A 57,177-nucleotide genomic window follows, 5' to 3' on the forward strand; every position below is an offset into this window, starting at 1 on the left:
CCACGACGATCACGCTTCAGGTGGGTCAGTGGGCCAAGGCCGAGGCCGCCACCTCGTTCTACGAGGCGCAGGTCAAGGCGGCGGGCAACCCCGTCAAGCAGGGCGATGTCCTGGTCGACGACCAGGTGGTGGGCGCCTACGCGCTCGTCCACACCGACGGCGGCGCGGTGCTGTGGTGGCACAACGGCACCGTCGTGCTGAGCGCGCAGGGCCCGGCGGATGCCGTGGAGGACTTTTACTCCGCCTTCCCGCTGTGACTTCCCCGTAACCTGTGTCGCGTGAGCATCGACGACGTCCGCCTGGCCATGCTCGGCACGGGCAACATGGGAGAGGCCGTGCTGGCCGGCGCGCTGCGCGCCGGCGTCGCGCCCGGCAACGTCATCGCGACGGCGCGCCGCGCGGAGCGCGCGGCCGAGGTCGCCCAGCGCCACGGTGTGCGCACGACGGCGGACAACGTCGCCGCGGTGCGTGACGCCGACGTCGTGGTCGTCGCCGTCAAGCCCAAGGACGTCGCGCGGCTGCTGGCGGAGGTCGGCGACGCGCTGCCCGCCCACGCCGTCGTCGTCTCGGTCGCCGCGGGCCTGGCGACGTCGTACTTCGAGGACCGGCTGCCCGGAAAGCCGGCCGTGGTGCGCGTCATGCCCAACACGCCCGCCGCGATCGGGGCCGGCACCTCGGCGCTCAGCGCCGGATCGCACGCCTCGCCCGACGACGTCGCGCTGGTGCGCGCGGTGCTGGCCGGGACGGGCGACGTCGTCGACGTGCCTGAGACGTACCAGGCGGCGGCCGGGGCGCTGGCGGGCTCGGGGCCGGCCTACGTGTTCTACGTGCTCGACGCGATGGCGGAGGCCGGTGTCGCCGTCGGGCTCTCGCGCGAGCTGTCGACACGGCTCGCGGTGCAGACGGTGCTCGGCTCGGCGCGGCTCATCGCCGAGACGGGTGAGCACCCGGCGCTGGCGCGCGAGCGCGTCACCTCGCCGGGCGGCACGACGGTCGAGGCGCTGCGCAGGCTCGACGCCGCGGGAGTGCGCGCCGCGTTCGTCGACGCGGTCGAGGCGGCGCGTGACCGCACGGTCGCGATGGCCGCCGAGCTCGGCGACGCCAACGGCGCCGCCGAGGGCTCCGAGCGCTGAGATGGCCGCGTCGCGCCCACCGGCGATGTCGGACGTCGCGGCGCTGGCGGGAGTGTCGCACCAGACGGTCTCGCGGGTGCTCAACGACCATCCGAGCGTGCGGCCGCAGACGCGTGAGCGGGTGCAGGCGGCCATCCGGGAGCTCGGCTACCGGCGCAACCGCGCCGCCCGCGCACTGGTCACGGCGCGATCGACCACGGTCGGTCTGCTGACCAGCGGCAGCGCGCACTTCGGCCCGGCGAGCACGGTGCTGGCCGTCGAGGCGGCCCTGCGCCGCGCGGGCTACTTCGTCTCGACGAGCTCCCTGGCCGGGTACGACGCCGCCTCGGCCGACGACGCGCTCGACCGCCTCGTCGACCAGGGGGTCGACGGCGTCGTCGCGGTCGCGCCCCTGACCGACGTCGCCCTGGCGGTGGGCGAGCACACGCCGCCGTGCCCCGTGGTGGTCGTCGCGGCGCGGCGTGAGATCCCCGAGACGGTGCGCGAGCAGTACGTGTACGTCGACCAGCACCGCGGCGCGCAGCTCGCGACCGAGCACCTGATCCGGCTGGGGCACACCCACGTGGTGCACCTCGCGGGGCCCACGCGGTGGTTCGACGCGAGCGAGCGCCAGGCCTCGTTCCTCCAGACGGCGGCCGACCTGGGCGCCGAGGCGGATGTGGTCGAGGCCCGGGGGTGGTCGGCGCGCCGCGGGTACGAGCTCGGGCAGACGCTCGCCCCGCGGGTGCGGCGCCCGGGCGGCCCGACGGGGTTCTTCGCGGCCAACGACCTGGTCGCGATGGGGCTGCTGCGCGCGTTCTGGGAGCACGGGCTGCGGGTGCCCGACGACGTGTCGGTGGTGGGCTTCGACGACATCGAGGGCAGCGCGTACCTGGTGCCCTCGCTGACGACGGTGCGCCAGCCGTTCGAGGCCGTGGGACGCGCCGCGGTCCGGGCGCTGCTGGACGCGTGGGAGACGCCCGATGACCCCGGCCGCTCGCACACCGCGGCGGTCATCCCGCCGGAGCTCGTGGTCCGGGGGAGCACCGCCGGACGCCGGTAGCGGCGCGCGGTGGCGCTCGTCGCGGACAGCGCCTGGCACAGGACGCGCACTCCGCATCCCCACGACGTGATGTGAGCGCTAACATCACGATGTGACCAGCGAACGACACCATGACGTGAAGCCCAACGACGGGACTGGCGAGAACCTCGGCCCGCGCGACGCCGTCGTCGCGGGGCGCACCAGCCTCGGCGTCGAGCTGGGCTCGACCAACATCAAGGCCTGCCTGATCGGGCCCGACCAGACCACGCTGGCGGTGGGCGCCCACACCTGGGAGAACCAGTTCGTCGACCGGGTGTGGACGTACTCGCTCGACGCGGTGCACGAGGGCTTGGCGGGCGCGTTCGCCGCGCTGGCCGCGGACGTGCGCGAGCGCTACGGCGTGCCGCTGACCACGGTGGGCGGGCTCGGGGTGTCGGCGATGATGCACGGCTACCTCCCGTTCGACGCTGAGGACCGGCTGCTCGTGCCGTTCCGCACCTGGCGCAACACCTCGACGGGCGCCGCGGCGGCCGAGCTGACCCGCGAGCTGGGCTTCAGCATCCCCCTGCGCTGGTCGGTCGCGCACCTGTACCAGGCCGTGCTCGACGGTGAGGCGCACGTGCCGCAGGTCGCGCACCTGACCACCCTGGCGGGGTACGTGCACTGGCGGCTGACGGGCGAGCGGGTGCTGGGCGTGGGCGACGCCTCGGGCATGTTCCCCATCGACCCGGCCACGGGCGACTACGACGCCGCGATGCTCGCCGCGTTCGACGCGCTGGCCGCCCGTGCGGACGGAGCGCTGGGTGCGCCGCTGCGCGACCTGCTGCCCACCGTCGCCCCCGCGGGAGCCGCGGCCGGTCGCCTCACGGGGGCGGGCGCCGCGCTGCTCGACCCCACCGGGGCGCTGACCGCGGGCGTCCCGCTGTGCCCGCCCGAGGGTGACGCGGGCACGGGCATGGTCGCGACCAACGCCGTCGCCCCGCGCACGGGCAACGTGTCCGCCGGGACCAGCATCTTCGCGATGGTCGTCCTGGAGCGGGCGCTGGCGCAGGTCCACCCCGAGATCGACGTCGTCACCACGCCGTCGGGCGACCCGGTCGCGATGGTGCACTGCAACAACGGGTCCTCCGAGCTGGGCGCGTGGGCCGGCGTCCTGACGCAGTTCGCGCGCGCGATCGGCGCGGACGCCGACCAGGACGCGGTGTTCGCCGCGCTGCTGGGCGCGGCGCTCGACGGCGAGCCCGACGGCGGCGGCCTGCTGGCCTACAACTACCTGTCGGGCGAGACCATCACAGGGCTCGACGAGGGCCGCCCCATGGTGGTGCGCACGCCGGGCTCGCGCCTGACGCTCGCGAACTTCGCGCGCACCCAGGTCTACGGCGTGTTCGCGACGCTCGCCCTGGGCATGCGCACGCTCGCGGCCGAGGGTGTGGCCATCGACGCGCTGCTGGCGCACGGCGGCCTGTTCCGCACCGCGGGCGTGGCCCAGCGCATGCTCGCCGCCGCGGTCGACACGCCCGTCGCGGTGGCCTCGACCGCCGGTGAGGGCGGCGCGTGGGGCGTGGCGGTGCTGGCCGCCTACACCGCCGCGGTCGCCGGGGGAGAGACCCGCCCGCTGGCCGCGTGGCTCGACGAGCGGGTGTTCGCGCACGCCCAGACCGTCGTGGCCGAGCCCGATCCGCGCGACGTGGCGGGCATGGCGGCCTACCTGGAGACCTACACCGCGGGCCTGGCCATCCAGCACGCCGCGACCGCCGCCATCCACTAACCCCTGCGGTGGTGGCGCTCGTTCTCACCACCCCCGACACCCCCTCGACCCCTCGCCGCAGCATCCTGGAGACACCCATGACCATCCCCACCGCCCTCCGCGCCGAGATCGACGCCGCCAAGCAGCGCGTGGCCGCGCTGCACGCCGAGCTGCCCCGCTGGGAGCTGGTCGTGTGGACCGCCGGCAACGTGTCCGAGCGGGTCGGCGACTATCTCGTCATCAAGCCGTCGGGCGTCTCGTACGACGACCTCGACGCCGACGCGATGGTCGTGTGCGACCTCGACGGCAACCTCGTCGAGGGCGATCGGTCGCCGTCGTCGGACACCGCGGCGCACGCCTACGTCTACCGGCACATGGACCACGTGGGCGGCGTCGTGCACACGCACTCGACCTACGCCGCGGCGTGGGCCGCGCGCGGCGAGGAGATCCCGTGTGTGCTGACCATGATGGCCGACGAGTTCGGCGGACCGATCCCGGTGGGCCCCTTCGCGATCATCGGCGACGACTCGATCGGGCGGGGCATCGTCGAGACCCTCGACGCGCACCGCAGCCCGGCCGTGCTCATGCGCAACCACGGCCCGTTCACCATCGGCCGTGACGCCAAGGCCGCGGTCAAGGCCGCCGTGCTGCTCGAAGAGGTCGCCCGCGCCGTGCACATCTCACGCCAGCTCGGCGAGCCGACTCCCATCCCGCAGGAGGCGATCGACTCGCTCTACCACCGCTACCAGAACGTCTACGGCCAGCACTGACCGACCCCGGGCCTTGCCCGGCCACCCGCCACGCCCCCTCGAAGGAGAGACATGCCCAAGCCCTACGCCGACCGTGAGGTCTGGTTCTTCACCGGTTCGCAGGACCTCTACGGTGAGGAGACCCTGCGCCAGGTCGCCGAGCAGTCGCAGGAGGTCGCGCGCGCCCTCGACGCCGCCGCCGAGGTGCCCGCGACCATCGTGTGGAAGCCCGTCCTGAAGGACGCCGCCTCGATCCGCCGGGCGATGCTCGACGCCAACGCCGACGACCGCGTGCTGGGCGTCATCACGTGGATGCACACCTTCAGCCCGGCCAAGATGTGGATCGCCGGCCTCGACGCGCTGCGCAAGCCGCTGCTGCACCTGCACACGCAGGCCAACGTCGAACTGCCGTGGGACACCATCGACTTCGACTTCATGAACCTCAACCAGGCCGCGCACGGCGACCGCGAGTACGCCTACCTGGCCTCGCGCCTGGGCGTCGCGCGCACCACCGTCGTCGGGCACGCGTCGAACCCGGCGGTGCGGCGCCGGGTGGGCACTTGGATCCGCGGCGCGGCGGGCTGGGCGGCCACGCACGAGCTCACGCTCGTGCGCTTCGGCGACAACATGCGCAACGTCGCGGTGACCGAGGGCGACAAGACCGAGGCCGAGCTGCGCTTCGGCGTCTCGGTCAACACCTGGGGCGTCAACGACCTGGTCGCCGCCGTCGACGCCGTCGCCGACGCCGAGGTCGACGCGCTCGTCGCGCAGTACGAGGACCTGTACGACGTCGTCCCCGAACTGCGCCAGGGCGGCGCCCGCCATGAGTCGCTGCGCTACGCCGCACGCCAGGAGATCGCGCTGGAGACCTTCCTCACCGCGGTGGGCGCCAAGGCGTTCACCACCAACTTCGAGGACCTGGGCGACCTGCGCCAGCTGCCCGGGCTCGCGGTCCAGCGCCTCATGGCCAAGGGCTATGGGTTCGGCGCCGAGGGCGACTGGAAGACGGCCGTGCTGGTGCGCGCCGCCAAGGTCATGGGCGCGGGGCTGCCCGGCGGCGCCTCGCTCATGGAGGACTACACCTATGACCTGACGCCCGGCGAGGAGGTCATCCTGGGCGCGCACATGCTGGAGGTCTGCCCGTCGCTCACCACGACGAAGCCGCGCGTGGAGATCCACCCGCTCGGCATCGGCGGCAAGGAGGACCCCGTGCGCATGGTCTTCGACGCCGACGCCGTCGACGGCGCCGTCGTCGTCTCGCTGGCCGACATGCGCGACCGGTTCCGCCTGACCGCCAACGTCATCGATGTCGTGCCGCCGACGGCGCCGCTGCCCCACCTGCCCGTCGCGCGCGCGGTGTGGAAGCCGCGCCCGTCGTTCGAGGTCTCGGCCGAGGCGTGGCTGACCGCGGGCGGCGCGCACCACACGGTGCTGTCGACAGGGGCGGGCGTCGCGGAGTTCGAGGTGTTCGCGCAGCTCGCGCGCACCGAGCTGCTGGTCATCGACGAGGACACGACGCGGCGTGGGTTCGCCGACCAGGTGCGTTGGAACGCGGCCTATCACCGACTCGCTCAGGGGCTGTGACCCCCGGGCGGTAGACACGGGTCGACGCCGCACGAACGGCCGGACGCGCACTGCGCGTCCGGCCGTTCGCGTCTGCGCTGGTCGTGCGCTGGTCGTGCGCTGATCGTGCGCGGGGCTGGGCGGTCGGGGGGACTTGCGGGCGACACCCGTGGCGTCATGACGCGGCGCCGTCTGGCGCACGACGAGCGCGGATTGTGCCCCACCGCGATGTGAGCGCTAACATCGTTTTCGTGCCGGTCACGCGACCGGTTCTCGATGACGAGAAAGGAAGTCCCGATGAAGCGCCTCGCCTCTCGCGTGGTCGCCGCCGCCGCGACCGCGACCCTCGCCCTAGGCCTGACCGCGTGCGCCGGGGGTGGCGCCGGGTCTGCCGACGACGGCGACGCCTCGCGCGACCCGAGCGACATCACCGTGGGCGTCGCCATGCCGACGCAGACCTCCGAGCGCTGGATCGCCGACGGCAACTCCGTCCGCGAGGGCCTGGAGGCCGCCGGCTTCGAGGTCAACCTGCAGTTCGCGAACGACGACATCCCCACCCAGCAGCAGCAGATCGACCAGATGATCACGCAGGGCGCCGACATCCTGATCGTCGCCTCGATCGACGGCACGGCCCTGGCCAACCAGCTCCAGGCCGCCGCCGACGCCGGCATCCCGATCATCTCCTACGACCGCCTCATCCGGGACACGAAGAACGTCGACTTCTACGTCACGTTCGACAACTTCCAGGTCGGCGTCGACCAGGCCACGTCGCTGCTGCACGGCCTCGGCGTCGTGGACGCCGACGGCAACGAGACGGGCGAGACCGGGCCGTTCGTGGTCGAGCTGTTCGCCGGCTCGCTCGACGACAACAACGCGCACTTCTTCTGGGACGGCGCGATGCAGACGCTCCAGCCGTTCATCGACGACGGCACGATCGTCGTCGGCTCGGGTCAGACGAGCATCGAGCAGGCGGCCACGCTGCGCTGGTCGCAGGAGACCGCCCAGCGGCGCATGGAGGACCTGCTGACCGCCCACTACGGCGGTGGCTCGGGCCAGCTCGACGGCATCCTGTCGCCGTTCGACGGCATCTCGCGCGGCATCATCACGGCGCTGCAGAACGCGGGCATCGGCCCGACGCTCGCCGAGGGTCTGCCCGTCGTCACCGGTCAGGACGCCGAGATCGCCTCGGTCGCGCTCATCGACCAGGGTGTGCAGTTCTCGACCATCTTCAAGGACACGCGCCTGCTCGCCGAGCAGGCCGTCACGGCCGCCAAGGCCTTCGCCGCCGGGCAGACCCCGACGCCGAACGACACCGAGTCCTACGACAACGGCATGAAGGTCGTGCCGTCGTTCCTCCTGCAGGTCGACACCGTCACGGCTGACGACATCCAGTCGGTGCTGATCGACTCGGGCTTCTTCACCCCGGAGCAGGTCGCCCGCGGCCAGATGTGACCGGGCCCTCCGGTTCCCTCCGCGGGGGCTCGTCGGCGCCGAGCCGGCGGGCCCCCGCGTCCCGCGACCAGACAACGACGTAAGGACGGCGAGCATGTCGAGCACGATCCTCGAGATGCAGGACATCACCAAGGACTTTCCCGGGGTCAAGGTTCTCAAAGACGTGAGCCTCAAGGTCACCGAGGGCGAGATCCACGCGATCTGCGGCGAGAACGGCGCCGGCAAGTCGACGCTCATGAAGGTGCTCTCGGGCGTCTACCCGCACGGCACCTACGGCGGCCGCATCCTCTACCAGGGCCGCGAGGTCGAGTTCGGCGACATCAAGGACTCCGAGGCGCAGGGCATCGTCATCATCCACCAGGAGCTCGCGCTCGTGCCGCACCTGTCGGTGGCCGAGAACATCTTCCTCGGCAACGAGGTCGCCAGCCGCGGCATGATCGACTGGCACCGGGCCAACGCCGAGGCGTCGGCGCTCATGGAGCGAGTGGGCCTGACCGAGAAGCCCATCACGCCGGTCGGCCAGCTCGGCGTCGGCAAGCAGCAGCTCGTCGAGATCGCCAAGGCCCTGAGCAAGGACGTGTCCCTGCTGATCCTGGACGAGCCGACGGCGGCGCTCAACGACACCGACTCCGAGCACCTGCTCGGACTGCTGCGCGGGCTGCGCGAGCAGGGCATCACCTGCATCATCATCAGCCACAAGCTCGGCGAGATCGAGGACATCGCGGACTCGACGACGATCATCCGCGACGGCGGCGTCGTCGAGACCATCGACATGCACGGCCCCGACGCGACCCAGGACCGCATCATCCGCGGCATGGTGGGCCGCGACCTCGACCAGCGCTTTCCCGCGCGCAGCGTGGCCATCGGCGAAGAGGTCTTCCGCGTCGAGCGGTGGCGCGTGCACCACCCCACCCAGCCGCGGGTCGTCGTCGAGGACGCGTCCTTCGACGTCAAGGCGGGCGAGGTCGTCGGCATCGCCGGGCTCATGGGCGCCGGGCGCACCGAGCTCGCGATGTCGGTCTTCGGGCGCACCTATGGCCGCGACATCTCGGGCAAGGTCTACCTGCACGGCAAGGAGGTCGACACCCGCACGGTCGAGGCGAGCATCGCCAACGGCCTGGCGTACGTGTCCGAGGACCGCAAGCACTACGGCCTCAACCTCATCCAGGACATCAAGACCAACATCTCCGCGGCCGGCCTCGGCAAGCTCTCGCGGCGCGGCTTCATCAACCGCAACGAGGAGATCGCCGTCGCCGAGCGGTTCCGTGGCGTGATGAACATCAAGACGCCGTCGGTGATGCAGATCGTCAACAACCTCTCGGGCGGCAACCAGCAGAAGGTCGTGCTGTCCAAGTGGCTGCACACCGCGCCCGAGGTGCTCATCCTCGACGAGCCGACCCGAGGCATCGACGTCGGCGCGAAGTACGAGATCTACACGATCATCAACGAGCTCGCCGCGCAGGGGAAGGCCGTGGTCGTCATCTCCTCCGAGCTGCCCGAGCTGCTCGGCGTCTGCGACCGCATCTACGCGCTCGCCTATGGCCGCATCACCGGCCAGGTCCCCGTCGCGGAGGCCACCCAGGAGCGCCTCATGGAGCTCATGACCATCGAGAAGACCAGCAAGGAGGCTGTCCGATGAGCGCCCTCGCGGACGTCAAAGACCTGTTCACCCGCAACCTGCGCACATCGGGCATCTACATCGCCTTCGTCGCGATCGTGCTGCTGTTCACGGTGCTCACCGACGGCATGCTGCTGCAGCCGGGCAACCTGACGAACCTCGTCCTGCAGTTCTCCTACGTGCTGATCCTCGCCCTGGGCATGATCCTGGTGATCATCGGCGGGCACATCGACCTGTCGGTCGGGTCGGTCGTGGCGCTGTCCGGCGCCGTGTCGGCCGTGCTCGTCATCCGGCACGGAATGCCCTGGTGGGTCGGCATCCTGGCCGCGCTCGGCGTCGGCCTGCTGGTCGGCGCCTGGCAGGGCTTCTGGGTCGCCTACGTCGGCATCCCGGCCTTCATCGTGACCCTCGCGGGCATGCTGCTGTTCCGCGGCATGACGTTCCGTGTGCTCGACAACGTCTCGCTCTCGCCGTTCCCGCGCGAGTACCAGCAGGTGGCCAGCGGCTTCATCAACGGCCTGCTCGGCGGTCCCGGGTTCGACGTGTTCACCCTGGTCATCGGCGCGTTCGCCGTCGTCGGCTTCGCCTGGACGCAGTGGCGCAACCGTCAAGGCCGCCTGCACTACCGCCAGCCGGTCGAGACGATGGGCCTGTTCGTCGCCAAGCTCGTGATCGTCGCCGCCGTCGTCATGGCGTTCGCATGGCAGCTCGCCAACTCGCGCGGCCTGCCGATCGTGCTCATCATCCTCGCGGTGCTGATCCTGACCTACCAGACCATCACCACGCGCACGGTGTTCGGCCGCCACATCTACGCGATCGGCGGCAACCTCCCGGCCGCGCTGCTGTCGGGCGTCAAGGTCAAGAAGGTCAACTTCTGGATCTTCGTCAACATGGGCCTCCTGGCGGGCGTCGCCGGCGCGGTGTTCTCCTCGCGGTCCAACGGCGCACAGCCCGCGGCCGGCAACATGTTCGAGCTCGACGCAATCGCCGCGTGCTTTATCGGCGGCGCCTCGACCTCGGGTGGCGTGGGCCGCGTGACGGGAGCGATGGTGGGTGGCCTCGTCATGGCCGTCATGTCCAACGGCATGCAGCTCATGGGCGTCGACCAGTCGACGCAGCAGATCATCCGCGGTCTGGTGCTGCTGCTGGCCGTCGCGTTCGACATCTACAACAAGCGTCGGGCCGGCGCGGTGCGCTGACCGCGCGCCCGCACCTGACCGCTGACTCCGCCCGGCGCCGCAGATCCCGGCGCCGGGCGCAGTCGCACCCGGCCCCCGCGGCCACCGTTCCCACGCCGAGGAGTCCACCCATGCTGTCCGCCCTCGTGACCATCGACCCGGCGTTCGTCGTCGGCCCGGTCCGCCCGCGCACGTTCGGCTCGTTCGTCGAGCACCTGGGCCGGTGCGTGTACACCGGCATCCACGACCCGAGCCACCCGACCGCCGACGCCGACGGCTTCCGCGGCGACGTCGTCGACCTGGTGCGTGAGCTCGGCGTCACGACGGTGCGCTACCCGGGCGGCAACTTCGTCTCGGGCTACCGCTGGGAGGATGGCGTGGGCCCGATCGCCGAGCGCCCGCGCCGACTGGACCTGGCGTGGCACTCGACCGACCCCAACCTCGTGGGCGTGGACGAGTTCGTGCGCTGGTGCCGCAAGGCGGACGTCGAGCCGATGATGGCGATCAACCTCGGCACACGCGGCGTGCAGGAGGCGCTCGACCTGCTGGAGTACTGCAACGCGCCCGTGGGCTCCTACTGGGCCGACCAGCGCGCGGCCAACGGCTCGCCCGAGCCCCACAAGATCCGCATGTGGTGCCTGGGCAACGAGATGGACGGGCCGTGGCAGACGGGCCACAAGACGGCGCACGAGTACGGGCGGCTGGCCGCGGAGACCGCGCGCGCGATGCGCCAGATGGACCCCGACCTGGAGCTGGTGGCCTGCGGGTCCTCCGGGTGGGGGATGGCGACGTTCGGCGCGTGGGAGCACACCGTGCTGACCGAGTCCTACGACCAGGTCGACCTCATCTCGGCGCACGCCTACTACCACGAGCAGGACGGCGACCTCGCCTCGTTCCTCGCCTCGCCGGTCGACATGGACCGGTTCATCGACGACGTCACGGCGACCGCGGACGCGGTGCGCGCGGCGGGCAAGCACACCAAGCGCGTCCACATCTCGTTCGACGAGTGGAACGTCTGGTACGTGGACCGCGCCGAGTCGCGTCCGCCGTCGGGCGACGACTGGCCGGTGGCGCCCGTGCTGCTGGAGGACCGGTACAACGTGGCCGACGCCGTCGTCGTCGGCGGGCTGCTCATCTCACTGCTGCGCCACACCGACCGGGTGCACGCGGCCTCGCTCGCGCAGTTGGTCAATGTGATCGCGCCGATCATGACCGAGCCGGCCGACCAGGGCGGGCGCGCGTGGCGGCAGACGACGTTCCACCCGTTCGCGCTCACCGCGCAGCACGCCAAGGGCGAGGTGCTGCGCCTGGCCGTGGACGCGCCCGAGCACGAGACCGCCAAGTACGGGCGCGTGCCGGTGCTCGACGCCGTCGCCACGCATGACCCGGCCACGGGCGGCGTGAGTGTGTTCGCGGTCAACCGGTCGCTGACCGAGACCGTGGCCCTCGACGTCGACCTGCGCGGCTTCCCCGGCCTGCGCGTGGCCGAGGCGGTCACACTCTCCCACCCCGACCACACCTGGACCGCCACCCCCGACAACCCCACCTCGGTGCGGCCGACCGCCAACCCCACCGCCACCGTCACCGACCACCACGCCACCACCCACCTCCCCCCGACCTCCTGGACCCTCCTCCACCTCACCCACCCCTAACCCCACCCCCGAGATACCGGTCCTCGGTCATGGGTCGTCGTTCTGGTGACCGGGTGCAGTTCAGGCGGTGAAGCCCCGTGGAGTCATTCGCTCCCGCTCGATGGCGGCCGGATTCCCACGCGGAGTGCTTCAGAGATCACGGCGCGCACCAGCTCAGCCCTCTGGTCGTCAAGTGACAGGTCGACCACAGTGACGGGAGCTGTGTACGTCTTCTCGCGTAGGGACCAGGCGTGCGGCTGCCACGAACCGCGCCCCAGAAGTCCTTCGAACGTGACGGACCGCGCACGATGGTCGGTGGTCTTGACGACGTACCCCGCAGCCTGCCAGGCACGAACGTGGGGACGCTGCCGACCGCCCCCTCCGCCCTTGGCCCACCATGCGTCACCGCCCGTCCTGCGTGCCGCCTTCGGGCTCCGAACAGCAGTCTCGGGCAGCCCAGGCGGCCCGAGGATCTCGTCGATCTCGGAAAATGTCAGCGTGACCTCGTTCTCTGGCCGGGCAACGAGGGCTTCGTAGAGCGGGTAGTACCTTGAGCTAGCCCTCGGCGGCATGCCCGCATTCGACTCCGACCAGGTCGACTCAAGAAGTGACTGGAACTCCTCTGGACTGTGGGCCGGGTCTTCATGCACCGACGGAAGGTGAAGCGTCTCAACCGCAAGGTGATCGAGGCTCGACGTCGCAAGGCCGCAAAGCTGAGCCTGCAGGTTTTCGATCAGCGCCGACCGGCGCACCTCGCTCGCCAGGACGACGTTGTCGGTGATCCTCCAATCACCGTCCCACCGGAGCCGCAGCGCCCTAGAGATGCCAAGAAGCGACTCGGCGTCCACGCTGGCCACCCCCAGCACGAGTAGCCTGAGGTGCTCCCGGGTAATCTCGGCGGCCTGCACGACGTGGGTCATCACATCACCCAGCGTGAGGCCCGTGGCCTCCGCTGCCGAGAGCATGGCTGAGAGGACCTTTCGGCCGACAAGGTCACTAAGTGCTCTCGCTCGCGCGACGTCGGGCATGGAGTGCTTGTCGGCCCTGAACGGCGGCAGCAGCGCGCCCCGCAACCCGGGCGGGATGTCATCGTGATCCAGGGTCCAGACGGCGAGCGTCACCCGGTCTGCTGGGGCGATATCCGCGAGACCCGATGCGGAGGGCACGTCGCGGGCTGCCAACGCCATGGGACTCCGCGCGCGCAGGTACAGCTCTGCGCGACTCGCCAGCACACGAAAGCGTCCGCCCAGGAGGTTGACGTACCGGTCCCAGAGGGCGTCTCCACGGTGGCACGGGCACGCGCATGCGATGGACCCCGCGGGGCGCTCCTTCGGTTGGCACGTGCACCCCGCCGGCAGATGCTCGACCGTGGCGGCCGCCCGCAACTCATGAAGCTCAGCATGGAAGCCCCGCCCGGTTACACCGTGCCACTGCCACGTGGTCCACAAGACCTCCGGTAGCCACGCGACCACCGCCTTGTACGCACTGCGGAACTGCTGCTCGATGTGGTTCAGACGCGCCTCCCTGTCTGCCGACTCACCCTCGCCCGGGCGCCCGCTCGGATGGTGCCAAGGCGGCGCATAGCGGGAGGAGATGTCGTGGGTCGGAAGGCGGCGCAGCTCGTTCAGCCACCTCGGTGTGGACTCGGCGTCGGAGCGTCCCACCAGGGCTGGTGGAAGCCTGTCCTGCACCAACCACCGCAGCCTGCTGTCCACCCAGGGCACCCACGGTTCATGACCTATCGCACTCCGATGGGCAGAGCACGCCTCACCGTCCGCCCGCGCCGCCTCTTCGGACAGTGCCACCTGAATCTCGGGCCATGAGGGCAGACGGGTACTGCTCGGTATCTCCGTAGGATTGCGTGCCACCTTGAGGGCTGTCTCTAGATCCGAGCTGCGAGGTTCGGAAGAGCAAAAACCTAGGAAAAACAACATCCGGGCGATCAGACGCGCGAGACTCGTGTCCATGGCCTCGACTGTACGCCCGGGGGAGTCTTCGGTAGAAATCACAGCGTCATAGCAGATGCTGTGAATATGTACCTGGTCAAGCGGGGAACAGCGCGGCAGGATGGCTCTTGCGGGCGGGACAGGCGCCCGCAGGACGACAGGAGATTGCACATGGCACAGCGAGCAGTCCGCACCGTTCGTGCGCGCAGCTTCCCGAGGGGGCGGCGGACCGGTCGCCGCAGACATCCGAGCGGCCGCTGCCTCGGCAAGATCCGGTACCGGGACCACGGGGAAGCTATCGTCGCGCTCCACTCGACCCAGGCGAGGGCCCGGCGCGACCTCACTGACGCAGGCCGAACGAGTCGCCACGAGCAGCGGGTGTATCCGTGCGCCCGCTGCTCCGGATGGCACCTGACGTCCTGGCAGGCAGCGGAGCAGCCGCTTCCTGCGTGAATCTCAGAGAGCCGCAGACCGAAACCGGAAGGGAGGTGAACGTCTTGAGCCTCATCGCAGCACTCCTCGGCAGCCTGCTCCACTGGCTGGCCGACAGGGTCCTCGCGTGGCTTCTCGCAGCGGCCACCGCGTAGCAGAGTCGGCGCGTGTGCGGCGGATGCCGGGTCCCCGACCCCGTCGCACACGCGTCGCCGGTTCCGGCAACCCACTCGGGCTCCGGCGCCGGACGAGCGCACAAACACAGGAGATGTGAGGAAGATGGCGAAGAACATCGGCGGACGGCGCGCTGGCGCGGTTACCAATCGCGTCCAGTTCGAAACGCCCGGCGGAACGTACGTCAAGACCGACCGGCTAGGCGTCATCATCTCGGTGAAGAAGTCCCCCGGCCCTTACCGAGGAGTGGCGAAGGTGAGTGCCCCGCCCAAGCCCGCGGGCCGCTGAACATGAGACTCCACGGGCCCATGCCAGATGGCGCAAGCTCGGCTTGGTAGTGGCGACGGCGGCCACGCGCGCACGCTCCTGACACAGTGTCTCGGCCTCGTGCTCAAGTGCGCCACGGCCCTGGCTGCCGCGGTCGCACGCAGCGCGGCCACCGCAGTTTGGTCGTCATCGACCTCCGCGATCGTGGCGGCCAAGGACGGCCACACGGACGAGCGCGCGGCGACCGATCGGACGCGCGAGATGCCCCACCAGCGCGGGCAGAGGCCCGCGCATGGTTGGGGCAGGTCCCGGACCCGCACTCGAAGTTCGGGCGCAGGTACCCGCTGGTGAGCGTGCTCGCACTGGTCCTCGCGGCGGTGGCCCTCGGCGCGCACGATCAACCGGGTCCTGGAGAAGATTAACCACGCCCGGTTCGACGAGATCACCCATGCCTGGCTTGCCGACCGGGCAGCGCGCACCGGTGCCGTGCGTGGGCGCCGCGGGGTGCGGGCGCCGATCCGTGGCCTGGCGATGGACGGCAAAACGTTACGCTGCGCCCGCACGAGCGCCGGTGGGCGCCTCGTGGCCGAGCAGATGTTCGCTGCTGCGTGGCACGACACCGGCGTGGTCGCCGAGCAGGACCGGATCGTGGGCGGGGACGCGACCGGCGCGTTGGCGCCCCTGGTCGAACGGCTCCACACGCGCGGCGAGCTCGGGCCGGATGTATGCGTGACGGTGGACGACAAGCACGCCCAACGGTCCATGGCCGATGCCGTGCGCGACACGAGCACGCACTTCTTGGTCACGATCAAGGACAACCAGCCCACGCTCCGCACGCAGATCGCGGCCCTGGACTGGGACGCCGTGCGTGCCTACGCCACCCGGGATCGGGCGCCCGGGCGCGTCGAGGAACGCACGGTGCGTACCGTGACACTCGGCGTACACCTGCATGGGTGCGGGTGGCGAGACGTTGCCCAGGTCGGGCAAGTCACCCGCCGGACCCTGCGGAAGAAGACGCCGACGGCCGAGCCGTCCTGGACCCAGGAGACCGTGCACATCATGACCTCGCTGCCCGCCGGGCGCGCAGGCATCGCGACGATCGGCGACCTGGTCAGGATGCACTGGGCATCGAGAACCGTGTCCACCACGTGCGCGACATGGCCATGGGTGAGGACCACCACACGGCGCGCACTGGGAACCCGGCCGCGAAGTGGTCCTGCGTGTGCAACCTCGTCCTGGGCCTCCTACGCCAAAGCGGCGCCAAGAACATCGCCGCAGCACAAGCGTCCACGAACCGGGATCCCGCGAAGTTCCTCGCCCTCATCGCGACATAGCGCAAGCCAGGTCACGACCAGGAAAAGAACGCCGAGCCCCTGGGGTTAGATGGGAGTGTGGGTGATGGGGTGGACGGCGTGGGGCGGCGGGGGCGGCGGCCTGCGGGGCAGGAGACGCGCGGGGCGATCCTCGCCGCCGCGCGCGAGGAGTTCCTCACTCAGGGGTACGACGCCGCCTCGATGCGCGCTGTCGCCCGCCGCGCCGGAGTGGACCCGGGTACGGTGCGCCACTGGTTCGGCGACAAGGGGCGGCTTTTCGCCGCCACGGTCGGCCTGTCCGACATCGACCCGGGCGCGCTCATGCGCGCCGCCGTCGAAGGCCCGCTCGACGGCATCGGCGAGCGGATCGTGCGCCGCGTGCTGGAGGTCTGGGACGCCGACGACGGCGGCGCCGGCATCCGCATCGCGCTGCCCGTCGTGCTGGGCGACCCCGAACGGCGGGCGCTGCTGCCGCAGTTCCTCGGGGCCGAGGTGCTCGGCCCGATCGCAGCCCGGCTCGACCCGAACAGCGCGCGACTGCGGGCCTCGCTCGCCGCGACACAGATGGTCGGCGTGCTGCTGGCGCGCTACGTCGTCGGGCTCGACCCGATCGCGTCGATGCCGGCGCGCGAGGTCGCGGCCATCGTCGGGCCCACGCTGGAGCGGTACCTCGTGGGCGAGTTGACGGGCGGGCGCTCCCGCGGCGTCAGGGCCGACGGCGTCACGGGTGACGGCGATCACGTCGACTCCCTTGCGCCCGGGCCCTTGCGGGCGCACAATTCCCCGCATGGTGAATAACTCGCCGAGCGGCGCGGGCGCGACCCCGGCGCCCCCGTCCGCGCCGCCCGCTGTGCGCGTGCGCGGGCTGACCGTCGTCCGCGGCGGCAGCACGATCCTCGAAGGCCTCGACCTCGACGTGCCGAGCGGTCGGGTCGTCGGACTGCTGGGCCCGTCGGGCTCCGGCAAGACGACGCTCATGCGCTCGATCGTCGGCGTCCAGGCCAATGTCACGGGCGACCTGCAGGTGCTCGGCGCGCCCGCGGGGTCGCCGTCGCTGCGCCGCCGCGTCGGGTACGTGACGCAGTCGGCCTCGGTCTACGCCGACCTGTCGGTCACCGAGAACCTGCAGTACTTCGCGGCGCTCGCGGGCCTGCGGGGGGCGGCGGCGCGCGGCGCGGTCGCGGCCGCCGTCGACGCGGTCGACCTCGGTGGGCATGAGCGCCAGCAGGTCGTCACCCTCTCGGGCGGCGAGCGCTCGCGCGTCTCGCTCGCCGGAGCGCTCGTGGCCGACCCCGAGCTCCTGGTGCTCGACGAGCCCACTGTGGGCCTCGACCCGGTGCTGCGCCGCGACCTGTGGACGATGTTCCACCGGCTCGCCGACGAGGGGCGCACGCTGTTGGTCTCCAGTCACGTCATGGACGAGGCGGCGCGGTGTGACCGGCTGTTGCTGCTGCGCGCGGGCACGCTCGTCGCCGACACCACGCCCGACGCGCTGCTCGCCGAGACCGGCGCTCCCGACGCCGAGCGGGCGTTCCTGACCCTGATCGACCGCGCGCACACCGACGCAGGCGCCCGATGAGCCTGACGATCGCGACGGCGAGCCGGGTGCTCGGCCAACTGCGCCACGACCACCGCACCGTGGCCCTCATCCTGCTGCTGCCGTGCCTCATCGTGGGCCTGGTCGCGTGGATGTTCGACGGCACACCGGTGCTCGACCAGTTCGGCCCGGTGCTCGTCGGGTTCTTCCCGCTCTTCGTGATGTTCCTGGTCACGAGCGTGGCCACGCAGCGCGAGCGGTCGAGCGGCACGCTCGAACGCCTCATGACCACGCCGCTGCGCAAGGGCGACCTCGTGGCCGGCTACGCGCTCGCCTTCGGCGGGCTCGCCGTCGTGCAGGCATTCGTCGTCGTCGGATTCGCGCTGGGCGTGGGCATGGACGTGGCCGGGTCGCTCGGGCTGGTGGTGCTGGTCGCGCTGCTCGACGCCGTGCTGGGCTGCACGCTGGGCCTGGCGGCCTCGGCCGCGGCGCGCACCGAGTTCCAGGCCGTGCAGATGATGCCGGCGGTCATCATCCCGCAGATCATCACGTGCGGGATCCTCATGCCGCGCGACCAGATGCCGCAGATCCTGGAGTGGATCAGCCGCGTGCTGCCGCTGACCTACGCGGTCGAGGCGCTGCAGCACCTGGCGGCTGGTGCGCAATGGGCTGACGTGCGGGGAGCGATCGGCGTGATCGTGCTGTGGATCGTGGGCGCCGTGGTGCTGGGCGTGCTGACGCTGCGCCGTCGCACCGAGTGAGGGCGCGCGCCGTCGGGGCGCACGCGAGCGGCGGGCGACGCCCCGCGGACGTTCACCAAATTGTGACCCGAGGCACTTCTCCGCGCCACGTGTGAGCGTTAACATCCTCGACATCGGTTTCATGCCGTCACGGCGCCACTCCGGTGGCGGTCTCGAGGAGGAGACATGGCACGCACGCACCACCCACGCCGTACCGTCCTGGCAGCGCTCGCTGCCACATCCCTGCTCGCGCTCGGCGCGTGCAGTTCCGGCAGCTCCGCGAACACCGCCGACAACGGCGGCGATGACACCATCACCATCGGGTTCGCCCAGGTGGGCGCCGAGTCCGGCTGGCGCACCGCCAACACCGACTCCATCAAGAGCACGCTCACCGCGGACAACGGCTTCGACCTCAAGTTCTCCGACGCCCAGCAGAAGCAGGAGAACCAGATCCAGGCGATCCGCTCCTACATCGCCCAGGGCGTCGACGTCATCGCGTTCTCGCCCGTCGTCGAGTCGGGTTGGGACGCGGTGCTCCAGGAGGCCAAGCAGGCGGGCATCCCGGTCATCCTCACCGACCGCGCCGTCGACACCGACGACGACTCGCTCTACGAGTCGTTCATCGGCTCCGACTTCGTCGAGGAGGGCCGCCGGGCCGGCGAGTGGGTCTCGCAGAACCTCGGAACGGAGCCGATCAACGTCGTCGAACTGCAGGGCACCACGGGCTCGGCGCCCGCGATCGACCGCAAGGAGGGCTTCGCCGACGCCATCGCCGACAACTCCAACGTCACGGTCATCGACTCGCAGACCGGCAACTTCACGCGCGCCGAGGGCAAGACGGTCATGGAGGGCTTCTTGCAGGCGCACTCCGACATCGACGTGGTCTTCGCCCACAACGACGACATGGCGCTGGGGGCGATCGAGGCCATCGAGGCCGCCGGCAAGGTGCCCGGCAAGGACATCAAGCTCATCTCGATCGACGGCGTCAAGGACGGCATGACCGCCCTGGCCGACGGCAAGATCAGCTACATCGTCGAGTGCAACCCGCTGCTGGGCCCGGACCTCGCCGAGATCGCCAAGAAGGTCGTGGCGGGCGAGCCGGTCGACAAGCGCATCGTCACGAAGGACGAGGCTTTTGACCAGGAGGCCGCCAAGGCCGCGCTCCCGGACCGCAAGTACTGAGCAGGGGCGAGCGCTGAGCATGAGCGAGGCCACCGCCGTCGTCGAGATGCGGGGCATCACCGTCCGATTCGGCGAGGTGCTCGCGCTCGACGGCGTCGACCTCACGCTGCGCCGCGGCGAGGTGCACGCCCTGATGGGGGAGAACGGGGCCGGAAAGTCGACCCTGATCAAGACCCTGACGGGCGTGTACCAGCCGACGGCCGGGTCGGTCGCCGTCGAGGGGCGGCCCGTGGCGTTCAGCGGTCCGGGCGACGCCCAGGCCGCAGGCGTCAGCACCGTGTACCAGGAGGTCAACCTGTGCGAGAACCTCTCGGTCGCGGAGAACGTCATGCTCGGCGCCGAGGCGCGGCGCGCGGGGTGCGTCGACTGGCGCACCACCCGGCGCCGCGCCGCCGACCTGCTGGCCCGGCTCGATGTGCGCATCGACCCGGCGTCCTCGCTCGGCGCGCACTCGCTCGCCGTCCAACAGCTCGTGGCGATCTGCCGCTCGCTGGTGGTCGATCCCCGGGTGCTGGTGCTCGACGAGCCGACGTCGAGCCTCGACGCCGACGAGGTCGAGCGGCTGTTCCGCGTCGTGCGGCGCCTGCGCGACGACGGCGTGGCCATCTTGTTCGTCTCACACTTCCTTGAGCAGGTCTACGCGATCAGCGACCGCATGACGGTGCTGCGCAACGGCCGGCTCGTCGGGGAGTTCCGCACCGCCGAGCTGCCGCGCCGCGAGCTCGTGCGCCACATGATCGGCGGCTCGCTCGAGGTGCTGGAGCAGATCGACCAGGCGCCGCGCCGCGCCGTCGTCGCGGGCGCCGGCGCGCGTCCGGTGCTGCAGGCCGTGGGGCTGGGGCGCAAGGGCGCCATCCAGCCCTTCGACCTGGACGTGCACACGGGCGAGGTCGTGGGGCTGGCGGGACTGCTGGGCTCGGGGCGCACCGAGCTTGCGCGGCTCCTGACGGGCGCCGACCGCGCCGACTCGGGCCGGTTGCGCGTCGATGGGCGTGCGGTGCGGTTCGGCGCCCCGCGCGCCGCGCTGCGCCGCAAGATCGCCTACTCCTCCGAGGACCGCAAGGGCGAGGGGATCGTCGGCGACCTCACGGTGCGCGAGAACATCGTGCTCGCGCTGCAGGCAGACCGCGGCTGGGCCCGCCGCCTGCCCGCCCCGCTGGTCGACGAGATCGTCGAGCGGTACATCACCACGCTCGCCATTCGCCCCGCGAACCCGGACGCGCTGGCGCGCAACCTCTCGGGCGGCAACCAGCAGAAGGTGCTGCTCGCCCGCTGGCTCGCCACCGCCCCGCGCGTGCTGGTGCTCGACGAGCCCACGCGCGGCATCGACGTCGGCGCCAAGGCCGAGATTCAGCGCCTGGTCGCCGACCTGGCGTCCCAGGGTATGGCTGTCGTGTTCATCTCGGCCGAGCTGGAGGAGGTGCTGCGCCTGTCGCACCGGGTCGCGGTGCTGCGCGACCGCGCCAAGGTCGGCGAGCTGGACAACACCGACGACGTCGGCGTGGACGCCGTCGTCGACCTCATCGCGAGCGGGGAGGCCTCGTGAACGACCTGCTGCGCCATCGGCTGTTCTGGCCGGTCGTCGCGCTCGTCGCGCTGGTGGTCGCCAACACGGCGCACCAGCCCGACTTCCTCGCGATCCGGACGTTGGACGGGCACCTGTTCGGGTCGCTGATCAACCTGCTGCGCCAGGGCTCGCCGCTGCTGCTGGTCGCGCTCGGCATGACGCTCGTCATCGCGACGCGCGGCATCGACCTGTCGGTCGGGGCCGTGGCCGCGATCGCCGGGGCCATCGGACTGACCTTCGTGGCCGGGGCCGGCGACCCGGCGTCGCCGGCGACCGTCGCGATCGCGTGCGCGCTCGCCCTGGGCGTGTGCGCGGTGCTCGGGGTGTGGAACGGGTTCCTCGTGACGGTGCTGGGCATCCAGCCGATCATCGCGACGCTCGTGCTCATGACCGCCGGGCGCGGCATCGCCATGCTCATCACGGGCGGGCAGATCACCACGGTGACCAGCGCGCCGTTCAAGGCGATCGGCACCGGATTCTGGCTCGGCCTGCCGATCCCCGTGATCATCGCGGCCGCGGTGCTGGTGGGCGTCGCGCTGCTCACGCGGCGCACCGCGCTGGGCATGCTCATCGAGTCGGTGGGCGTCAACCCGCCCGCCGCGCGGCTGGCCGGGGTCAGCGCGCGCGGCCTGACCTGGTCGGTGTACGTCGTCTCGGCGCTGTTCTCAGGCCTGGCGGGCCTCATGATCGCCGCCAACACCATGGCCGCCGACGCCAACAACGCGGGCCTGTTCATCGAGCTCGACGCGATCCTCGCCGTCGTCATCGGCGGCACCTCGCTCGCGGGCGGGAAGTTCTCGCTGTCGGGGACGCTCGTGGGCGTGCTCGTCATCCAGACCCTGAGCCTGACGGTGACGATGCTCGGCATCTCGCCGTCGGTCACGCCCCTGTTCAAGGCCGTGGTGGTGATCGCGGTGTGCCTGGCCCAGTCGCCCGCCGTGCGCGAGCGCCTCGCGGCCCGGCGTCGGCCGCCCGCGGCCGCCGCCACGACCCCGGAGGTGGCCTGATGACCGTCGTCGAGTCCCCGGCCTCCACGCCCGTGACGATGCTGCGCGGCGCCGCGCGCCGGGTGCGGCTCGACCGCCGGTACCTGCCCGTGGTCGGCACGCTCGTGGTGCTCGCGCTCATGCTCGCCGTGGGCGGTGGCCGTTACGAGGGCTTCGTCTCCGGGCGGGTGCTGTCGAACCTCCTGATCAACAACGCCCACTTGGTCGCGCTCGCGGTGGGCATGACGTTCGTGATCCTCACGGGGGGCATCGACCTGTCGGTCGGCGCCGTGGTGGCGCTGTCGGGCATCGTGGCCGCCGTCGCCTTCCGGGCCGGGATGCCCGCCGCCGTGGTGATCCCGGTGGTGGTGCTGGTCGGTACGGTGATCGGCCTGCTGGTGGGGGTCATGGTGCACGTCTTCGGGGTGCAGCCGTTCGTGGCGTCCCTCGCCGCGATGTTCCTGGCCCGGGGGCTGTGCTACGTCATCGCGCCCGAGTCGGTGCCGATCCGCGACGAGACGTTCGTCTCGTTCAGCGACGTCAGCCTCGACCTCGGCGGCGGGTGGCGGATCACGGGCGCCGGGATCATCGCGCTCGCCGTCGTGGCGCTCGCGCTCTGGCTGCTGCACTACACGCGGTTCGGGCGCACCGTCTACGCGATCGGCGGCTCCCAGCAATCGGCGCTGCTCATGGGCCTGCCCGTGGCACGCACCACGGTGCTGGTCTACGTCGTCTCGGGCACGTGCGCGGGGATCGGCGGCCTGCTGTTCGCCATGTTCTCCCGATCGGGCTACTCCCTGACGGGTGTGGGCATGGAGCTCGACGCGATCGCCGCCGTCGTCATCGGCGGCACCCTGTTGACCGGAGGCACGGGGTTCGTGCTGGGCTCGCTGATCGGCGTGCTCGTGCTGGGCCTCATCCAGACCGCCATCACGTTCGAGGGCACGCTGTCGTCGTGGTGGACGCGCATCGTCATCGGCGCGCTCGTGCTGGTGTTCGTGGTGCTGCAGCGGGTGCTGGCAGGGCGTCGGGTGGCCTGAGGCGGGGCGCGCTACGCCTCGAACAGCGCGCGCACATCGTCGACGTCGATCGCGCCCGCGAACAGCTCGGCGTCGTCGTTGAGCACCGCGTCGACCAGGCGGGCCTTGCGCTCCTTGAGCGCCATGACCTTCTCCTCGATCGTGCCCGACGCCACCAGGCGCACCACGTTGACGGGCCTGGTCTGGCCGATGCGGTGCGTGCGGTCGACGGCCTGCGCCTCGGTCGCGGGGTTCCACCACGGGTCGAGCAGGTAGACGTAGTCGGCCTCGGTGAGGTTGAGCCCGAACCCGCCCGCCTTGAGCGAGATGAGGAACAGCGGCGCTGTGCCGTCCTTGAAGCCGGCGACGACGTCGGCACGCCGGCGCGTCGAGCCGTCGAGGTAGGCGAACTCGACCCCTGCGGCCCGGCACCGCTCGGCCACGAGGCCCAGATAGCCGGTGAACTGCGAGAACACCAGGGCGCGGTGCCCCTCGGCCACGACCTCGTCGAGCTGCTCGAACAGCACGTCGAGCTTGCTGGAGGGCACCGCCGCGTACGCGTCCGGGTCGACCAGCGACGCGTCCAAGGCCATGCGGCGCAGCGTCGTCAGGGCCCGGAACACCGCCACACGGTTGGCGTCGAAGTCGTCGAGCAGGCCCAGCACGCGCTTGCGCTCGCGCTGCAGGTGCGTCTCGTAGACCGTGCGGTGGCGCGGGGCGAGGTCGACGGCCACGACCTGCTCCTGCCGCTCCGGCAGCTCGGGGGCGACCTGCTCCTTGGTGCGCCGCAGCAGCAGGGGCCGGGCGCGGCGCTGCAGCCGCGCGAGCCTGGCGCGCGCGTGGCGGCGCATCGCGTCGTCGGTGTCGGGCCGTGACGCCGCCTCGATGGGCTTGACGTAGTCGGTGCGGAAGTGTTGGAGCGAGGGGAAGAGCCCCGGCGCGACGACGGCGAGCAGCGACCACAGGTCGGTCACGTTGTTCTCGAGCGGGGTGCCCGTGATGGCGAGCTTGTACGGGGCGCGCAGCGCCCGCGCGTGCTGGTTGGCCCGCGTCGCGTGGTTCTTGACGAACTGCGCCTCGTCGAGCACCAGCGCGCCCCAGTCGAGCGCCGCGAACGCCTCGGCGTCGAGCCGGAACACGGCGTAGGACGTCACCACCAGGTCGGCCCCGGCCACCACCTCGGGCAGCGGCGTCGCGTCGCGGCGCGAGGACGTCGTCGTCACCGTGGCCACGCGCAGGTGCGGCGTGAAGCGCGCGGCCTCGGCCGCCCACCCCGCCACGACCGACGCGGGCGCCACGACCAGGAAGGCGGGGGCGTCGGGCTGGCGCTCGCGCGCGTGCGCGATGAGCGTGAGGGTCTGCAGCGTCTTGCCTAGCCCCATGTCGTCCGCCAGGATCCCGCCCAGGTGGTGCTCCCAGCAGAACGCGAGCCACTCGAAGCCGCGGCGCTGGTAGGGCCGCAGGTCGGCCTGGACACCCGCGGGCACCGGCAGGGGTTCGGGCAACGCGCCGGTCGCGCCCTCGGGTGCGCCGTCCGCCGCGCCCTGCGTCGCGGCCTCGCCGCGCACCAGCGCCAGCAGGCCGCCGACGGCGGTGCGCCAGCGCTCGGACTGCTCGACGACGTCGGCGACCTCGGCGAGCTCGTCCCACAGGCTCGCCTGGTGGCGGGTCACGCGCAGCTGCGGGGAGCGGCGGTCGGCGATGCCGTCGGCCTCGGCGAGCAGCAGGCGCAGCCGTTCGAGCGAGGGGTGGTCGAGGCGCAGCCACGCGCCGTCGGCCAGCATCAGCCGCCGCTTGCCGTGTGCGAGCGCCTCAAGGATGTTCGGCAGCGGGACCGCGTGCCCGTCGACCGTCACCGTCACGGCGAGGTCGAACCAGTCGGCGTCCTCGGCGTCGCGCGCCTCCAGGGCGATCTGCGGGGTCGAGGTCAGCTCGGTGTAGGCGGGCTGGTCGACGGTGCGCACCTCGACGTCGTCGAGCGTGTCCAGTGCGGGCAGCAGACGCTCGGCGAGGTCGAGCGCGGCGAGCCCCTCCCACTCGACGTGGTCGGCCAGGGCGAAGTCGTCGAAGCCCGCGGCGCGCGCGGCGCGCTGCGCCCGCTCGGCGAGCGTGCGCTCGGCGTCCAGGTCACGCAGCGCGACGTCGGCGGCCGACGGGGCGAACGCGTGATGGCGCGCCTCGTCGACGCCGTCGGAGGAGGAGTACATCCAGCCGGCGCGCAGCGCGGCGGCGCTGACGCCCGTGAACGTCGCGGTCAGCACCAGCGTGGGCCGCGGCGGCGGGGGCAGCGGCACCGAGCCGTCGCTGCTGGTGACGGTCACCTGGCGGCGCAGCGCGGGCAGGTAGTCGGCGCGCAGCCGCTGCTCGTCGGAGGCGGGGACGGCGACCTCGGCGCCGACGGTGAGCAGCTCGGCCGCGCCGGGGGCGAGCGGGGCGGGGGACGGGCCGAGCGTGACGACCCAGGCCTTCGCGTCCTGACCCGCCGCCGTGCCGGGTGGGTCGACCGTGAACAGGCCGTGGTCGCCCAGCGCGCCGCGCAGCGCCGAGACGGCGGGGGAGCCGTCGACCAGCACCCGCGGGACCAGGCGCACACCGCCGTCGTCGCGCGTCGCGTCCACCACGAGCTCGACGCGTTCGGCGAGCACGATCACGTCGCGCTTGGCCGACCCGACGAACGGCACGCCGAGCTCACGGCCGAGCGCCAGGTGAGGCCACAGCAGGCGCCCGGGGAAGTCGTCGAGCGACGTCCAGTCCGAGCCGCCCCAGTACCCCTGCCCGCGCATCGCGCCGAGCTCGGCCAGCCACTGGCGTGCGCGCGGCTCCCAGCGCGTGACGTCGTGCTCACGGCGCAGCGCGTCCCAGCTCACGTCCCAACCGGCCGCCCAGCCGCCGCTCGCATTGCGCCGCACGGGCCGCACCGAGACGCCGAGGTCGACGGGCGCCGCGTGTGCGGCCGCGCCCGCCCCGGCGCGGCGGCGCACCGACGCGCTCACGGCACCGCGCGCGGAGGAGCGTGCGGAGGCGCGCCCGGGGCGCGCGGGCGGCTTCGCCGGGCCGGTGTGGTCGGCGCGGACCAGGCCGTCGACGCGCACCTGCAGCGCCAGCGGTGTCGCGGCCGCGGCGGGCGCCGCCGTCGGCGTCGCGACCGACAGCACCCGGTCGAGCTGACGCTGCCACGCGGCGGGCGCCGGGGTGGCCGGCCGCCTGGCGGCGCCGGGGCCACCCACCGCGTGCAGCAGGGTGGCGACCACGTGCTTGCAGTTGTGGCCGACCGGGCACGTGCAGTCGCCCTCCGCGACGGCGCGGCCCGCGTGGTCGAGGTACACCCACGTCAGGTAGGTGTGGCGGCCGCTGCCGCGCACCTGCGCGGTCAGCACCGACTCGCCGGGGTTCCACTGCAGGTGCGAGACCCGGCCCTGGCGGGCGTAACCCTCGCCACGGGCGTAGGTCCCCGCGTCCACGAGCCGGGAGATCCCGCGCGGGTCGATGCCGGTCAGTCGCAGAGCCACGCGGCGATGCTCCCACGGCCCGGCGCGCGCGAAGCCCACGTGCGCGCTCACGGACGCCCGGCGAACCGCTCCAGAAGGTCCGCGTGGCCGCCGCAGACGATGAGGTCGTTCGCCGCGACCCGCGTCTCGGGCGTCGCGTACTGGAAGTCCAGCCCGGACGACTTGACCCCGATGACCGTCACGCCGTAGCGGCGGCGCACGTCCGACTGCGCGAGCGTGAACCCCTGCATCTCCTTCGGCGGGCGCATCTTGACGATGGTGAAGTCGTCCTCGACCTCGATGTAGTCGAGCATCTTGCCGCTGACCAGGTGCGCGACGCGGGCGCCGGCGTCGGACTCGGGGTAGACGATGTGGTGCGCCCCGATGCGCTCGAGGATGCGCCCGTGCTCGGCCGAGACGGCCTTGGCCCAGATCTGCGGCGTGCCCAGGTCCACCAGGTTGGCGGTCACCAGCACCGACGCCTCGAGCGAGCTGCCGATGCCGACGACGGCGACCGCGAAGTCCTTCGCGCCGAGCTGCTCGAGGGCCTCCGGGTTCGTGGCGTCGGCCTGGACGAGCGGTAGGCGGCCCGACCAGTGGGCGACGTGCGCCTCGTCCTTCTCGACCGCGAGCACGTCCTGGCCCAGGCGGTCGAGCGTGCTCGCTATCGCCGAGCCGAACCGGCCCAGCCCCAGCACGAGCACACCGGCGTCCCGCTCCGGCTCCTTCTTGCCTCTGTCCGGCACGACGGCGGACCTCCTGTCACCTGCGGCTTACCTGTGTTGTCGTCGGGTGAGGCTGCGGCTCCGCTTCGGGCGGGTGCCTCGTTCCTCGGCCCCCACCCTGCGCTGCGCCTCCGCCTCACCCGATGATCGGGCGCTCTTCGGGGAACCTTACGATGCGCCGTCGGTCGCGCAGGGCGAGCGCGGCGGCGAACGTCATCGAGCCGGTGCGCCCGACGAACATGAGCGCGCACAGCACGTACTTGCCGGCGTCGGGCAGATCGGCCGTGAGCCCGGTCGACAGCCCGCACGTCGCGAACGCCGAGATGACCTCGAACAGCACCACGTCGAGCGACTCGCCCGAGATCTCCAGCAGCGCGAGCGACCCGAGCAGCACCGTCGTCGCGCTCATGAACACCACGGCGATCGCCACGCGCAGCGTGTCGCGCGGGATGCGCCGCCCGTAGGCCTCGATGTCCTTGTCGCCGCGCGCCTCGGCGAGGATGGCCAGCAGCATGACGGCGAGCGTCGTCACCTTGATGCCGCCGCCCGTCGACGCCGAGCCGCCGCCCACGAACATGAGTGCGTCGGTCACCAGCCAGGTGCCCTCGTGCATCGACCCCACGTCGACCGTGCTGAACCCGCCCGAGCGGGGCATGGTGCCCGCGAACAGCGACGCGATGAGCTTCTGCCCCACGGGCAGCGGCCCGAACGTGTCGGGGTTGTTCCACTCGAGCCCGGCCAGCAGCACCCATCCGGCCAGGACCAGCCAGGCGCTCGTGACGATCGTGAGCTTGGTGTGCAGCGACCAGCGCGTCCACGTCCGCTGGCCCTTGCGTCGCGTCGAGAGGATGTTGAGGATCACGGGGAAGCCGAGCGCGCCCACGAACACGCCCAGGATGATCGGCAGGTCGAGCAGCCAGTCGCCGACGTGCGGCGCCAGACCGTGCGGTGTGGGCACGAACCCGGCGTTGTTGAACGCCGAGATGCCGTAGAAGAGCGCGTGCCATGCGGAGGTGCCCAGGGACTCGCCCAGCGCCAAGAAGCGCGGGAACAGCAGCGCGGCCACCGCCAGCTCCAGCGACGTCGAGGTCACGATGACGACCCGCACGAGCGAGCCGACCTCGCCCAGGCGGTCGGTCCGCGTCTCGGACGCCGTCAGCAGCCGCTGCGTGAGCCCGATGCGGCGTGAGACGGCCAGCCCCAGGATCGAGGCGAGCGTCATGACGCCGAACCCGCCCACCTTGATCGCCAGGAGGATCACGACCAGCCCCCACGCCGACCAGTAGGTGCTCGTGTCGACGACGGTCAGCCCGGTCACGCACACGGCCGAGATCGCCGTGAAGAGGGCGTCGACGAACGCCACCGACCGGCCCGACGCCGTCGCCCACGGGGCCATGAGCAGCACCGTGAACAGCGCGCACACACCGAGGAACACCGTCAGGGCCAGGCGCGCGGGCGAGTGCCGCGCCGCATGGTCCACGAGCTCACGAAACCCCAGAAGGCTGCCTCGTCGGGGCGACACCCGGGACCTCCCTGCCCCTCGACACCTGGACGTCGGGCCAACTCTGCCACGGTGTCCGATACCGTGGCCGCATGTCGCTGGCCCGTCTGGTGTGGAGCGCCCAGTTGCTGCGCTACGACTTCGGCCGCGGCCATCCCATGTCGCCCGCGCGCCTTGACCTCACCATGCGCCTGGTGGAGCAGCTCGGTCTGCTCGACGCGCCGGGGCTCGAGGTGGTGAGCGTGCCGCCCGCGCCCGACGCGCTCATCGAGACCGTCCACGACCCCGCGTACGTCGCGGCCGTGCGCCTCGCCTCGCAGCAGGGCGTCGCCGACCCGCTGCGCGGGCTCGGCACCGAGGACGACCCGGTCTTCGCCGGGATGCACGACGCCGCCGCGCGCCTGGTCGCAGGGTCGGTCGACGTCGCGCAGGCCGTGTGGGACGGGCGCGCGAGCCACGGCCTGAACATCGCCGGCGGCATGCACCACGCCCATCGCGACGCCGCCTCGGGCTTCTGCGTCTACAACGACGCCGCCGCGGCCATCCGCCGTCTGCTCGACGACGGCGCGCGCCGCGTCGCCTACATCGACCTGGACGCGCACCACGGCGACGGCGTCGAGCACACGTTCTGGGACGACCCGCGCGTGCTGACCGTCTCGATCCACCAGGACGGGCACACGCTGTTCCCCGGCACGGGCAACCCCGCCGACGTCGGAGGTCCCGGCGCCGAGGGCACCGCCGTCAACATCGCCCTGCCGCCGCGCACGCGGTCGGGGCCGTGGCTGCGCGCCGTCGAGGCCGTCGTGCCCGCGGTGGTGCGCGAGTTTCGGCCCGACGTGATCGTCTCGCAGCACGGCGCCGACGCGCACGCGCGCGACCCGCTGAGCGACCTGCGGGTGGGCGTGGACGCGCAGCGGCACGGCGCGCACCTGGTGCACGAGCTCGCGCACGAGCTGTGCGACGGGCGGTGGGTCGCGCTCGGCGGGGGCGGGTACGCCGTCGTCGACGTGGTGCCGCTGGTGTGGTCGTCGCTCGTGGCGGAGGCGCTGCACCGCCCGCTCGACCTGGCGCTGCCCCTGCCGGCCGCGTGGCGCGCGCACGTGGCCGCGGTCTCGGGCCTCGACGCCGCGCGCGTCATCGGCGTCGAGGAGGTCGCGTGGCGCCCCTGGTCGGCGGGCTACGACCCGGCCGACGACGTCGACCGCGCGGTGCTGGCCACCCGCCGGCACGTGTTCCCCTTGTGGGGCCTGGACCCCTATCACGACTGAGGCCGCCTGCGTCCTGCCGCGTTGAGGGGAGGTGCGCGCCCCGCTTCCCGGGCACTGGCGCCGATCAGGTAGGCTGTCGGACGGACTTTTCTCGTGTTGGCCGCTCGTCGTGGACCAACCGTTGTTCCACCGACCGACCCGCACCAGGAGGACCACATGGGCTCCGTCATCAAGAAGCGCCGCAAGCGCATGGCGAAGAAGAAGCACCGCAAGCTGCTTCGCAAGACGCGTCACCAGCGTCGCAACAAGAAGTGACGTACCGAGGCCCGGCCCCCCAGGGGACCGGGCTTCGTTGCTTCGTGGAGCGCCGCGCTGCCTCCTGGCGCGCCGCCGCGCTCAGCGCAGGTCGAGGCGCTTGCGCACCTGCCGCCGGATGGCGCGCACCACGAGCCCGGCGGCCCACGCCGCCCCAGCCCACGACGCCGTCTTGACGCTGCGCCCGGCGACTCGATGGCGGCGCCCGCGGAACTCGCGGATGGGCCAGCCCACGTCGCGCGCGTGACGGCGCAGTCGCCCGTCGGGGTTGATGGGGCACGGGTGCCCGACGGCGGTCATCATCGGCAGGTCGTTGAGCGAGTCCCCGTAGGCGTAGGACGCGTCGAGGTCGATGCCCTCACGCTCGGCGAGGGAGCGCACCGCGTCGGCCTTGACCGACCCGTGCATGAGGTCGCCCAGCAGGCGTCCGGTGTAGAACCCGTCCTTGTGCTCCGCGACCGTGCCCAGGCAGCCTGTCGCGCCCAACCGTCGTGCGATGAGGCGGCCGATCTCGACCGGTGTCGCTGTGACGAGCCACACCTGGTCGCCGGCCGCGATGTGCTCGTCGAGCAGTTTCTTGGTGCCCGGGAAGATGCGCAGCTCCAGGACGGCGTCGTAGACCTCCTCGCCGACGGCCGTGACCTCGGCCACCGAGCGGCCGGCGATGAGCGAGAGCGCGCGCTGGCGCACCTGGTCGATCTGCTCGCGCGACTCGCCGAACAGCACGTAGCGGGCCTGGATCACGCCGAAGCGCAGCAGGTCGAACGTGCCGAAGAACTTGCGCTGGTACAGCGCGCGCGCCAGGTGGTAGGCGCTGGCGCCGCGGATCACGGTGTTGTCGACGTCGAAGAACGCCGCCGCCCGGCCTCGCTCGTGCGAGGGCGAGGTGGCTGTCACGGCGTCCGACATACCGACCACTTTATCCGCGCAGGTAGTCTGTGAGTTGTGGACAGGCCGCTGGAGGACCTTCGGGCGAAGGCTCCGCGTGTGGTCCTCTTCAGCCGGGTCGGATGTCACCTGTGCGACGACGCGCGTGAGGTGGTGGCCCGGGTGTGCGAGGCCGCCGGTGAGCGATGGTGTGAGATCGACATCGACTCCGGCCCGCAGTCCGCTAGTCTCCAGGACCGTTACAGCGACTATGTGCCCGTCGTCGAGGTGGACGGGGTGCAGCAGGGATTCTGGCAGGTCGACGGTGACAGGCTGGCGCGCAGACTCGCGCGCGGTGGCCGCTGACAGTCTGGAGGACGCGGTGATCGAGACGGGTGACCTTGCGGTTCCGGCCGCCACCGTGGCGCGGCTGCCGCACTATCTGCGCGCGCTGCTCGACCTGCAGTCCGCGGGTGTGCGCACGACGTCGTCGACCGAGCTCGCCGACGTCGCCGGGGTGAGCTCCGCGCAACTGCGCAAGGACCTGTCGTATCTCGGCTCGTACGGCACGCGCGGGGTCGGGTACGACGTCGCGTCGCTGTCCACGGTCATCTCCACCGCGCTCGGGCTGGGGTCCACGCATCGTCTGGCCATCATCGGCCTGGGCAACCTGGGCCACGCGCTCGCGAACTACTCGGGGTACACCACGCGCGGCTTCGAGGTGGTGGCGCTGCTCGACGTCGCCGACGCGGTGGTCGGCACGCGTCCGTCGGGGAGCCTGGCCGTCGAGCACCTCGACGACCTGGAGCAGGTCATCAAGCGTGAGGCGGTGACCATGGTGGTGCTCGCGACGCCCGCGCACGCCGCCCAGTCCGTGGCCGAGCGCGTCATCGCGGCGGGTGTGCGCGAGATTCTGTCGTTCTCGCCGGTTGCGCTGCAGTTGCCCGACGACGCCGTGGTGCGCAGTGTCGACGTCGCGGGCGAGCTGCAGATCCTGGCGTTCCACGCGGCGGCGCGTACGGCCACGCGCTCGGTGGGCTGAAGGCCCTCCGTCGCCGGTCGCCCGCGGTGGTCGAGCCTGTCGCGACCTGGGGTCAAGCCGCCCTCGGCGGTCGAGCCTGTCGAGACCCGCGGTCAAGCCGCCCTCGGCGGTCGAGCCTGTCGAGACCCGGGGTCAAGCCGCCCTCGGCGGTCGAGCCTGTCGAGACCCGGGGTCGGGATGGTCTCGACAGGCTCGACCGGCGGCGGGGGCGTCGCCCGGCGGCGGGGTGTCGCCCGGCGGCGGGGGGCGTGGGTCAGGACTGCTTGATCGTCGAGATGTCGAGCGCGATCTTGACCTTGTCGGCCACCAGGAAGCCGCCCGTCTCGAGTGCCGCGTTCCAGGTCAGGCCGTAGTCGGCGCGCGAGATCTCCAGCTCGGACTCGAAGGCCGCGCGGGCGTTGCCGAACGGGTCGGTCGCGGTGCCGGTGAACTCGGTCTCGAGCTCAACGGTCTGGGTCACACCGTTGATCGTCAGGTCGCCCACGATGACGAAGTCGCCGCCGTCGGCCTTGACGGACGTCGAGGTGAAGGTCCAGGTCGGGCGCTCCTCGGCGTGCCAGAAGTCCGCGCTCTTGAGGTGGCCGTCGCGGTTGGCGTCACCGGTGCTGACCGACGCGGCGTCGAGCTCGGCGGTGACCGACGACGACTCGAGGTCCTCGCCGACGGTCACGACGCCCGAGGTGATCGCGATCGTGCCGCGCACCTTGGCGATGCCCGCGTGGCGGACGGTGAACGAGGCGGTCGAGTGGGACGGGTCGATGGCGTAGGCGCCGGCGGTGAGGCCGGCGGGCAGCGGCGTGGCCATAGAGAACTCCAGACGGTCGTCGACCCGGGCGGGTCGGGGTTTTGCGGGTGCCGCCCCGCAGATAGTTGAATTCTCAACTATCATTGTGGGGCGAAGGCTCCAACCACGCGGTCGCGTAGCGTATTCCCATGGTGGACTGGCTCACTGACGAGCAACAGCGATCGTGGCGCTCATATCTCGAAGGCACTGCCCGGTTCGTCGACGCGCTCGCCCACGCGCACGACGCCGACAGCCCGCTCAGCCTCGGCGAGTACCACCTCATGGTCCAGCTCTCGGAGCAGCCCCATCGCACCCTGCGCATGTCGGCCCTCGCCGAGGGCCTCGCGCTGTCGCGCAGCCGCCTGACCCACACGGTCGACCGCATGGAGCGGCGCGGGCTCGTCGAGCGTCACGCCGTGCCCGGCGACCGGCGCGGGGTCAACTGCGTCATGACCGAGGCGGGCTGGGCGATGCTCGTTCGGGCGGCGCCCCACCACGTGGCCGCGGTGCGCCGCCTGATGATCGACGTCCTGACACCTGAGGAGCTCTCGGTGCTCGGCCGCGCGATGGCCAAGGTGGCTCAGGAGGCCAAGAGCGCGACCGCGTGACGGTCGTCTCAGTCGGGCCTCGGTGTGCCGAGAGCCCAGTGAGCGCCCATGGACGCGTGGGACACTGACGCCATGGTGACCACGACTGTCCACCTTCTGCGCCATGGCGAGGTGCACAACCCTGGTCGCGTGCTATACGGGCGACTGCCGGGCTACCACCTGTCCGAGCGCGGCCACGAGATGGCCCGCGTCGTCGCCCGCGCGCTGACCGACCAGGGGCGCGACGTCGTCGGACTGGTCGCCTCACCGCTGCAACGCGCACAGGAGACGGCCGCGCCCATCGCGCAGGCCTTCGGGCTGGTCACGGGCACCGACGAGCGGCTCATCGAGGCCGGCAACCGATTCGAGGGCACCAGCGTCGGATCGCAGCCTTGGCGGCTGCTCAACCCGCGGTGGTGGCCGGCGTTGCGCAACCCGCGGCTCCCGTCGTGGGGCGAGCCCTACCGCGAGCAGGCCGACCGCATGCAGGCCGCCGTCCAGGACGCGCGCATCGCGCACGCCGGCCACGAGGTCGTGCTCGTCAGCCACCAACTGCCCATCTGGGTCACGCGCCTGGCCTACGAGGGCGCGCGCCTGTGGCACGACCCGCGTCACCGCCAGTGCACGCTCGCGTCACTGACCAGCCTCCACTTCGCCGACGACGTGCTCGCCGGCATCGAGTACACCGAGCCCGCGCGGCGCCTGTCGGCCTCCCTGAGCAAGGGCGCGTGGTCGGTCAAGTGAGGCGCGCGCACAACCCGTCCCCGGCGGCCGCGGCCGCAGTCCTGGTCGCCCTGCTCGCACTGGCGGGGTGCGCGCAGTCCTCAGGGGCCGGCGACGTCGTCGGGCAGGGCTTCGTCTCAGGCGACGGGTCGGTGCGCCAGTGGGATGCCGACGACCGCGGCGACCCGGTGACCATCGAGGGCGCCGACTTCGACGGCCAGCCGGTCAGCACCACCGACTGGGCCGGCGACGTCGTCGTCGTCAACACCTGGTACGCCGGGTGCGCGCCGTGCCGCGCCGAGGCGCCCGGCCTCGTCGAGCTCGCGACCGAGCGCGCCGCCGACGGCGTGCGCGTGCTCGGCATCAACACGCAGGACGACGCCGGCGCCGCGCAGGCGTTCGAGCGCACCTTCGCGGTGCCCTACCCCTCCATCGCCGACGCCAGCGGGCAGGTCATCGCCCGGCTCTCGGGCGTCGTCGCGCTGCAGGCCGTGCCCACGACCGTAGTGCTCGACGCCGAGCACCGCGTCGCCGCGCGCGTCATCGGCAAGGCCGACCCCTCGACGCTCCAGGCGCTCGTCGACGACGTCCTGTCCGGCGCGGACGCTGTGGACGACTGATGGGCAACGCGTTCGCCACGACCGCGTTCTCCGGGTCGATGCTGCTGGCCGTCCCGGTCGCGATCCTCGCCGGGCTGGTGTCGTTCGCGTCGCCGTGCGTGCTGCCGCTCGTGCCCGGGTACGTGGGGTACGTCAGCGGCATGGCCGCGGCCGGCGCGGGCGCGGCAGGCGGTCGCACGACGCCGGAGCGCGGGCGCGTGCTCGCGGGCGTCGGGCTGTTCGTGGCGGGGTTCACCGCGGTCTTCGTCGCGCTCATGGCCGCCGCGGGCGCCGTCGGGGCGCACCTGGTGCGCTGGGAGGACACGCTGCAGCGGGTGCTGGGCGTCGTCGTCATCCTCATGGGGCTCGCGTTCCTCGGCGGCATCCCGTTCCTGCAGCGCGAGCGACGGCTGCGCCTGAGCCCGCGCGCCGGACTGTGGGGGGCGCCGCTGCTGGGCGTCGTCTTCGGCCTGGGGTGGACCCCCTGCATCGGGCCGACGCTCGGCGCGGTCCAGGCGCTCGCACTCGACCAGGCGTCGGCGTCGCGCGGCGTCGCGCTCGGCGTCGCCTACTGCCTGGGGCTGGGCGTGCCGTTCCTGCTGGTCGCGCTGGGGCTCCAGAGCTCGCAGCGCATGCTCGCCTTCCTGCGGCGGCGACGGCTGGCCATCATGCGCGTGGGCGGCGGCCTGCTGGTGCTCATCGGGCTCGCGCTCGTCACGGGTGTGTGGGGCGCGATCACACGCGCGCTGCAGGGCTGGGTCAGCGGCTGGGAGACGGTGGTCTAGTGAGCGAGCGCAAGGTGTACCGGCCCGAGGGCATCGCGGACGCGTTCGTCGAGGCCACACCGTCGGTCGAGGCCACACCGTCGGCCGGGCCCACACCGTCGGCCGGGCCCACACCGTCGGCCGGGCCCACACCGGGGGTCGAGCCTGTCGAGACCCCCGCGCCGGCCGAGACCCGCGCGCCCACGCTGCCCACCCTCGGCGTCGTCGGCTGGCTGCGCTGGACCTGGCGCCAGCTCACCTCGATGCGTGTGGCCCTGCTGCTGCTCATGCTGCTCGCCGTGGCCGCCGTGCCCGGCTCGATCCTGCCGCAACGCGGCCCCAACCCCGACAAGGTGCTGCAGTACCTGGGCGAGCACCCCACGAGCGGCCGCTGGCTCGACCGGCTCGGGCTCTTCGACGCCTACACCTCGCCGTGGTTCAGCGCGATCTACCTGCTGCTGTTCGTCTCGCTGGTCGGGTGCATCCTGCCGCGCGCCGCGCAGCACGCGCGCAATCTGCGCGGCCGCCCGCCGCGCACCCCCGCGCGCTTCACCCGGTTCCCGGCACAGGCCTCGGGCCTGACGACCGCCGCGCCCGACGACGTCGTCGCCGCCGTCGCGGCGCGGCTGCGGCGCGGGCGGACCTTCCGCGTCGACGTCGGCGCCGAGCCCGCCAACACGGCGCGGCCCGCGGCCCGCACGATCGCGGCCGAGCGCGGCTACCTGCGCGAGACCGGCAACCTCCTGTTCCACGTCGCGCTGCTGGGGCTGCTGGTCTCGATCGCGCTCGGACAGCTCTTCCACTACCGCGGCCAGGCGATCGTCACTGAGGGGCGCGGGTTCGCGAACGCCGTCGTCGACTACGACACGTTCTCGCAGGGCGCGTGGTTCCGCGCCAGCGAGCTGAGCCCGTTCTCGCTCACGCTCGACTCGTTCACCTCGCAGTTCGCCTCCGACACGGTCGCGTTCGCCCAGGCGCGCGACTTCACCGCCCACGTCACGGTCACCGGCGCCGACGGCTCCTCGACCGAGCGCACGACCATCAAGGTCAACCACCCGCTGACGATCGACGGCGCCAAGGTCTACCTGCAGGGCAACGGGTTCGCGCCCGAGGTCACCGTCAAGGACGCCACCGGCGCCGTCGCGTTCTCGGGCCGGGTGCCGTTCATCCCGCAGGACACCATGTACACCTCGCGCGGCGTCATCAAGGTGCCTGACGTCAGCGAGGGCCTCGACCAGATCGGCCTGACGGGCTACTTCCTGCCCACCGCCGTCGTCGACGACTCGGGCAACGCGCGCTCGGTGTTCCCGCAGCCGGAGAACCCGATGCTCGTGCTCCAGGTGTGGACCGGCGACCTGGGGCTCGACGGCGGCGTGCCGCAGAACGTCTACAAGCTCGACACCGCGTCGATGACCGCCGCGACCGACGCCGACGGGCAGCGCGCGCAGCTCATCGTCCAGCCCGGTCAGACCGTCGACCTGCCCGACGGGCTCGGCACCATCACGCTCGGCGCGCAGGTGCCGCGCTACGTCGCGCTCGACCTGCGCTACGACCCGTCGCTCGCGTGGGTGCTGGGCTTCGCGCTGCTGGCGCTCGCCGGGCTCGGGGTCTCGCTGTTCACCCCGCGCCGCCGGGTGTGGCTGCGCGCGTGGACCGTGCCCGACGCCGCCGGCCCGTCCGGCGGGCTCACACGCGTCGAGCTCGCGGGCCTGGCCCGAGGCGACGACTCGGGGCTGCAGGCCGAGGTCGAGCGCGCGCTGGCCGCGGCGCCGGGGCTGCTCGACGAGGTGCGCCACAATGAGAGCGCGGCCGACGGCGGGCGCGTCCGGCCGGGCCACGACCCGGGAGAGCCGGGAGCGCCGGGGCACGACCCGGGCGAGACGACGGAGCCCGACCGCGCGAGCGCGCACGCCACGAACGACCAGGAGGACCTGCGATGACCGCCGAGCAACTGGGGAGCCTGAGCGAGCTGCTCGTCTGGGCGGCGCTCGCGTCGCTGACGATCGCGCTCGTGTCGTTCGCCGTGGACCTCGCGCGGCGCACCGACCGGCGCGTCGAGCGGCGCGTGCGCGCGGGCGTTCCGGCGCTCGCGGGCACGGCGGCGCGCGGGGCCGCGGTGGGCCGGACGGCGTCGTCGGGCACCGCATCGTTGGGCACAGCGTCGTCGAACACTGCGGCGGGGACCGCGGCCGCCCCGGCCGGCGAGCATGGCCGGGCCGCGGGCATCGCCATGTCGACGACGGTGCTCGGCACGGCCCTGCTGGCCGCCGCGATCGTGACGCGCGGCCTGGCCGCGGGGCGCACGCCGTGGGCCAATATGTACGAGTTCACGCTGGTGGGGTCGTTCGTCGCGCTCGCCGTGTTCCTCGTCGTCAACACCCGCCGCGACGTGCGGTTCCTCGGGGCGTTCGTGACCGGGCTGGCGGCGGTGTTCCTGACGCTGGGGCTCAACGTCTTCTACGTCGCGGCCATGGGCGTGCAGCCCGCGCTGCAGTCGTACTGGCTGGTGCTGCACGTGGGGGTCGCGATCACGGCGACCGGGGTGTTCACGGTCGCGTTCGTCGCCTCGGCCCTGCAGCTCCTGCGCACGGCGCGCGACGGCGGGGCCCGCTGGGCCACCGGCTGGCGCTGGCTCGACCGGGTGCCCACGCCGACGTCGCTGGAGGCCCTGAGCTTCCGGCTCAACGCCATCGGGTTCGTGCTGTGGACGTTCACGATCATCGGCGGCGCCATCTGGGCGGAGCACGCCTGGGGCCGCTACTGGGGCTGGGACCCCAAGGAGGTCTGGTCGTTCGTCATCTGGGTCGTGTACGCGGGCTACCTGCACGCGCGCACCACGCGCGGGTGGTCGGGCTCACGCGCGGCCTGGTTCGTGGTGGTCGGCTACGCCTGCGTCCTGTTCAACTTCACGGGCGTCAACCTCATCTTCAACGGCCTCCACTCCTACTCCGGCCTCTAAACCCCCGCCGAAGTACCGGTCCTCGGTCGAAGTACCGGCATCCGGCGCCCGAGGACCGGTATCTCGACCGAGGACCGGTACCTCGCGGGGGGTTTAGGTGGGGTCTTGGTGGTGGTCGTTGCCGAGGCGGCGGAGGAAGTCGGGGTCGTCGTCGGGGGCGATCGGGCGGGCGCCGCGCCGTGGGGCGCGCGGCGTCGATCGGCGCATGACGATCCAGACGAGCGCGCCCAGGGCGGGCAGCGCGAGGATGACGACGGCCCACAACCACTTCGGCAGCCCGCCCGTCTCGTCACGGCGCGCGCCCGCCAGGTCGGCGAGCGCGTAGACGACCAAACCGACGACGGCCAGGGTGAGCACGACGCGAGGCATACGCCCAGCCTATGACCGTTCGGAGTGGGCAGCGCCCGCGCCTACCCTGGAGCGTGCCCTTTCTCCTGTACTCGCTCTACCGCGTCGTCGTGCTCCTGGCCGCGTTCGGGCTGCTGCTTCTGCTCGGCGCGCACCCGGTGGTCGCCGGCGTGCTCGCCATCCTGATCGCCTCGGCCGTCGCGTACCTGTTCCTTCGGCGCCAGCGCGACGCCGCGACGGCGTGGCTCGCCGCGCGCGCCCAGGCGCGCAAGGAGCGCCGCGCTCCGGGGCGTTTCGCCCGCGCCGTCGCCCAGGACGAGGCCGCCGAGGACGCCGCCGACGACGCGAGCTGAGGCACCCCGAGCCGGGTGGCTCAGCTCCCGAGGGCCAGGCCCAGCGCGAGCAGCACGCCGAACGCCAGCTCGTACATGCCCGTGCCGGCGAGCACCGGCACCAGGAGCTTGCCGCGTGCGCCGGCGAGCACCGGCAGCGACAGCAGCAGCGCTGGGCCGGCGAGCAGCACCACGATCAGCGCCCACGGCGTCCACAGCGCGCACGCCAGCCCGAGCAGGATCGGCAGCCAGATCCCCGCGACGTAGGCCTTCCGGGCGCGTGCGTCGCCCAGGCGGACGGCGAGGGTGCGCTTGCCGGAGAGCGCGTCGGTGGGGATGTCGCGCAGGTTGTTGACCATGAGCAGCGCACACGCCACGATCCCGACGCCGACGGCGCCCAGCACCGACGGCCCGGTGAGCCGATTGGCCTGTGTGAAGGTGGTGCCGAGTGTGGCCACGAGCCCGAAGAACACGAAGACGCCGACCTCGCCGAGTCCGGCGTACCCGTAGGGGCGCCGTCCGCCCGTGTAGTACCAGGCGGCCGCCACGCACGCGGCGCCGACGGCCAGCAGCCACCAGTGGCCCGAGAGCCAGGTGAGCGCCAGGCCGAGCGCGCTGGCGACGCCGAACGCCGCGAACGCGGCCGCCTTGACGTGCCCCGGCCGGGCCAGGCCCGAGGCCGTCAACCGCAGCGGTCCGACGCGGTCGACGTCGGTGCCGCGCACCCCGTCCGAGTAGTCGTTGGCGTAGTTGACGCCCACCTGGAGCGCGAGCGCGACGCCGAGCGCGAGCAGCGCCCGCCCGAACGAGAAGGCTCCGACCTGCCCGGCCGCCGCCGAGCCGATCAGCACGGGGGCCGTGGCTGCGGGAAGGGTGCGCGGTCGGGCGCCGGCGATCCACTCGGCGGGCGTGGCCATGTGGTGGTGCTCCTTGCGTCGGCACGCGCCGCGCGGCCGGGAGGCCGACGGCGGTGTGCGGGGTGGTGGCTAGTGGCCGGCGGCCTCGGCCGCGCGGGCCACGGCCCGGCGGTCGACCTTGCCGGGACCGCGCAACGGCAGGGCGCCGGTGACGTAGACCCGCCGGGGGGCCGACGGCGCACCCAGCCTAGCCGCGACGGCGGCGCGCACCCGCGCGAGCGCGTCGGCGTCGACGGCGACCAGGCGCTCGTCGCGGCCCGGCGCCGCGACGACGGCGACGAGCGCCTGCCCCCACTCGTCGTCGGGGACCCCGACGACACACGGCTCGACGGCGGGCAGCCCGAGCGCCGCCGGGGCGAGGTCCGCCAGCGCCGCCTCGACGGTCGCGGGCGCCACGTTGACGCCGCCGGTCACGACGACGTCGTCGGCGCGGCCGAGCACGGACAGCACGACGGCCTCGGTCGGGTCGCCGGCAGGGGAGCCGTCGCCGCCGCGCGCGCTCTCGTCGCGCGCGGCGCGGTCAGGCGTCGCGGTGGCGGCCAGGCTGCCCAGGTCGGAGGTGCGGAACCAGCGCGTTCCGGCCTCGGGTCCGCAGGCGTCGGCGCGGAACGCCTCGGCGGTCGCGTCGGGGTCGCCGAGGTACCCGAGGGCGAGCGTCGGCCCCGCGATCTCGACCACGCCGACCACGCCGACCGGGCTGACCGGGCTGACCGCGTCGGCGCCCACGTTGCCGAGCGCCCCGCCCGCGCCGACCGGCCTACCGAGGTTGTGCGCGGCGCCCGAGCCCGTGGGCGCGGTGAGCCGCAGCCGTACACCCGCCAGCGGCACGCCGTCGTACACGCACCCGCCCGCGGTCTCCGACATGCCGTAGGTGCGCACCACGGGCACCCCCGCGGCGCGCGAGCGCGCGAACAGGGCCGGGGCGGTCGCCGCCCCACCCACCAGCACCGACGCGCAGCGGGACAGGGCGTCGAGACCCGCGCCCGCGCCGTCGTCGGCCGCCGCGAGCACGCGGTGCAACTGCGTGGGCACGAGCGAGATGTGCACGCCGACGCCGTCGGCGAGCGCGGGGCGCAGCAGTGCGGCGAGCCCGTCGGGGGTGAAGTGCGCGCCCGGCTCGGCGGCGACCAACGGGTCGGGAACTCCCTCGTCGGCGGCCAGCGCGGCGCGCACGAGCACCTGCAGCCCCGCGATGTGGGTCGCCGGGAGCGTGAGGACCCACCGCCCCGGCCCGCCGAGCCGATCGTGCGTCGCCGTCGCCGACGCGCGCAGGGCCGCCGCGGTCAGCGCAACCTCGCGCGGGGCGCCCGTCGAGCCCGAGGTCCGCACGACCAGGGCCGTGCCCGCAGGCGGGGCGTCCGCGCGCAGGCGGGGCAGCGGGGAGACGGCGGGGCCGCCGTCGAGCGCCGCGCGCAGCCGCCGCGCGAGGCCGTCGACGTCGTCAGGGAGGGTGTGATCCACCCGGTCAGGGTAGGCGCCCGAGCGCCTGCCACGGTGACGGGCCGCCGCGCCCTAGGCTGGTTCGCGGACCGAGGAGGTACGTGATGAGGCGAGCTCTCGCCGCCGTAGGTGTGATGACGCTCTCGCTCGCGCTCGTGGCCTGCGGCGCGGACCAACCAGGCGAGGTGACGACGACGGTCTCGCCCGACGTCAGCGTGCCCAAGGGCGCCCCACCCGAGCCGGTCGTGCCGATCGTGTGGCCGCTCACCGGCGTGGCGACCGCCGAGGTCGCGCAGCGGCCGGCGCTCGCGATCAAGGTCGAGAACGCGCGAGAGGCCCGGCCGCTGACGGGCCTGGAGTACGCCGACACGGTCTGGGAGCAGACGGTCGAGGGCGGGATCACGCGGTTTGTCGCGGTGTTCCACTCGCAGATTCCCGACGTCGTCGAACCCGTGCGCTCGGTGCGGCCGATGGACGCGGGCATCGTGGCGCCGCTCGGCGGGATCCTGGCCTTCTCCGGCGGTCAGCAGGGCTTCATCGCCGAGGTGCGGGCTGCCGGGGTGCAGACGGTCATCATGGACTCGGGCGACGCCGGGTTCCGACGCGACAGGTCGCGCAGGGCGCCCCACAACGTCGTCGGGACGCCGCAGACCTTCCTCGACCAGGCGGCCGCGGATCGCGCCGCACCCCCGCCCGCGCAGTTCGCGTTCGCCCAGGAGGCCGGCGGGTCGAGCGTGGCCAAGGCGGGCTCGCCGGCCGCGCGGCTCGACGTCACGTTCTCCCGCGTGCAGCGCACCGTGTGGGACTGGGACGCCGAGTCCAGCACATGGCTGCGCAGCGACGGTGAGACGGCGGCGGTGTCGGCGGCCGGGGCTCGGCTCTCGGCGCGCAACGTCGTGACGCTCCAGGTGCGGCTCGTGGACACGGGCACGGTCGACCCGTCGGGGGCGCCGGTGCCCGAGACGCTCATGGTCGACTCGGGTGAGGGGCTGGTGGCGGGCGCCGGCAAGACGATCCCCGTGCGCTGGTCCAAGGAGTCGACCGCCGCGCCGCTGGTGCTGACCACCCCGGAGGGGAACCCGGTGACGCTGGAGCCGGGCACGACCTGGGTCGAGCTGGTGCCGGGGACGACCGGGAGCTGGAGCGTGTCCTGAGGGGTGGTTTCGACAGGCTCAACCACCGACAGGCTCAACCACCGACAGGCTCAACCACCGACAGGCTCAACCGCCAGTCAGAACGCGTACGGGTACTTCGACCAGTCCGGGTCGCGCTTGTCCAGGAACGCGTCGCGCCCCTCGACGGCCTCGTCGGTCAGGTAGGCGAGGCGGGTCGCCTCGCCGGCGAAGACCTGCTGGCCCGCCAGGCCGTCGTCGGCCAGGTTGAACGCGAACTTGAGCATGCGGATCGCCTGCGGGGACTTGGTCGCGATGACGCGCGCGTACTCGATCGCCAGGTCCTCGATGTCGTCGTGCGCGGCGACCTCATTGACCGCGCCCCAGCGTTCGGCGTCGTCGGCCGAGTACTCGCGGGCGAGGAAGAAGATCTCGCGGGCGCGCTTCTGGCCGACCTGCCGGGCCAGGTAGGCGCTGCCGTAGCCGCCGTCGAAGGAGCCGACGTTGGCGTCGGTCTGCTTGAAGCGCGCGTGCTGGCGGCACGCGATCGACAGGTCGGCGACCACGTGCAGCGAGTGCCCGCCGCCCGCGGCCCAGCCGTCGACGACGGCGATGACCACCTTGGGCATGGTGCGGATGAGGCGCTGCACCTCGAGGATGTGCAGGCGCCCGGCGCGGGCGGGGTCGACGGCGTCGCGGGTGGCGACCTCGCCGCCGCCGTCGGGCGCCGTCGTGTACTGGTAGCCGGACCGCCCGCGGATGCGCTGGTCGCCGCCCGAGCAGAACGCCCAGCCGCCGTCGCGTGGTGAGGGGCCGTTGCCCGTCAGCAGCACCGTGCCGACGTCGGAGGTCATGCGGGCGTGGTCGAGCGCGCGGAAGAGCTCGTCGACCGTGTGGGGGCGGAACGCGTTGCGCACCTCGGGGCGGTCGAACGCGATGCGGACCACGGGCAGGTCGCGCACGACGGCGCCCGCGGCGTCGCGCTCGACGCCCCGGTGGTAGGTGAGGTCGGTCAGGTCCTCGAACCCCGTGACGGCGCGCCAACGCGCCGGGTCGAAGGTCTGCGAGACGCGGGCGGGAAGGTCGTCGGGGTCGACCGGGGCGGTGCTGCTCACGGGCGCCAGCCTACGGTTCGGGCGCCCCACCGACTTTGTGACGACATTCACAAGTGCGCGGCGCGCCTTGTCGAACGATTTCTCACGACATGGCGAGACGATGTGTGCATGAGCGGCCTTCTCCTCCGCGAGGCGCTCGATCTCGATGTGATCGATCGTGACACCTCGCACGACCTGTACGCCTACGACGCCGCCGTCCGCGATCGCGATGCGTGCGGCATGACGCCCCCGTGCTCCCGGACGTTCGAGCACCTGCTCGACGACACCGAGTTCGTGGACTGAGCCCACGGATCGCGCTACCCCGAGCACCCCTCGGTGGCCTGCCGTTCGTGGCCTTCCCTGACGCCCGCCTACGCTGAACGCGTGCCCACCGGTCCTGCCCCCGCGCCTGTGCCGTCGCCCGTGACCCCCGGGGTGGCCCCGTCGACCCGTGTCGTGCCGTCGCGCCTCACCTCGCCGCAGGTCTGGTCGACGCCGCTGCGCACCCGGTTCCGCGGCCTGGACGTGCGTGACGGCGTGCTGCTGCGCGGTCAGGTGGGATGGGGCGAGCTGAGCCCGTTCTGGGACTACGACGACCCCGAGTCGGCCACATGGCTGCGCGCCGCGCGCGAGGCGGCCGACCAGGGCTGGCCCGCGCCCGTGCGCGCGAGAGTGCCGGTCAACGTCACGGTTCCCGCCGTCGGGCCCGACCGGGCGCGCGAGATCGTGCTGGCCTCGGGCGGGTGCCGGACGGCGAAGGTCAAGGTCGCACAGCGCGCGCCCGCTCCCTCGGGCGCCGCGAGGCCCGGGCCGCTGGAGCCCGTCGGGGCCGAGGTCGAGCGCGTCGACGCCGTGCGTGCGGCCTTCGACGAGCTGTACGGGCCCGGCGTGGGCCGCATCCGCGTGGACGCCAACGGCGGTTGGGATGTGGACGAGGCCGTGACCCACCTGCGCGCCATCGACGCCGCCGCGGGCGGCCTCGAATACGCCGAGCAGCCCTGCGCCACCGTGGAGGACCTCGCCGCGCTGCGCCGCGCCCTGATCCGCGCGGGCCTCGACGTGCCCGTCGCCGCCGACGAGTCGATCCGCCGCGCCGCCGACCCCCTGCGCGTGGTCGCGCTCGCCGCCGCCGACGTCGTCGTGCTCAAGGTCCAGCCGCTGGGCGGCGTGCGCGCATGCCTCGACCTGGCCGAGCGGGTGGGGCTGCCCGTCGTGGTGTCCTCGGCGCTCGAGTCGTCGGTCGGGCTCGCCGCGGGCGTCGCGCTCGCCGCCGCGCTGCCCGACCTGCCGTACGCGTGCGGGCTCGCCACGTCCCAGCTCTTCGCGCACGACGTCGTCGCCGCGCCGCTGCTGCCCGTCGACGGCGCGCTGCCCGTGCTCGCGGCCGGCGACCCGCGCTTGGAGCCCGACGCCGCGGCGCTCGCGGCCGCCGCGCCCAGCGCGGACGTGCGCGACGCGTGGCTCGCCCGTGCGGCACGCCTCGAGGCGTTGCTCGACGGCGAGGCCGCGGGGGGCGGGCGATGAGCGCGGACCGGTCCGGTGGGGTCGTCCCGACGCCGGGTGCTCTCGGTCCTGCTCCCGCGCTCGTGGCGGCGCGCGCGCTGGTCGCCGAGCTGGCCGCCTGCGGCGTGCGCGACGTCGTGCTCGCGCCCGGGTCGCGCTCGGCGCCCCTCGCGTACGCACTGGCCGCCGCCGACGCCGCCGGGGAGATCACGCTGCACGTGCGCGTCGACGAGCGGGCGGCGGGCTTCCTCGCGCTGGGCCTCGCGAAGGGATCGGCGATCGTCGACCGCGATCCCGTCGACCGCGATGCCGCCGGCCGCAATGCCGTAGTCCCGCCGCGCCCGGTCGTCGTCGTGACCACCTCGGGCACCGCCGTCGCGAACCTCCATCCTGCGGTGCTCGAGGCGCATCACGCGGATGTGCCCCTCGTGCTGGTGACCGCCGACCGGCCGCACGAGTTGCGTGGCACGGGGGCGTCGCAGACCACCGACCAAGTCGGCATCTTCGGCGCCGCCGTGCGGTACGCGCTCGACGTGCCGGCGCCCGACGGGCGCGACGGCGAGGTGCGCGACCTGCTCGCCGCCGCCGGGCGGGCGCTCGCCGCAGCGACCGGGCTGCGCGACCGCCACCCGGGTCCAGCGCACCTCAACCTCGCGTTCCGCGAGCCGCTGCAGCCCGCCCTCGACGCGGACGCCGATCCGGCGATACCAGCCGAGCCGGCCCTGCCGACCGTGGCGCCGTTCGGCGCTGCCCGCCGCACCGTGGTCGTGCCCGCGGCGCCCGGGCCGGGCGCCGACCCCGCCTTGCCCGGCGATCCGGCGCACACGCTCGTCGTGGCGGGCGACGGCGCGGGCCCCGACGCGCGCAGGCTCGCACAGGCGCAGGGCTGGCCCCTGCTCGCCGAGCCGTCCTCGGGCGCGTGCGGCGGACCCCACGCCGTCCAGGCGTACCGCGCGGCGCTCGGCGTCGAGGAGCTCGTGCGCGAGGTCGAGCACGTCGTCGTCTTCGGGCATCCCACACTGTCGCGGCCCGTGCAGCGGCTGCTGGGCAGGGCTGACGTCGCGGTGACCGTCGTGGCTCCGGGTGGGGGTCCGTGGCCCGACGCCGCGCGCAACGCGACGCGCGTGGTCGACGCACTCGACGAGCGATGGCTGCGACCGTCCGCGCCCGGACCGTCTGCGCCCGGACCGTCTGCGCCCGGACCGTCTGCGCCCGGGCCGGGTGCGCTCAGGCCCGATGTGCTCGGGCCCGATGCGCTCAGTCCCGCCGCCGTGGACGGGTCGGCGTTCCTCGCGCGATGGCGCGCGGCGTCGCGGGCCGCGGGAGCCGTCGTCGAGCGCGCGACCGCGGCGGTCGAAGCCGGCCCGCTCGCCCAGCAACCCGACGCGGCGCTCGCCGTCGCGCGCGCGGTCGCCGCCGCGACCGGCCCGGGGGACGTGCTCGTCGTCGGGTCGTCCAACCCGGTCCGCGACCTCGACCTGGTGCTGTGCCTCGACCGCGCCGTCGACGCCCCGACGCCCGACGTCGTGGCCAACCGTGGTCTCGCCGGCATCGACGGCACCGTCTCGACGGCGTCGGGCGTCGCGCTCGCCGCGGCCCGCGCCGGTCGGCGCACGCGCGCGCTGCTCGGTGATCTGACGTTCCTGCACGACGTCGGGGGGCTGCTGCGCGGCCCGCTCGAGCCCGCCGTGGACCTGCAGTTCGTCGTCGTCAACGACGACGGCGGATCGATCTTCGCGACGCTTGAGCACGGGGCGCTCGCAGACGCCTCCGACGCGGGGGCGGCCGTGTTCGAGCGCGTCTTCGCCACTCCGCATGGCGCGGACCTGGGCGCGCTGTGCGCGGGCTACGGCGTCGGGCACCGGGCGGTCGCCGACGTGGCGGGGTTGCGCGCCGCGCTGGCCGCGCCCGCGCGCGGCGTCGAGGTCGTCGAGGTGCGGGCGCCGCGCGCGGACCGGCTCGCGCGGTCGCGGGCGCTGCACGATCAGGTTGTCGGCGCGATCCGAGCGGTGCTCGCACAGGGCGATTCGGCGGCATATCAGACCGACGACGGCGACGCGGAGCCTGGTCAGCGCGGTGACCACAGAGAACTCTCAGGAACGGCCCAGAACGACGCCAGCCTGGTGGTGTTATCTCGGGTCAGGAGATCGAGGAGGCCAGGAACACCATGAGCATCGAGAACCACGACCAGCCCGCCGTCCCGGAGGGCTCCGACCCGGGCGCCACGCCCCAGGTCCCCGAGCAGACGCCAGCCGAGCAGACGTCGGCGCCGGAGCGCGGCGACGCGGCGCAGGGCGCCCCGGCCGCGCCCGCCCAGCCGACGCCGCACCCGCAGACTCAGCAGACCCAGGAGCTGCACCCGCAGCAGCACCCCACCACGCCGTACCCGCAGCAGGCGCCCGCGCGCCCGCAGCCGCAGTACGGCCAGTACGCCCCGGGTCACCAGTCGCCCGCGCCGCAGCCCCCGTACGGCGCGAACCCGTACGGCCAGGCGCCGTACCCGCAGGCGGCGCAGCACCAGCCGGCGCAGCCGCAGCGCCGCGCGCCGTATCCGCAGCAGCAGGGCACCCAGCAGCAGGGCCCCCAGCAGCAGGGCCCGCAGCAGCAGGGCACCCAGCCCGGCGCGAGCTTCTCGAACCCCTACCTCGCCACGCCGTCGTCGTCCGAGCCGTCGGCCCCCCAGCGTGAGCGCAAGCCGCGCGTGTGGGCGCCGGTCATCAGCGCGGCCGCCATCGCGGCCCTCCTGGCGAGCGGCGGCACGGCGGCGCTCATGCACGGGCTGTCGGACAACTCCACGCCGACGTCGATCGCCGAACTCGGCAACCCCGGTCGCGTCGACTCCGCGCCCGTCAAGGACTCCACGGCCACCAACCCCGACTGGCAGGCGGTCACGGCCGCGGTGTCGCCGTCGGTGGTCGCCATCCAGGTCGCCAGCACGCAGGGCGGCGCTGAGGGCTCGGGCCTCATCCTGGACGACGACGGCCACATCCTGACCAACAACCACGTCGTCTCGGGCGCCCAGAACAACATCGTCCAGGTCACGCTGTCCGACGGGCGCATCTTCCAGGCGAAGATCGTCGGCACCGACGCGACCACGGACCTCGCCGTCGTCGTGCTCCAGGACCCGCCGAGCAACCTGACTCCGGTCGCGCTCGGCGACTCCGACGCCGTCCAGGTCGGCGACCCGGTGCTCGCCGTCGGCAACCCGCTGGGGCTGGCCAACACCGCCACCACGGGCATCGTCTCCGCGCTCGACCGCCCCGTGACGGCGAGCGGTGAGGGCGCCGACACGCAGGTCGTGACCAACGCGATCCAGATCGACGCGGCCATCAACCCGGGCAACTCGGGTGGCCCGCTGTTCGACGCGACCGGGCGCGTCATCGGCATCACCTCGTCGATCGCGACACTGTCGAGCGGGTCGAGCCAGTCGGGCTCGATCGGCCTGGGCTTCGCCATCCCGGTCAACCTCGCCAAGAACATCAGCTCGCAGCTCATCGAGAACGGGTCGGCGCAGCACGCGTTCCTCGGCGTGTCGATGGTGGACGGCACCGCGACGGCCGACGGCGTCACACGCCGCGGCGCGCAGGTCCAGAACGTCACGTCGGGCTCGCCGGCGGCCACCGCGGGCATCCAGGCGGGCGACGTCATCGTGGCGATCGGCGATCAGCCGGTCGGCGGCGCCGAGTCGCTGACGGCGTTCGTGCGCGAGCGTCAGGCGGGCGACCAGGCCGTCTTGACCGTCGTGCGTGGCGGCAGCGCGCAGCAGATCACCGTGACGCTCGCCGTGCGCGACGAGTCGACGCAGAGCGGCTCGGGTCAGCAGGGCGACCAGGGTCAGGTGCCGCCCGGGTTCGGCGACGGCTCGGGCTCGGACGGTTCGGGCTCGGACGGTTCGGGCTCCGACGGTTCGGGCTCGGGCTCGGGCTCGGGCTCGGACGGCTCGAGCTCGGACGGCTCGTCCGAGGGCGGCAACCTCTGGGACTGGCTGTTCGGGGGCAACTGACCGTCCGCGAGGACCTCGGCCCGCGGGCCTGAGAACTCCGCAGTGGGGCCCGGCGCCAGCGGCGCCGGGCCCCACTCGTGCGCGCTGGGTCTGCTACCGCGCGGTGGCGGGCTGGGGGAGCGGGGGCGCCGTGGTCGACCGGATCGTGGCGAGGGCGCTGCGCTCCAGGAAGGCGACCAGGTCGGCGGCGGGGATCGACTCGTCGGTCGCGGCGTCCACCAGGGCCTGCTCGGCCAGCGAGATCCAGGCGCGCACCGCGACGGCGCGCAGCGGCGACGGCGTGACGCCCAGTTCGTCGAGCATCTCGGTGGTGTGCTGGGCCAGCACGTCGCGCGCGTGCTGGATGGTCTCGCGCACCTGGGGGTCGCCCGACGACGCCCCGCGCACGATCGAGTAGAACGTCGCGTCGTGCTCCTGGACGAACGCCACGAACCGTTCGAGCACGTCGCGCAGGCGCTGCGAGGCGGGCAGGGCCGGGTCGGGCTCGGTCGCGTGGAGCATGGCGTCACGCGCGGTGAGCACGATCTGCTGGTGCAGGCCCTGGCGGGTGCCGAAGTAGTAGAAGACCAAGCCTGGCGAGACTCCCGCGGCGCTGGCCAGGTCTTCGACCGAGATGGCCTCGAGCGGGCGGTCGGCGAGCCAGTCGACGCCGATGGCCAGGAGCTGCTGGCGTCGCTCTTCGGGGCTCAGCCGCGTGCGGCGGCTGCGACCGGAGGCTCCGTGCAGCGCTGGCATGCCTTGAGCATAGGGGGAGCGGCGCGCCGCAGACACTGTTGACTCACCATCAACAACTATTGACGACACGTCAGTAAGAGGTCTACCTTCGGCGACTGTCCGGCGACATGGAGGTCGCCCGTCGAAGGTGAGGGAACACATGAAGTTCAGCTCGCTCGCGCGTACGCGCACCCGTCGCGTCCTGCTCGCGACGGTTCCGACCGTCGCCGCCATCGCGCTCATCGGAGGCGGTGTGGCGCAAGGCGTCGTCCCCGTCTCCATGGCCGTGTCGGGGCAGCAGTTCAAGATCGCCGCCGACAAGCTCGAGGGCTCCGGCTTCTCCCAGTACGCCGGCGTCGCCGGTGAGGCCGACGGCACGGCGCACCCCGCCGCGATCGCCAACATCACCAACGCCAAGCTCTACAACCTGTGCCAGTCCATCAAGGTGACCGACCACATCAGCCTTCTGATCAGCGCGGGAACCAACCCGGACCGCCCGGTCGAGGCGAGCAGCCTGCAGATCGGCATGGACAACCTCTCGGGCGACGCCACGTTCAACTCGATCAAGATCGGCGTCGACGCCTCGACGGTCAGCACGGCGCAGAAGGGCAGCGCGAAGGACTTCGCGATGGACGCGGACTCCGTGACGATCGACAACCTTCAGCAGGTGTCGTGGAGCACGCAGGCCGCGGTCTTCAAGCTCACCGACCTCAAGCTCGGTGTGAACCTCCAGGGCGCCGAGTGCTTCGCAGGGTGAGATTCCGTCAGTGGCGTCAGGGGCGCCCCTTTTGGGGGGCGCTCCTGACTGTCCTGGCCGGCGTCGAGCTGTTCCTCTCGGGCCGGTTCGACCTCTCGGTGGGTGGGGTGGTGCTGCAGCTCGGGTTCGCCGGCATGCAGACGACGATCATCCCCATCGTCGTCGTGCTGGCCGGAGCGCTGGCGATGGCCCAGCCCGTGCACCACGTCTTCTACGGCGTGATCGCGCTGGTGCTGTCGGTGTACTCGCTCGTCGCCGTCAATGGCGGCGGGCTCGGTGTGGGGATGGCGCTGGGCGTCGTCGGGTCGATCGTCGTGGTGTCGTGGATGGCGCCGGTGGCGGCGTCCGAGCCGCCCACGGACACGGAGCCGGTCCACGCGCAGCCGGTCGCGGACGCGCCCGAGGACCCCGTGCTGCTGTTCGACGACGGACCGCGGCACGATCCGCAGGGGATGCGCTCGGCTGCGGCGGTGCTCGCCGTGGCCCTGGTCGCGGGCGGCCTGACCGGGGCGGCGCCGGCGGCGCCCGGCTCTGGGCTGTGCCTGTTCGGCTTCATCCTGTGCCGGTCGACGGACCAGGACCCGACGGCGGGCTCGTCGCAGGCTCCGTCCCCGACGCCGGACGCCTCCGGCCAGCCGGCGCCCTCGTCGTCCGAGCCGGGCGACGGCGGTGCGCTCGGCGGGGTGGTCGACGGCCTGGGCGACGCCGTCGACGACCTCGGTGACGCCGTCGGCGGTCTGCTCGGCGGCGCGTCCGACGGCGGCGCGTCCGACGACGCGGCCTCCGACGACGCGGCCTCCGACGACGTGACCTCCGACGACGCGGCCTCCCCGGACGCGGCGGCCGAGCCGCCGTCGGTCACCGTGGAGGTCCCGCCCTCGGCCCCGCTGCCGCCAGAGGAGGGCCTGCCGCTTGTGCTCGGCGGGAACGAGGACCCTGACGTGTTCGCGATCCCGGCCGACCTCAAGGCGTCGGACCTGCGGATCTCGGGGCTGCGGACCATCGCGCTGGTGTCGGTCCCGGTCGGGGCCGGCTCGGGGGAGCGCCGCGCGGCGATCAAGCTGGTCGCCGACCACGTCGAGGTCGTCGGCTTCTCGCTGACGACCTACACCGACGGTGGGGCGGCCGGGACGCGCACGACGGCGTCGTCGGTCACGATGGACGGCTCGGCGACCATGTACCTCACGTCGGTCAGCGCGAGCGGCCCCGACGGCGAGGCGATCCGGCTCCTGGCGGACGACCCGCCGCAGTCGGTGACGGCGCTGCTGCTGGCGCTCACGGACCCGACGATCGGACTGCTCGGGGCGACGTCGGACCGGCAGGTGTGGTCGGGGTTCCAGGAGAGCGTCTGGGCGGGGTGAGGCGCGCGCACGGCTCGGTGTGATCGTTGGCACATGGCTCGTCGTGATTGCCGGCGCGGCGTACGATGGTGGCGATCGAATCGATTTGACGGGCTGTTCGGACGGCCCGCAGACCAAGACGGGCCACCGTGCAGAACCTCACCGTCGGGCCGCCGACGCGCCTCATCCTCGCCTTCACCCTTCCCCTGCTGATCGGCAACGTCTTCCAGCAGGTCTACACATTCACCGACGCTGTCGTCGTCGGGCGAATGCTCGGGCTCGACGCGCTCGCCGCGGTCGGCGCCTCGGGCAGCCTCGTGTTCCTGCTCGTCGGCTTCTCGTGGGGCGCCAGCGCGGGCCTGGCCATCCCCATCGCCCGCGCGTTCGGCGCGGGCGATCTGGCGGGGGTGCGCCGGTACACCGCGGCCGGGGCCTACGTGTCGGCCGGCATCGCCGCGGTCATCACCACCGTGGGGGTCGTGTTCGCCCACGACCTGCTGCGGCTGCTCGACACCCCGCCCGAGATCATCGACCAGGCGGGGGTCTTCCTGACCGTGACGTTCGCGGGCGCGGGCGTGACGGTGGCCTTCAACTACCTCTCGGCGGCCATCCGCGCACTGGGCGACAGCCGCACGCCGCTGTACTTCCTCATCGCCTCGTCGCTGCTCAACGCGGGACTCGTGGCGCTGCTGGTCGGCGTCGCGCACTGGGGTGTGGCGGGCGCGGCCGCGGCGACGGTGCTGGCGCAGATCGCCTCGGTGGTCGCGTGCCTCGCGCTGATCGCGCGGCGCATGCCGCTGCTGCGCCTGAGCCGCGCGGACTGGGCGGCCGGTCGCGGCAGCCTGCGCGAGCCGCTGCGCATGGGCCTGCCCATGGGCTTTCAGATGTCGGTCATCGCGATCGGGGCCGTCGTGCTGCAGTTCGCGGTCAACGGCCTGGGCGCCGTCTCGGTGGCCGCGTTCACGGCGGCCATGCGCGTCGACCAGCTCGCGGTCGCGCCGCTCAACTCGTTCGGCGTCGCGATGGTCACCTACACCGCGCAGAACCGCGGGGCGCGCCAGTGGCGCCGCATCAGGGTCGGCGCACTGCGCACCAGCCTGGTGGCGGTCGGCGTCGCGGTGGTGCTCGGCGTTGTGCTGGTGACGTTCGCGCAGCCCATCGTGGGCCTGTTCGTCGGCCCCGGGCAGCCCGAGGTGCTCGCCATGGCCCGCACGTACTTCCTGGTCAACGGGGGTCTGTACGCGGTGCTGAGCCTGCTGTTCGTGCTGCGCAACGTGGTCCAGGGCATGGGCCTGTCGAGCGTCCCGACCCTCGCGGGCGCACTCGAACTGGTCATGCGCTCGGCGGCCGCCTTGGTGCTCGTGCGGCACTTCGGGTTCGTGGGCGTGGCCTGGGCCGCCCCGCTCGCCTGGGCCGGGGCGCTGACGCCGGTGGCCTTCGCCTGGTCGCGGCAGCGGCGCCTGCTCGCGGAGCGCGAGCGCGAGGACGCGACGGCGCACGAGCGACTGCCCGCGCCGCCGTCGCCCGCCGCCGCGCCGCCCGCCACAGGAGGCTTGGCGCGCGGCGGCGCTCAGTGCGCCGTGGCTCCCACCAGCTCGCCCTCACGCGCGGCGTCCTGATCGCCGTCAGCCTCACGGCCGCCGTTGGGCTCGCGGGCGCCGTCGGGCGTGTCGATGCGCATCGCCTCGACGAACTCGCCGTACAGCGCGTCGGTCGCGAGCAGGTGCGCGTGCGTGCCCGTGGCGCGCACGCGCCCGCCGTCCATGACGACGATGCGGTCGGCGTCGACGACGGTCGACAGCCGGTGCGCGACGGTCACGACGGCGCCGGTCGTGGCGGCCTCGGCGATGGCCGCGTGGATCGCGGCCTCGGTGCGCCCGTCGAGCTGGGACGTCGCCTCGTCGAGCAGCAGCACGTCGGCGTTCGCGAGCAGCGCGCGGGCCAACGCGATGCGCTGGCGCTGCCCGCCCGAGACCGAGGAGGACACGAGCGAGGTGTCGAGGCCCTCGGGCAGCGCGGCGACCTGCTCCGTGAGCTGGACGGTGTCGAGCACCGCGGCGACCTGCGCGTCGGTCGCCTCGGGGTGGGCGATGAGCAGGTTGTCGCGGATCGTGCCGGGGATCACCGGGGTGTCCTGCTCGACGAACGCGAACCGGGCGCGCGTCTGCGCGGGGGTCAGGTCGGCGTAGGGGACGCCGTCGACGCGGATCTGCCCGGACGTGGGGTCGAGGAACCGCAGCGCGAGCGAGAGCACCGACGTCTTGCCGGCGCCCGACGGCCCGACGAACGCGGTGTGGCCCGTGCGCGGGATCGCGATGGACAGGTCGCGCACGACGTCCTCGCCCTCCTCGCTGTAGCGCGCGGTCACGCCGTCGAACTCCAGGACCGGACGCTCGGGGTCGGCGGTGCGCCCAGCCGTGCCCGACGACGCCGCGGGCGCGGTCTGCGGCTCGGTGTCGATCTGCTCGACCTCGATGATGCGCGCGGACGCAGCGAGCCCGGACTGGAGCGAGGACAGCGCCTCGGCGAACTCCATCACCGGGCCGATGAAGTTGAAGATGTACATGAGGAACGCCACGAGCGCGGCGATCGACAGGTAGCCCGACGACACCCGCCAGGCGCCGAGCGCGATGATGACGACGATCGCGGTCTGGATGCCGCCGAAGGCGAACGTGTACGCCAGCGCCTCGGCCTTGACCGCCTTGACCCCGTGTCCGCGGGCGGCGCCGGCGTGGGTGAGGACGGCGTCGACCCGCCGGCGCTCGGCGCGCGCGACCTTGACGGTGCGCAGCGCCCGCACCGACCCCTCGAGCTCGCCGCCCATGTGGCCGATCGCCTCCTGGGCCTTGGCCCGGTGGCGGCCGACGGCGGGCATGAGCGCCGCCATGACCCCGCCGAAGACGACGACGGCCCCGAGGGTGATGCCGAGCAGGACGGGGTCGATGACGCCCATGAGCACGATGGTGCCGATGATGCCGGCGGCGCCGTTGACGATCGAGACGAACCCGGAGCTCACGGCCGCCGACAGGAGCTGGGAGTCGGAGGTTGTGCGTGAGACGAGCTCGCCCGCGGGTCGGGCGCCCACCTGCAGCACGCGGCCGCGCACGAACCGCTCGACCAGGGCGCGGCGCACGTCGAACACCACGGTCTCGGCCGTGCGCCCCAGGATGATCCAGCTCAGCCACGAGGCGAGGATGCCGACCACGGTCAGGGCGGCGAGCAGGGTCACGTAGCCCGCGACGGGCGTGCCGAGCATGACGGCGTCGATGACGTCCTGGACGACGCGCGGCGTCCACAGGAACGTGACCGTCGCGATCATGCCGATGACGGCGCCGAGCGTGATCGTGGGCCAGTGGGGCGCCAGGTGGCGCAGCAGCACCCGCAGGCGGGCGGGCTTGAGGAGGTCGCCGGCGGGCGCCTTCTCGGGCGAGGCGGTGGGGTCAGAGGTAGTGTCACTCACGATCGAAAATGAAACATGGCTGTCCTAAAAACAGCAAGCGAAGAATCGAAACGCGTCAGGAATACCGCTAGACTGTGCGCCCATGAGTGAGAGTGACCTGTCGCCGACGCAACAGCGCACGCGTGCCGCGCTAGTGCGCGCCGGACTGGACGTGCTCAGCCGGAACCCGGCGGCGCCCCTCGGCGAGGTGGCCGAGCGCGCGGGCGTCGCGCGCTCGACGCTGCACCGCTACTTCGCCGACAAGCAGGCGCTGAGCGCCGCCATCACCGAGTTCGTCGACGCCGCGCACGACGCCGCGATCACCCACGCGCGACTGGCCGAGGGCACCGGCCTTGAGGCCCTGCGGCGGCTGACGCTCGAACTCCTCGACCGCCTCGACGTGCTGTCATGGCTCATGGGACCGGCGCTCATGGCCGGCCCGCTGCCTGACGGCGGGTTCGACGAGTACGTGTCCGAGGACCCCGATCCGGCGGTGATCGACGCCGCCGCGCGCGGCATCGCCGACGGGAGCCTCGATGCCGCGCTCTCGCCGCAGTGGTGCGAGTCGATGCTGTGGGCCGTGCTGTTCTCGGCGAGCCACGCGCCCGCGGGAATGACGGCCACCGAGGCGCGTTCGCAGGCGCTGCGCGCCCTGCTCAAAGCGGTCGCGGCCGACCCGGGCGCGGTGCGCTAGGTCAGCGGCGCTCGCCGAGCGCCCAGCGCATCGGCACCAGCTTGGCCTCGGACTCGGCCAGCTCGGACGCCGGGTCGGAGGCCGCCACGACGCCGCAGCCCGCGAACAGGCGCACGCGGCGCGGGTCGGCGTCGTCCAGCCGCGCCGAGCGCAGCGCGATGCCCCACTCGCCGTCGCCGTCGGCGCCCATCCAGCCCACCGGGCCCGCGTAGCGCCCGCGGTCCATGCCCTCGATCTCGCGGATGAGGTCGCGCGCCCGCGTGGTCGGCGTGCCGCACACCGCCGCGGACGGGTGCAGCGCGGCGGCGAGGGCCAGCGACGACGGCGTCCGGCCGTCCGCGCCGCCCGCGCGGTCCAGCACGCCCGTGACGTCGCTCGCCAGGTGCATGACGTTGGGCAGGTGCAGCACGAACGGCTGCTCCGGCACGTTCATCGAGGTGCAGAACGGCTCGAGCGCGCGCGCCACCGAGACGACGGCGTGCTCGTGCTCCTCAAGGTCCTTCGACGAGCGCGCCAGCTGCGCCGCGCGCAGCAGCGCGTCGTCCTCGGTCATGCCGCGCTCGCGGCGGATCGTCCCGGCCAGCACGCGCGAGGCGACCAGGCCCTTCTCGGAGCGCACCAGCAGTTCGGGGGTGGCGCCGAGCATGCCGGCGACCGAGAACGTCCA

Annotated in this window: 52 protein-coding genes (2 of these 52 cut by a window edge); 39 read left to right on the plus strand and 13 right to left on the minus strand. The window is 73.0% G+C overall.

Annotation, left to right across the window (positions count from 1 at the left end; all coding sequences use genetic code 11):
- From EV386_RS16790 to arfA, 10 genes are all read left to right on the plus strand, one after another.
- On the plus strand, positions 1-257 hold the 3' end of the coding sequence (locus EV386_RS16790; protein ID WP_130416432.1) for a hypothetical protein. It extends 397 nt beyond the left edge of the window; the window shows 257 of its 654 coding nt (coding positions 398-654); its start codon lies beyond the left edge, outside the window; its stop codon occupies positions 255-257.
- Positions 258-278: 21 nt separating this feature from the next.
- Complete coding sequence (proC, locus tag EV386_RS16795) at positions 279-1,133, plus strand: pyrroline-5-carboxylate reductase (RefSeq protein WP_341272828.1); 855 nt, start codon at positions 279-281, stop codon at positions 1,131-1,133.
- A 1-nt stretch (position 1,134) separates the two neighbouring features.
- On the plus strand, positions 1,135-2,175 hold the full coding sequence (locus tag EV386_RS16800; protein WP_130416433.1) for a LacI family DNA-binding transcriptional regulator: 1,041 nt from the start codon (positions 1,135-1,137) through the stop codon (positions 2,173-2,175).
- A 115-nt stretch (positions 2,176-2,290) separates the two neighbouring features.
- Positions 2,291-3,922, plus strand: coding sequence for a xylulokinase (locus EV386_RS16805; RefSeq protein WP_130417010.1), 1,632 nt, complete (start codon positions 2,291-2,293; stop codon positions 3,920-3,922).
- A gap of 77 nt (positions 3,923-3,999) precedes the next feature.
- A complete protein-coding gene (locus EV386_RS16810) occupies positions 4,000-4,671 on the plus strand; it encodes an L-ribulose-5-phosphate 4-epimerase (protein ID WP_130416434.1) in 672 nt (223 codons plus the stop codon).
- A 51-nt stretch (positions 4,672-4,722) separates the two neighbouring features.
- Positions 4,723-6,234 (plus strand): L-arabinose isomerase, encoded by a 1,512-nt coding sequence (gene araA / locus EV386_RS16815; RefSeq protein ID WP_130416435.1) that lies wholly within the window; start codon positions 4,723-4,725, stop codon positions 6,232-6,234.
- Positions 6,235-6,510: 276 nt separating this feature from the next.
- On the plus strand, positions 6,511-7,665 hold the full coding sequence (gene chvE / locus EV386_RS16820; protein ID WP_130416436.1) for a multiple monosaccharide ABC transporter substrate-binding protein: 1,155 nt from the start codon (positions 6,511-6,513) through the stop codon (positions 7,663-7,665).
- Between the two features lie 94 nt (positions 7,666-7,759).
- Entirely contained in the window at positions 7,760-9,304 is a 1,545-nt protein-coding gene (gene mmsA, locus EV386_RS16825; RefSeq protein ID WP_130416437.1) for a multiple monosaccharide ABC transporter ATP-binding protein, read from the plus strand.
- The gene (gene mmsB, locus EV386_RS16830) at positions 9,301-10,482 is read left to right on the plus strand and encodes a multiple monosaccharide ABC transporter permease (protein WP_130416438.1); all 1,182 of its coding nucleotides are present in this window, start codon (positions 9,301-9,303) and stop codon (positions 10,480-10,482) included. The genes mmsA and mmsB overlap by 4 nt, the downstream gene beginning before the upstream one ends.
- A 110-nt stretch (positions 10,483-10,592) precedes the next feature.
- Positions 10,593-12,113 carry an arabinosylfuranosidase ArfA gene (gene arfA / locus EV386_RS16835; RefSeq protein ID WP_130416439.1) on the plus strand — a complete coding sequence of 507 codons (1,521 nt, stop codon included), beginning with the start codon at positions 10,593-10,595 and terminating at the stop codon, positions 12,111-12,113.
- A gap of 83 nt (positions 12,114-12,196) precedes the next feature.
- Here arfA and EV386_RS16840 read toward each other — a convergent pair whose 3' ends face one another.
- A complete protein-coding gene (locus EV386_RS16840) occupies positions 12,197-13,213 on the minus strand; it encodes a DUF7662 domain-containing protein (RefSeq protein WP_130416440.1) in 1,017 nt (338 codons plus the stop codon).
- 1,536 nt (positions 13,214-14,749) lie between these two features.
- Here EV386_RS16840 and EV386_RS16845 point away from each other — a divergent pair.
- From EV386_RS16845 to yjfF, 9 genes are all read left to right on the plus strand, one after another.
- Complete coding sequence (locus EV386_RS16845) at positions 14,750-14,932, plus strand: hypothetical protein (protein WP_130416441.1); 183 nt, start codon at positions 14,750-14,752, stop codon at positions 14,930-14,932.
- 561 nt (positions 14,933-15,493) lie between these two features.
- The gene (locus EV386_RS16850; protein WP_130416442.1) at positions 15,494-16,294 is read left to right on the plus strand and encodes a hypothetical protein; all 801 of its coding nucleotides are present in this window, start codon (positions 15,494-15,496) and stop codon (positions 16,292-16,294) included.
- Positions 16,295-16,302: 8 nt separating this feature from the next.
- Positions 16,303-17,022, plus strand: a complete 720-nt coding sequence (locus EV386_RS16855) for a TetR/AcrR family transcriptional regulator (RefSeq protein ID WP_130416443.1) — start codon at positions 16,303-16,305, stop codon at positions 17,020-17,022.
- Complete coding sequence (locus EV386_RS16860) at positions 17,012-17,803, plus strand: ABC transporter ATP-binding protein (protein WP_130416444.1); 792 nt, start codon at positions 17,012-17,014, stop codon at positions 17,801-17,803. Before EV386_RS16855 ends, EV386_RS16860 begins: the two co-directional genes overlap by 11 nt.
- Positions 17,800-18,522, plus strand: a complete 723-nt coding sequence (locus tag EV386_RS16865; protein WP_130416445.1) for an ABC transporter permease — start codon at positions 17,800-17,802, stop codon at positions 18,520-18,522. The genes EV386_RS16860 and EV386_RS16865 overlap by 4 nt, the downstream gene beginning before the upstream one ends.
- 165 nt (positions 18,523-18,687) lie before the next feature.
- Positions 18,688-19,683 (plus strand): ABC transporter substrate-binding protein, encoded by a 996-nt coding sequence (locus EV386_RS16870; protein ID WP_130416446.1) that lies wholly within the window; start codon positions 18,688-18,690, stop codon positions 19,681-19,683.
- Positions 19,684-19,702: 19 nt separating this feature from the next.
- Positions 19,703-21,229, plus strand: a complete 1,527-nt coding sequence (locus EV386_RS16875) for a sugar ABC transporter ATP-binding protein (protein ID WP_130416447.1) — start codon at positions 19,703-19,705, stop codon at positions 21,227-21,229.
- Complete coding sequence (locus EV386_RS16880) at positions 21,226-22,257, plus strand: ABC transporter permease (RefSeq protein ID WP_207216559.1); 1,032 nt, start codon at positions 21,226-21,228, stop codon at positions 22,255-22,257. The genes EV386_RS16875 and EV386_RS16880 overlap by 4 nt, the downstream gene beginning before the upstream one ends.
- Positions 22,257-23,276: a galactofuranose ABC transporter, permease protein YjfF gene (yjfF, locus tag EV386_RS16885; RefSeq protein WP_207216560.1), complete on the plus strand. Its 1,020-nt coding sequence runs from the start codon at positions 22,257-22,259 to the stop codon at positions 23,274-23,276. The genes EV386_RS16880 and yjfF overlap by 1 nt, the downstream gene beginning before the upstream one ends.
- Positions 23,277-23,287: 11 nt before the next feature.
- On the opposite strand, the gene EV386_RS18545 is transcribed toward yjfF, so the two are convergent.
- The 3 genes from EV386_RS18545 to EV386_RS16900 all read right to left on the minus strand — a co-directional run bounded on the left by EV386_RS18545 (position 23,288) and on the right by EV386_RS16900 (position 28,990).
- Positions 23,288-26,764 carry a DEAD/DEAH box helicase gene (locus EV386_RS18545; protein WP_207216561.1) on the minus strand — a complete coding sequence of 1,159 codons (3,477 nt, stop codon included), beginning with the start codon at positions 26,762-26,764 and terminating at the stop codon, positions 23,288-23,290.
- 47 nt (positions 26,765-26,811) lie between these two features.
- Positions 26,812-27,489, minus strand: a complete 678-nt coding sequence (locus EV386_RS16895; protein ID WP_130416448.1) for a potassium channel family protein — start codon at positions 27,487-27,489, stop codon at positions 26,812-26,814.
- A gap of 115 nt (positions 27,490-27,604) precedes the next feature.
- On the minus strand, positions 27,605-28,990 hold the full coding sequence (locus EV386_RS16900) for a TrkH family potassium uptake protein (RefSeq protein ID WP_130416449.1): 1,386 nt from the start codon (positions 28,988-28,990) through the stop codon (positions 27,605-27,607).
- Positions 28,991-29,061: 71 nt separating this feature from the next.
- Between EV386_RS16900 and EV386_RS16905 the strand changes: the two genes are divergently transcribed.
- Both EV386_RS16905 and EV386_RS16910 read left to right on the plus strand, forming a co-directional pair.
- Positions 29,062-30,237, plus strand: coding sequence for an acetoin utilization protein AcuC (locus EV386_RS16905; RefSeq protein WP_130416450.1), 1,176 nt, complete (start codon positions 29,062-29,064; stop codon positions 30,235-30,237).
- A 156-nt stretch (positions 30,238-30,393) separates the two neighbouring features.
- A complete protein-coding gene (locus EV386_RS16910; protein ID WP_003792170.1) occupies positions 30,394-30,492 on the plus strand; it encodes a 30S ribosomal protein bS22 in 99 nt (32 codons plus the stop codon).
- Between the two features lie 81 nt (positions 30,493-30,573).
- On the opposite strand, the gene EV386_RS16915 is transcribed toward EV386_RS16910, so the two are convergent.
- On the minus strand, positions 30,574-31,401 hold the full coding sequence (locus tag EV386_RS16915) for an HAD family hydrolase (protein WP_130416451.1): 828 nt from the start codon (positions 31,399-31,401) through the stop codon (positions 30,574-30,576).
- Between the two features lie 78 nt (positions 31,402-31,479).
- On the opposite strand from EV386_RS16915, the gene EV386_RS16920 reads away from it, so the two are divergent.
- Together EV386_RS16920 and EV386_RS16925 are read left to right on the plus strand one after the other, a co-directional pair.
- Positions 31,480-31,725, plus strand: coding sequence for a glutaredoxin family protein (locus EV386_RS16920; protein ID WP_130416452.1), 246 nt, complete (start codon positions 31,480-31,482; stop codon positions 31,723-31,725).
- Positions 31,726-31,741: 16 nt separating this feature from the next.
- Positions 31,742-32,401, plus strand: a complete 660-nt coding sequence (locus EV386_RS16925) for a redox-sensing transcriptional repressor Rex (protein WP_130417014.1) — start codon at positions 31,742-31,744, stop codon at positions 32,399-32,401.
- Between the two features lie 253 nt (positions 32,402-32,654).
- Here the strand turns inward: EV386_RS16925 and EV386_RS16930 are convergent, their stop codons facing one another.
- Positions 32,655-33,206 (minus strand): YceI family protein, encoded by a 552-nt coding sequence (locus tag EV386_RS16930; RefSeq protein ID WP_130416453.1) that lies wholly within the window; start codon positions 33,204-33,206, stop codon positions 32,655-32,657.
- Between the two features lie 128 nt (positions 33,207-33,334).
- On the opposite strand from EV386_RS16930, the gene EV386_RS16935 reads away from it, so the two are divergent.
- From EV386_RS16935 to ccsB, 6 genes are all read left to right on the plus strand, one after another.
- On the plus strand, positions 33,335-33,793 hold the full coding sequence (locus EV386_RS16935) for a MarR family winged helix-turn-helix transcriptional regulator (RefSeq protein WP_130416454.1): 459 nt from the start codon (positions 33,335-33,337) through the stop codon (positions 33,791-33,793).
- A gap of 72 nt (positions 33,794-33,865) precedes the next feature.
- Positions 33,866-34,516 carry a histidine phosphatase family protein gene (locus EV386_RS16940; protein WP_130416455.1) on the plus strand — a complete coding sequence of 217 codons (651 nt, stop codon included), beginning with the start codon at positions 33,866-33,868 and terminating at the stop codon, positions 34,514-34,516.
- Positions 34,513-35,115, plus strand: a complete 603-nt coding sequence (locus tag EV386_RS16945) for a TlpA family protein disulfide reductase (protein WP_130416456.1) — start codon at positions 34,513-34,515, stop codon at positions 35,113-35,115. The genes EV386_RS16940 and EV386_RS16945 overlap by 4 nt, the downstream gene beginning before the upstream one ends.
- Entirely contained in the window at positions 35,115-35,879 is a 765-nt protein-coding gene (locus EV386_RS16950) for a cytochrome c biogenesis CcdA family protein (protein ID WP_130416457.1), read from the plus strand. The genes EV386_RS16945 and EV386_RS16950 overlap by 1 nt, the downstream gene beginning before the upstream one ends.
- Positions 35,879-37,798 carry a cytochrome c biogenesis protein ResB gene (gene resB, locus EV386_RS16955; protein WP_130416458.1) on the plus strand — a complete coding sequence of 640 codons (1,920 nt, stop codon included), beginning with the start codon at positions 35,879-35,881 and terminating at the stop codon, positions 37,796-37,798. Before EV386_RS16950 ends, resB begins: the two co-directional genes overlap by 1 nt.
- Positions 37,795-38,817, plus strand: coding sequence for a c-type cytochrome biogenesis protein CcsB (gene ccsB / locus EV386_RS16960; RefSeq protein ID WP_130416459.1), 1,023 nt, complete (start codon positions 37,795-37,797; stop codon positions 38,815-38,817). Before resB ends, ccsB begins: the two co-directional genes overlap by 4 nt.
- Positions 38,818-38,910: 93 nt before the next feature.
- Here ccsB and EV386_RS16965 read toward each other — a convergent pair whose 3' ends face one another.
- Entirely contained in the window at positions 38,911-39,186 is a 276-nt protein-coding gene (locus EV386_RS16965; protein WP_130416460.1) for a PLD nuclease N-terminal domain-containing protein, read from the minus strand.
- Between the two features lie 53 nt (positions 39,187-39,239).
- On the opposite strand from EV386_RS16965, the gene EV386_RS16970 reads away from it, so the two are divergent.
- Complete coding sequence (locus EV386_RS16970; protein WP_165399983.1) at positions 39,240-39,518, plus strand: DUF4229 domain-containing protein; 279 nt, start codon at positions 39,240-39,242, stop codon at positions 39,516-39,518.
- A 20-nt stretch (positions 39,519-39,538) separates the two neighbouring features.
- Here EV386_RS16970 and EV386_RS16975 read toward each other — a convergent pair whose 3' ends face one another.
- Together EV386_RS16975 and EV386_RS16980 are read right to left on the minus strand one after the other, a co-directional pair.
- The gene (locus EV386_RS16975) at positions 39,539-40,414 is read right to left on the minus strand and encodes a 1,4-dihydroxy-2-naphthoate polyprenyltransferase (protein WP_130416462.1); all 876 of its coding nucleotides are present in this window, start codon (positions 40,412-40,414) and stop codon (positions 39,539-39,541) included.
- A gap of 69 nt (positions 40,415-40,483) precedes the next feature.
- Positions 40,484-41,875 (minus strand): AMP-binding protein, encoded by a 1,392-nt coding sequence (locus tag EV386_RS16980; protein WP_130416463.1) that lies wholly within the window; start codon positions 41,873-41,875, stop codon positions 40,484-40,486.
- 83 nt (positions 41,876-41,958) lie between these two features.
- Here EV386_RS16980 and EV386_RS16985 point away from each other — a divergent pair, with 83 nt between their 5' ends.
- Complete coding sequence (locus EV386_RS16985; RefSeq protein WP_165399984.1) at positions 41,959-43,008, plus strand: DUF3048 domain-containing protein; 1,050 nt, start codon at positions 41,959-41,961, stop codon at positions 43,006-43,008.
- Between the two features lie 77 nt (positions 43,009-43,085).
- Here the strand turns inward: EV386_RS16985 and EV386_RS16990 are convergent, their stop codons facing one another.
- Entirely contained in the window at positions 43,086-44,081 is a 996-nt protein-coding gene (locus EV386_RS16990; protein ID WP_130416465.1) for a 1,4-dihydroxy-2-naphthoyl-CoA synthase, read from the minus strand.
- 108 nt (positions 44,082-44,189) lie between these two features.
- On the opposite strand from EV386_RS16990, the gene EV386_RS18430 reads away from it, so the two are divergent.
- The 4 genes from EV386_RS18430 to EV386_RS17005 all read left to right on the plus strand — a co-directional run bounded on the left by EV386_RS18430 (position 44,190) and on the right by EV386_RS17005 (position 49,566).
- Complete coding sequence (locus tag EV386_RS18430) at positions 44,190-44,363, plus strand: hypothetical protein (protein WP_165399985.1); 174 nt, start codon at positions 44,190-44,192, stop codon at positions 44,361-44,363.
- A 153-nt stretch (positions 44,364-44,516) separates the two neighbouring features.
- Positions 44,517-45,584, plus strand: a complete 1,068-nt coding sequence (locus EV386_RS16995; protein ID WP_130417015.1) for an o-succinylbenzoate synthase — start codon at positions 44,517-44,519, stop codon at positions 45,582-45,584.
- The gene (gene menD / locus EV386_RS17000; RefSeq protein WP_130416466.1) at positions 45,581-47,734 is read left to right on the plus strand and encodes a 2-succinyl-5-enolpyruvyl-6-hydroxy-3-cyclohexene-1-carboxylic-acid synthase; all 2,154 of its coding nucleotides are present in this window, start codon (positions 45,581-45,583) and stop codon (positions 47,732-47,734) included. The genes EV386_RS16995 and menD overlap by 4 nt, the downstream gene beginning before the upstream one ends.
- The gene (locus EV386_RS17005) at positions 47,731-49,566 is read left to right on the plus strand and encodes a S1C family serine protease (RefSeq protein ID WP_207216562.1); all 1,836 of its coding nucleotides are present in this window, start codon (positions 47,731-47,733) and stop codon (positions 49,564-49,566) included. The genes menD and EV386_RS17005 overlap by 4 nt, the downstream gene beginning before the upstream one ends.
- Before the next feature lie 93 nt (positions 49,567-49,659).
- Here EV386_RS17005 and EV386_RS17010 read toward each other — a convergent pair whose 3' ends face one another.
- The gene (locus EV386_RS17010; protein WP_130416467.1) at positions 49,660-50,301 is read right to left on the minus strand and encodes a TetR/AcrR family transcriptional regulator; all 642 of its coding nucleotides are present in this window, start codon (positions 50,299-50,301) and stop codon (positions 49,660-49,662) included.
- 139 nt (positions 50,302-50,440) lie between these two features.
- Between EV386_RS17010 and EV386_RS17015 the strand changes: the two genes are divergently transcribed.
- From EV386_RS17015 to EV386_RS17025, 3 genes are all read left to right on the plus strand, one after another.
- Positions 50,441-51,037: a DUF6230 family protein gene (locus EV386_RS17015; protein WP_130416468.1), complete on the plus strand. Its 597-nt coding sequence runs from the start codon at positions 50,441-50,443 to the stop codon at positions 51,035-51,037.
- Positions 51,034-52,398 carry a DUF6114 domain-containing protein gene (locus tag EV386_RS17020; protein ID WP_130416469.1) on the plus strand — a complete coding sequence of 455 codons (1,365 nt, stop codon included), beginning with the start codon at positions 51,034-51,036 and terminating at the stop codon, positions 52,396-52,398. The genes EV386_RS17015 and EV386_RS17020 overlap by 4 nt, the downstream gene beginning before the upstream one ends.
- A gap of 128 nt (positions 52,399-52,526) precedes the next feature.
- Positions 52,527-53,996 (plus strand): MATE family efflux transporter, encoded by a 1,470-nt coding sequence (locus EV386_RS17025; protein WP_130416470.1) that lies wholly within the window; start codon positions 52,527-52,529, stop codon positions 53,994-53,996.
- Here the strand turns inward: EV386_RS17025 and EV386_RS17030 are convergent.
- Entirely contained in the window at positions 53,948-55,837 is a 1,890-nt protein-coding gene (locus EV386_RS17030; protein WP_242608026.1) for an ABC transporter ATP-binding protein, read from the minus strand. The genes EV386_RS17025 and EV386_RS17030 overlap by 49 nt on opposite strands.
- 82 nt (positions 55,838-55,919) lie before the next feature.
- Between EV386_RS17030 and EV386_RS17035 the strand changes: the two genes are divergently transcribed.
- Positions 55,920-56,510, plus strand: a complete 591-nt coding sequence (locus EV386_RS17035; protein ID WP_130416472.1) for a TetR/AcrR family transcriptional regulator — start codon at positions 55,920-55,922, stop codon at positions 56,508-56,510.
- A 1-nt stretch (position 56,511) separates the two neighbouring features.
- Here EV386_RS17035 and EV386_RS17040 read toward each other — a convergent pair whose 3' ends face one another.
- Positions 56,512-57,177, minus strand: the final stretch of a protein-coding gene (locus EV386_RS17040; protein WP_130416473.1) for an isochorismate synthase. The gene runs 702 nt beyond the window's last position; only the last 666 of its 1,368 coding nucleotides appear in the window; the start codon falls outside the window, past its right edge — the gene reads right to left on this strand; it ends in the stop codon at positions 56,512-56,514.

Source organism: Xylanimonas ulmi (assembly GCF_004216535.1).
Classification (GTDB): domain Bacteria; phylum Actinomycetota; class Actinomycetes; order Actinomycetales; family Cellulomonadaceae; genus Xylanimonas; species Xylanimonas ulmi.

Bases quoted from the DNA above. Each gene is read 5' to 3' on its own strand.
- EV386_RS16800 (WP_130416433.1), top strand. From the start codon at position 1,135: ATGGCCGCGTCGCGCCCACCGGCGATGTCGGACGTCGCGGCGCTGGCG.
- EV386_RS16810 (WP_130416434.1), top strand. From the start codon at position 4,000: ATGACCATCCCCACCGCCCTCCGCGCCGAGATCGACGCCGCCAAGCAG.
- araA (WP_130416435.1), top strand. From the start codon at position 4,723: ATGCCCAAGCCCTACGCCGACCGTGAGGTCTGGTTCTTCACCGGTTCG.
- chvE (WP_130416436.1), top strand. From the start codon at position 6,511: ATGAAGCGCCTCGCCTCTCGCGTGGTCGCCGCCGCCGCGACCGCGACC.
- mmsA (WP_130416437.1), top strand. From the start codon at position 7,760: ATGTCGAGCACGATCCTCGAGATGCAGGACATCACCAAGGACTTTCCC.
- mmsB (WP_130416438.1), top strand. From the start codon at position 9,301: ATGAGCGCCCTCGCGGACGTCAAAGACCTGTTCACCCGCAACCTGCGC.
- arfA (WP_130416439.1), top strand. From the start codon at position 10,593: ATGCTGTCCGCCCTCGTGACCATCGACCCGGCGTTCGTCGTCGGCCCG.
- EV386_RS16845 (WP_130416441.1), top strand. From the start codon at position 14,750: ATGGCGAAGAACATCGGCGGACGGCGCGCTGGCGCGGTTACCAATCGC.
- EV386_RS16860 (WP_130416444.1), top strand. From the start codon at position 17,012: ATGGTGAATAACTCGCCGAGCGGCGCGGGCGCGACCCCGGCGCCCCCG.
- EV386_RS16865 (WP_130416445.1), top strand. From the start codon at position 17,800: ATGAGCCTGACGATCGCGACGGCGAGCCGGGTGCTCGGCCAACTGCGC.
- EV386_RS16870 (WP_130416446.1), top strand. From the start codon at position 18,688: ATGGCACGCACGCACCACCCACGCCGTACCGTCCTGGCAGCGCTCGCT.
- EV386_RS16875 (WP_130416447.1), top strand. From the start codon at position 19,703: ATGAGCGAGGCCACCGCCGTCGTCGAGATGCGGGGCATCACCGTCCGA.
- yjfF (WP_207216560.1), top strand. From the start codon at position 22,257: ATGACCGTCGTCGAGTCCCCGGCCTCCACGCCCGTGACGATGCTGCGC.
- EV386_RS16905 (WP_130416450.1), top strand. From the start codon at position 29,062: ATGTCGCTGGCCCGTCTGGTGTGGAGCGCCCAGTTGCTGCGCTACGAC.
- EV386_RS16910 (WP_003792170.1), top strand. From the start codon at position 30,394: ATGGGCTCCGTCATCAAGAAGCGCCGCAAGCGCATGGCGAAGAAGAAG.
- EV386_RS16915 (WP_130416451.1), bottom strand. From the start codon at position 31,401: ATGTCGGACGCCGTGACAGCCACCTCGCCCTCGCACGAGCGAGGCCGG.
- EV386_RS16930 (WP_130416453.1), bottom strand. From the start codon at position 33,206: ATGGCCACGCCGCTGCCCGCCGGCCTCACCGCCGGCGCCTACGCCATC.
- EV386_RS16935 (WP_130416454.1), top strand. From the start codon at position 33,335: ATGGTGGACTGGCTCACTGACGAGCAACAGCGATCGTGGCGCTCATAT.
- EV386_RS16940 (WP_130416455.1), top strand. From the start codon at position 33,866: ATGGTGACCACGACTGTCCACCTTCTGCGCCATGGCGAGGTGCACAAC.
- EV386_RS16950 (WP_130416457.1), top strand. From the start codon at position 35,115: ATGGGCAACGCGTTCGCCACGACCGCGTTCTCCGGGTCGATGCTGCTG.
- ccsB (WP_130416459.1), top strand. From the start codon at position 37,795: ATGACCGCCGAGCAACTGGGGAGCCTGAGCGAGCTGCTCGTCTGGGCG.
- EV386_RS16965 (WP_130416460.1), bottom strand. From the start codon at position 39,186: ATGCCTCGCGTCGTGCTCACCCTGGCCGTCGTCGGTTTGGTCGTCTAC.
- EV386_RS16975 (WP_130416462.1), bottom strand. From the start codon at position 40,414: ATGGCCACGCCCGCCGAGTGGATCGCCGGCGCCCGACCGCGCACCCTT.
- EV386_RS16985 (WP_165399984.1), top strand. From the start codon at position 41,959: ATGAGGCGAGCTCTCGCCGCCGTAGGTGTGATGACGCTCTCGCTCGCG.
- EV386_RS18430 (WP_165399985.1), top strand. From the start codon at position 44,190: ATGAGCGGCCTTCTCCTCCGCGAGGCGCTCGATCTCGATGTGATCGAT.
- menD (WP_130416466.1), top strand. From the start codon at position 45,581: ATGAGCGCGGACCGGTCCGGTGGGGTCGTCCCGACGCCGGGTGCTCTC.
- EV386_RS17005 (WP_207216562.1), top strand. From the start codon at position 47,731: ATGAGCATCGAGAACCACGACCAGCCCGCCGTCCCGGAGGGCTCCGAC.
- EV386_RS17010 (WP_130416467.1), bottom strand. From the start codon at position 50,301: ATGCCAGCGCTGCACGGAGCCTCCGGTCGCAGCCGCCGCACGCGGCTG.
- EV386_RS17015 (WP_130416468.1), top strand. From the start codon at position 50,441: ATGAAGTTCAGCTCGCTCGCGCGTACGCGCACCCGTCGCGTCCTGCTC.
- EV386_RS17035 (WP_130416472.1), top strand. From the start codon at position 55,920: ATGAGTGAGAGTGACCTGTCGCCGACGCAACAGCGCACGCGTGCCGCG.